Genomic DNA, 56,727 nt, shown 5'->3' on the forward strand with positions numbered 1-56,727 from the left:
GGGACGGTGCGGAAGCCGGGCGTGTAGGGGCCGTAGGAGTCCTTGGCGTCGGCGTCGGTGGAGAAGCTGATGATCGTGGTGGTGCGGCCGTGGAAGTTCCCCTCGAACGTCACGATGTTCGCCTGGTCCGCCGGGACGCCCTTGACCTCGTACCCCCACTTGCGGGCGGTCTTCAGGGCGGTCTCGACGCCCTCGGCGCCGCTGTTCATCGGCAGCACCATGTCCTTGCCGCACAGCTCGGCGAGCTCGGTGACGAACGGCCCGAAGTTGTCGTGGTCGAACGCGCGGCTCACCAGCGTGACGCGGTCCATCTGCCGCTTGGCGGCCGCGGTGAGCCGCGGGTTGCGGTGCCCGAAGTTGACCGCGGAGTAGGCGGCCAGCATGTCGAGGTAGCGGCGCCCCTCGACGTCGGTGAGCCACACGCCGTCGGCCTCGGCGACGACGATCGGGAGCGGGTGGTAGTTGTGCGCGCTGTGCTCGTCGGACAGCGCCCGGAGCTCGGCGGACCTGGCGGGCAGCTTCTGGGTCGGCGTCACGACGCTGCTCCTTCGCGGCTCGGCCCGGCCGGTCGGGGCCCGGGCATGGCTGGGACACCGGACGGCGTCCGGTGCCTGGAGGGAAGGGGCCGGGCGGGTCGGGTGGCCGCCGGTCCGATATCCAGCGTATGTTCGGGATCGACCGTCGACCAATGACGAAAACCGACTTCGGGGGTGTTATTTGTTGCGTCTTGACGAGCTGGACCGTCGAATCGTTGCACGGCTCCTGGAGGACGGGCGCGCCTCGTACGCGCAGATCGGGGACAAGGTCGGGCTGTCGGCTCCGGCGGTGAAGCGGCGCGTCGACCGGCTCCGCGCGGACGGCGTCATCACCGGCTTCGCGGCCGTCGTCGACCCGGCCGCGCTCGGCTGGACGACCGAGGCGTTCATCGAGATCTTCTGCACGGGTGCGACGTCCCCGGAGGAGATCCACTCAAGCGTCCGGGGGCATCCGGAGGTCGTCGCGGCGTACACGATCAGCGGCGACGCGAGCGCCCTGGTGCACGTGCGGGTCCGCGACATCCAGCACCTGGAGCAGGCGCTCGAACGGCTGCGCCGCGAGGACAACATCACGGCGACGAAGACGGCGATCGTCCTGTCCCGGCTGATCGGCCGCCCCATCGACGCGCCGTCGCGATGAGCCGGGCCGGGCCGGGGGCGGCCGGGCTGCTCGACCGGGCTGGCAGATCCTGGCCAGACCGGCGTCCGGTGCCCTGACCTGCGCGCATTGTCCGACATGCCATGCCATACATCGCAAGATCGGCTAAGTCGGCCATAGCCGGGCGTATCCCCCTCTCTTTACTTTTCTCCCCGCAACCCACCTGAGGCAGGGGAGACATGCGCGCCAAGAACATGCTGGTGGTTCCCGCGGCGGTGATCGGGCTGGTCGTGGGACTCGCCGCGCTACCGGCCGCCGCCGCGCCGCCGAGTCCGCCCATCCCGAAACCCACCGCCAACCCGTGGCAGATGCGGCACTGGCCGCAGACGCAGCCGTGGCAGCGCGCCCAGCCGTCCCCGCAGAGCTTCGCGCACGGCGCCCCGCGTCCGATCGACCCGCAGAACTATGAGATGCCCGAGACGATGACCTGGGACGACTACAAGAAGATCCCGGGAACGAACTGGGCCGACCCGGCCACGAAGGGCTCGGTCAAGACCTTCAACGGCGCCGTCGTGCTGGTCGACTACGCCAACCAGCCGTTCGTGGTGACGCAGCCGAAGAACTCGTCGATCTTCGGCAACCCGGTCGAGGCCGGGGACGTCCCGCGCGAGAAGGTCGCCAAGTTCTACGAGGACTTCCTCAACAAGCCGCAGGCGCTCAACCGCGGCCACACCCTCCACGAGTACTGGATGGAGGACTCCGGCGGCCGGTTCGGGGTGAACCTCACCGGCTTCGGCGCCTACCAGATGCCCGCCAAGGACCACGAGTACGGCGTGGACGGCATGCAGGGCGGGACGGGCTGCCCCGCGGGCGACACCTGCAACCGCGACCTCCGCAAGGACGCGCGGGCCGCCTGGATCGCCGACGTCGGCGAGGAGACGGCGAAGAAGTTCGACTTCGTGTTCTTCCTCAGCGCCGGGCAGGACGAGTCGTCCACCTGGCAGGAGTTCGGGGAGATGAAGTTCGGCACGCAGGAGAACGTGCCCGCCGAGTGGGGTCCGGGCGACCCGGGCCTGACGAACTGGGTGCGGACCCGGTACATCCCCTGGACGTCCTGGCAGGCGGGCTCCACCATCTGGCCGAACGCCATCTTCGGCGAGTCGTCCACGCAGGCGGAGAGCTCCGGCATGTCGGTCTTCGCCCACGAGTTCAGCCACATCCTCGGCATCGCCGACAACTACAACAACCCGTACAGCAACCCGCCGCGCCGCGCCTACAGCGGCATCTGGGACATGCTGAGCCGCGGCACGTTCAACGGCCCCGGCGGCCCCCACAGCAGGTGGACGATCCCGGCGACCGGCGGCGGCTCCATGGGCGCCCAGCACATGCTGCGCAACAAGCTGAAGCTGGAGATGGTCGACCCGAACCACGTGCTCCAGCTCGACCGGCAGACGCTGGCCTCGTCCGGCACGGTCGTCGCGCGGGTGACGGCCAGGGCCGTCGTGCCCGGCAAGGGCGGTCTCACGGGCATCAACCTCAAGCTCGGCGCCGAGGGCGACAAGAGCCCGAAGTGCGACCCCAAGACCGACCCCCTGTGCGACGAGGGCGGCTACAACAATTACACCCTTGAAGTCGTCGACCGCATGGGCACCGACTCCTTCACCCCGGACTCCGGCGTCCTGCTGGCGAAGACCAAGGACGAGGACAGGGCCCCGTTCATCTGGGTCAAGGACGCCAACCCGCAGGACATCGACAAGGTCGACTTCGTCCTGCCGGACGGCACCCCGAAGAAGATGACGATCGGCGACTACCGGCAGCTGTCCGACGCGCTGTTCCACGCGGGGACGAACTCCGGCAGCGAGTACGAGTACGTCGACCAGGCCAACCGGCTGCACTTCTACATCCTCGACCTGGAGCGCGACCGCAAGGGCGTCCTGTCGTACACGGTCGCGATCCGGTCGCTCGACGGCGCCGGCCCGCAGCAGCGCGGCGTCCAGCTCGGCAACGCCCAGGCGCGGCCGAGCGGCTCCGGCTGGATGAAGTGCACGCTGACGCTCCAGAACAAGGGCAAGGGCGGCACCGGCCATCACGGCTCCGACGTGTTCCGGCTCAAGGCCGGCGTGCCGGGCGGCGGCTGGACGACCTGGCTGCCGAACGAGCTGGCCACCGCCAGGGTGAAGGGCGCCACGCAGGTCGACGTGTGGGCCAAGCCCGAGCCGGGCTCCTACCACCGGCGGGCGTCCCTGCAGGTGACGGGGATCTCCGAGAGCGACCCGACGAAGTCCGACACCGGGACGTGCAAGCTCCGCTGATAGGGGGATTTGGTGGACGGGACGGCCTGCGGGCCGTCCCGTCCGTCGTTTGCCACCTCGTGGGCGACGCCTGGGCCGGGCGGGTGGTTCACTCGCGCGACGTAATGGTGCGCGAAAACTAAGTTGCATTTCCCAAGGTCATCTGTTCACCGGCGGCAACCCCAAGCCGGGTTACGTTGCGGAATGTGACCATCATTCAGCGTACGGTGACCATCCCGTTGGCCGCGCTCGCGGCGAGCCTCGTCCATGCTCCACCCGCCCAGGCGTCCGCGCCGCCTGCGGCGCCCGCGCCGTCCGCGTTTGCGGCGGTGGCGTTGGCGGCCCCGAATCTCCGCGACTTCGATCTGCGCCGGGGCTCCGACCGCGGCGGGCCGCTCCGCGCGCTCGGCGGCAGGCTCAAGCGCAGCAGCGTTGACGAACTGCTCAACGCGTCCGGGCAGCGCAGGCTCGGCCGCGGCTGCGGGAAACCGGCCGCCGTGCCCGCCCGCTCGCTCGTGTACTGCTTCGACCGGGCGGACAGCGCGACCGGGAAGTGGGTCCCGCAGGGCGTCACGAGCATCTCGGACGCGGTGGCCGGCGAGCGGACGCCGGGCGGCGGCAGGCCCCTGCTCGTGTCCTGGCACGACGGCGGCAAGGTCAGGCTGACGTTCGTCAACCCCGCCAAGCGCACGTACCGGCACGTCCTGCTCGTCGACCCGGCGATGAAGGGCGGGCGGCCGACCTACACCGACGTCGACCTCCACGCCGGGGGCATCGCCTGGTACGGACCCAAGCTTTACGTGGCGGACACGCGCCACGGCGTCCGCGAATTCGACGTGCGGCAGATCTTCGACCTGAGCAAGAGCAAGGCGGGCTCGACGGGCCACGCCGGACGGGTCGGGCTGCACGGCAAGAAGTACTACGGCCACGGACACCGCTACGTGATGGCGCAGACGGGCGGCTGGCGCTTCACCCGCGGCAGCAGCGGCGGCAAGTGCCGGGGCTCGGGCCCGCTGCGCATGTCCTGGATCGCCGTCGACCGCACCACGTGGCAGCACGTCCTCATCGCGGGCGAGTACTGCAAGCCGAAGGCACCGCGGGGACGCGTGGTCACCTGGCCGCTGTGGGGCCTGACCGGGTCGGGCACCGTCCGCGCCGACTGGGCCGCCGCCCTGCCGGGCGACAGGATCCAGGGCGGCGTCCGGACGAAGGGCCGCTGGTGGTTCACCCAGGGCAGGGGCCAGAAGCGCGGACGTCTCCTCACGACGTCCAGGGACTGGACGGAGTGGGGCCGCGTCACCCACCGGACCATCTCGCACGGCCCCGAGGACCTGTCCTGCTACCGCGGCCAGCACCGCATCTGGACGATCGCCGAACACGCCCGCAAGCGCGCCCTGTGGAGCTTCCCGGCCGACTCCTGTTCCTGACCGCTGGACGGTCTGGCCGCCACGGACCGGGTCGGCGCGGTGAGCTCCCGCGCCGGCCCTCAGGCGTTCACCTTCGCGCGCGGCCGGGCTTCGGCGGCCGTGGCCCTCCGGTCGCGGCCGTGGGCGAGCGCGACCGCACCCAGCGCCAGCACGCCGAGGCCGGCCCCGATCCAGGCCGTGGCCGCTAGCCCGGCGCCCGCGTCGATCGCGAGCCCGCCGAGCCACGGGCCCGCCGTGATCCCGACGTTGAACGCGATGACGTTCCCGGCCGCGACCAGCGTCGCCGAACCCTCCACGATCCCGAACGCCCGCGAGTTGAGCGTCGGATTCGTCCCGAACCCGACGAAGCCCAGCAGGAACACCAGCGCCACGGTGGGCGCGGGCGACTCGGCGGCCAGGGCCAGACCCATCGACACCAGGACGAGCCCGCCGAACCCCACGTACAGGGTCGGGACGCCGCGCGCGTCGGCCGTCCGCCCGCCGGCCGTGATGCCGATGAGCGCGCCCGCCCCGTACAGGGCGAGCACCGCGGGCACCCACGCCTCCGCGACGCGGGTCGTCTCCTCCAGCAGAGCGCCCAGGTAGCTGAACGTGACCATGAGCCCGCTCGTGGCCAGGGCGATCGTCCCGTACAGCAGCCACAGCCGGGGGACGGCGACCGCGCGCAGCTCGTCCCGCATGCGCGGGGCCTCGCGTTCCGAGCGCCCGGCGGGGATCGTCGCCGCCACCCCGGCCATCGCGATCACCGACATCGCCGCGACGGTCCAGAACGCCGCCCGCCAGCCGAGATGCTGCCCGATGACCGTCCCGGCCGGGAGCCCCACGATCGCCGCGACCGTGAGCCCGCCCGCGACGATCCCCATCGCCCGCCCGCGCGCGTTCGCCGGGACGAGCCCGATCGCCGTCGCCGCGGCCACCGCCCAGAACCCGGCATAGACGAACGCGCCCACGACCCGTGTCGCGAACAGCACCCAGTAGTCGGAGGTCAGCGCGCCGATCACGTGGGTCACGGCGAATGCCGCGAGGAACGCCAGCAGCGCTCTCCGGTGCGGCCAGCGCAGCGTCAGGACGGCGAGCACTGGCGCGCCGACGAGCATCCCGATCGCGAACGCCGAGATCAGCAGCCCGGCCTGGGGGACGGACACGCCGAGATCGTCCGCCATGCCGGGCAGCAGCCCCGCCAGCATCAGCTCCGACGTCCCCTGGGCGAAGATCGCCATCCCGAGCACGAAGACGGCCAGCGGCATCGGTTCTCGCCTCTCCCTGTATTGGACGGTTCAGTTCAAAATGAGGTCGTGCGGAGGGACGGGCCGATGCCCGCCGGGTTGGTTCTAGATGGCGTCCATGGCCGTGTCGGCGATCGAGGTCAGCGTGCGCCTGTCGGCGCCGCCACGGGCCACGACCCGCATGCCGCTGACCGTCGAGACGATGAAGTGCGCCAGCGCCCGCGCGTCCTTGCTCCGGTCGATCTCCCCGGTCCGCATGCCTTCCTTGATGGCGGCGGTCAGCGCGGTCAGTCGCCGCCGCTCGTCCCGCGCGATCCGCTCGGCGATGGCCTCGTCGCGCTGCGCCAGCTCCACCACCGTGTTGACGACCAGGCATCCGGCCGGATCGCCCGGCTCGGGCTCGACGGCCCACTCCAGGATCGTCCGGAGGCGCTCCCGCACGGGGCGGCCGCCGTCCTCAAGGGTCCGGATGACGTTGGACGTCTTGATGTCCATGTATCGGGCCAGAGCCTTCTCGAACAGGTCGTGCTTGCTCTTGAAGGTGTTGTAGATGCTGCTGCGTCCGAGGCCGGTGGCGTTGCACAGCTCCTGCGTGGACGTCGCTTCGTAGCCGTCCGCCCAGAACGCGCGCATGGCGGCCTCGACCGCCCGCTCCTCCTCGAACTTCCTGGGCCGCGCCATGCCCCCAAGGTAACACGTTCTGGACCATGCGATCCAATACGGATCAGGAGAGGTCCGGCAGCTGGACGAACCGCTGCCGGCCGGGCCGCGCCAGCAGCGCCTGACCTCGTGGAATGGGACCGCGCATGGTGGACGGCACGCCCCAGAGATCAGCCTCCTGCCCGCCCGCGTACCCCATCAGCAGGAGCGAGCCCCCGGCTGATCGCATTTCCTCGACCAGCGGGTCGGTGGGTTCGCCGAAACTGATCTGGTGGCGTGCCAGCACCAGATGAAGGCCGTTCTCCGGACTCCCGGGGAGCAGGGGCACAAGTGGCAGGTATGGATCGTCTTGCAGCAACCGCCTCCGGTTCCTGACGAAAAGGTAGTTCTCCGGGCCGTGGCCGGTGGCCTGTCGCCGCTCGATTCTTGTGATGGCCTGGCTGATACGGCGTTCACCTTCGATGGTGGAAGGTGCTTGCTCGTCGTCCGTCGATGAAGTGTCGCCTTCATCCGTCAAGAATTCGTTGCCGTCGAATGCGCTGACGATGCGTTCGGTGGTCGGGACGCCCGTACGGAGCCGTGTCAGCAGGTGACTTATCAGGGCGCCCTTTCCGGAGCCGGACGGTCCCGCGATCACCAAATGCCGATCGATCTCGAAATCGAGCAGGACGGGCTCGCTGGTGTCGGCGTCCACGCCGATGAGAATTCGTGTGAGCGCGACCGGTTCGGTCCGTTCCTCGTACTCGGTGAAGGTGATCGTGCGGCGGAAGCGGTCGCGGAGGCCCGGGGTACGTTCCCACAGGCTGTGGAGAACCGGGCGTTCGCCGTAAAGGATCACGACCGGGTTGTCGCCGAATTCGCCCATGGCCGTGTTGAGCGCGGTTCCGATGGTCGAGCGGCCGGGGTCGTGCCGACGTGACTCGTACTCCGTGACGTGGAAATACAGCACGGAGCCGACGGCCGTCTCGAACAGGTCCAAGACGGTCCCCGTGGCATTCATCAGGTCGAGCCCTTCCGAGCCCTCACTGGCCCCCCAGGTCGGCTCGCCCCTCGATACCACGCCCAGCTCACGAAGCAATTCCGCGTAAAGCTGCGCACACGCCGACATCGACCGCATGGGCCGCGGCCCCTCGAACACCAGATGGTGCGGCCCCGGCCGCCAGCCCGTCCGGCGGAATACGGTCCCCTCCTCCATGAGCTCGCGGAACACGACGAGGGCCTCCTGCCCGCTGCCGAGCTGCGCCAGCAATCCCTCGTACTCGGTGATCATCCCGATGAGCCGGTCATGGAGCCGGGCGGGCCCGGCCATGCGGTCGTTGGACCAGCGCTCCGCGCGTTCAAGGAAGTCGTTGAGCGCGGATACGGGGGGTTCCTGCGCCACGGTGAACGGACGCGGGGCCCCGCCTCTCACAAGGCCCTCCACCAGGAGGTACGCCGTCCGGTCGTCCGCGAACGGGAGGCTCGCCTGCCCAAGGACGCGCTGTAGTTCGGCGGGCGGCAGGCGGCTCGCCGCGATCCGCCATTCCAGGAGCGGCATGAACCGGGCCCACATCGTGGTGTTCTCCACGCTGGAGGAGGTGAGCAGGAGCTGGACACCGAGGGCCTGCCCCCGCTGGGCGAGGGAGAGGAGCGCCTCGCCCACCTCACGCCGGCTGGACGGGAAGGTCAGCGAGACATCCGCCACGATGAGCAGCCTTGGCGGGCTCACGGACGGCCTCGGCACGGCCTCGGAGAGGAGTTCCTCCACCATGCTTTCGGGCTGTCCCTCTGCGGCCCGGGCGTCGAGCTCGTCCGAGAGGAATCTGAGGAACTCCTGGAGCTTCTGAGGTCGGCCCAGCAATTCGTCCTCGGAGTAGACGACGTGCGGCAGGTCGAGGGGCTCCCCAAGTGGATGCTCGCCCAGCCCCGCGAAGGCGATGACAAGGTCAGCGGGAGAGGAAGTCGCGGCAAGCGCGAGCGTAATGGCGCGGACAACGCGTTGCCGAGCCTCGGTCTCGCCCACGACCAGCCCATGTGGAAGACCCGACGAAAGATCGAGCGGAGGCAGGCTGACGACGTTTCCGTCCGAGTCGTGGCCGACGGCCGGATTCCGTGGCGTGGAGGCGTCGAGCGCCCATATCTCCTCGAAGGCTCCGCTCGTCCCGCCGCCGTTGAGCCCGAGTGCGTCGGATGCGGCCACGTGAGCAGGGGGCACGGCAGTATCAGACGCAGGTGTGGCGGAATCCTCCGGGGACGAGAGCCTGTTCGTGCGCCGGGCACGTTGGAGTGTTTCCTTGACGATGAGGTCGGCTGCCATGCGTGATACGTGCGCGGGACGGAAGTCGCGGGGAGCCTCTCCGGCGATGTGGAGGGAGGCGCCGTCGTCGTGCCCGCCGAAGGCCGTGATCTGCCACGCGACGGAAGCGATCAGGTGAGCCCCATGGAGTGGCGTTCCTTCGGAGCAGAAGATGAACTCCATGCCCACGGGCGGTCCCATTTCGCAGAGCCGAGCCGCGTATTCACGCGTCTCGCTGGGGCTGTCCCACGAGGGGACAACGTCATCGAGAAACACGATCAGGGCGGGGAGCGGTTCGAGCGGGCGTCCCTCGGCAATGGCCGCCTGGTAGTCGGACCAGGTCGGCGTCCCGGCGTCCAGCAGGATGTCTTCGCGGCGACGTTGTTCGGTTTCGAGGTCGGACAGGAGCAGCTTGAATACGGCTCCCACCCTCATGCGGTCCAGTTCGCCGTCGATGTGAGGCAGCCGGTCCAGGCCGATCGAACCGATGCCCTCGCGGAAGTGGGGAAACGAGAAGGTCACCACGTCCGGTGAGTGGGTGAGGGCGAGGCTGAACACGATCGTCCGCAACAGTTCGTTGCGGGCGTCCCGAGGAGCGACGATCTCTCCGTTCGGTCTCTCGGGATCCCCGAAAGGCATCGTGCGCATTGGTGCGTTGCTGTTTGAAACGCCGATCAACACCGGGCGCGGACCGCGGCCCCACTCCTCGTCGAGTAGTTCCCGGACCGGGGTGCCGAGGAGGTCAAGCAGGTCGGGTGCGGAGGAAGCGGGTGGGCTGGGGGACGCGGGCGCCGAAGGGGCGAGATGGGAGCGGGTTTGGGGGGTTAGGAGGGCGAAATGGTCGGTGTCGGCGGTGAGGGTCATCGGGCCGCCGTCTGTGGGGAGCAGGGCGCGGAACTGGTCGGTGGTCGTTCCTGCGCGGCGTTCGATTTCGGCGGAGACGGCTTCGAGGACGTGGCGGGTGTGCAGGGCCTCGGGGCGCGGGAGCGTGTCGAGGAGGGCCTCGCGGGCGCCGGGCACGAACTCGTAGCGGACGCCTCCGGCCGGCCGCAGCAGGCCGCTCAGCAGGACCTCGGCGAGCTGGCCGGGGCCTGAGCCGCCGAGGATGCGGTGCTGGATGAGGCGCATCACCGGCAGGGACGGGACGGACACCGCGACGTGGGCGGCGAGTTCGGCGGCGTCCGGGGAGGCCGTGGCGAGGAAGCGGCGGACGCGTTCGCCGATCGGCAGCTCGCGTTCGCGGCGCACCGGCGCCGTCCCGGACGGGCGGGGCGGGAACGTCGCGACGGCGGCGGGTTGCGGGTCGGAGCCGGAGACGAGCCGGGCCCACGCGCCGAACCAGCGCGGCGCCGCCTCCAGGACGGGGACGGGGATTCCGGGCGCGGCGGCGCCGTCGTGCGGGGTGAAGCGCAGGTCGGTGTTCGGTGCGGCCGGGCGGGGCAGGAAGGCGACGCCCGGCGTGGCAGGGGCGGCGGTGCGGCGCCAGAGGTGTTCGGCGAGGGGCTGGAGGATCGCGGTCGGGCCGGTCTGCGCCCAGCGGCGGACGGCCCGGGCGGCGCGCCCGTTCCACCAGTGCGGGCCGGAGCAGTCGGAGAGCACGAGCACGGCATGGCGGCCGGAGGCGTCGAGGAGGGTGCCCGGGTCCTGGCGCGGGCCGCCGGCGGTCGCGGTGATGCCGCCGGTGGGGTCGAGGAAGGCGGTGTGGACGTCCTGGAACGCGCCCTGGCGGAGCAGCGCCTCGGCCAGCTCGCGGGCTAGGGGGCGCCAGAGCCGCATCGTCGGGCCGGTGTCGACGACGAGGCTCAGGCTCAGCCAGCGTTCGGGCGACGGGACGAGGACGGGCGTCCACAGGCGGGTGTCGGCGATGCGGGCGGCGGTCGCGTCCTCGTCCAGCTCGACGCGGTGCCTGGACGGGACGCGGCGCTTGAGCGGCCGGAGCGCCCGCTGCACGCCGAGCGGGTCCGCCAGCATCGGCGCGGTCGGGACGAGCACCTCCGCCGCCTCGCCGGCGGGCTCGGCCGCCCCGGGCGCGGGGCGCGGATGCAGCCGGGAGCGCGGGTCCCGAGCGGGCGGCGACGGCTGCGGAGCCGGAGCCGGAGCGGGTGGAGGGGGAGGGAGCGCCTCGGCGGGCTCCCCGGGCGGCGACGGCGCGACCGGCGGGGCGGGCTCGGGCGGGGAGATGTGGCAGGCGAGCCACAGCATCTCGCTCAGCTCGCGCGCGTCCGGTGGCGGGCCGATGGCGGTGAGGGCCTCCCGGAGGCGGTCAATCGTCATCGATGGGCTCCGACAGGTACGGCATGATGCGGTCGGCCAGGGCCCGGCGGTCCTCGGTGGCGGCGTGGCGGCACAGGTAGACGGCGTTGAGGAGCTGGTCGGTCGCGAGGGTGCCGGACGCGGAGCGCTCGAAGAACCGGCGGACGAGGTCGTCGCTCTGGTCGGCGAGCGGCCCGAGATGCTCGCGGACGATCGCCGCCAGCTCCGCCTCGCCCGCCGGCTGCCGCAGCTCGACGGTGACGCAGCGGCGCAGGAACGCGGGCGGGAACTCGCGCTCGCCGTTGCTGGTCATCACGACCAGCGGGAACGCGCGGCAGCGGACCGTCCCGGCCATGACGGTGACGCGGGAGCCGGGGCCATCGGCGGTCATGACGTCGGCGGACGGATCCGCGCGGCGGGTCAGCTCCGGCAGCTCGTACTCGCCCTTCTCGAAGATCGTGAGCAGGTCGTTGGGCAGGTCGATGTCGCTCTTGTCGATCTCGTCCACGAGCAGGACGCGCGGACGCCCGTAGGGGAGCAGTGCCGTGCCGAGAGGGCCGAGGCGGATGTAGCGGCCGATGTCCTCGTCGGAGGGGGCCTCGGTTCGGCCTGCCGCGTAGAGGCGGGTCAGGGGGTCGTACTGGTAGAGGCCGTCGCGGAGGGTCGTCCGGCTGGTGATGGGCCAGTGCAGGACGGGTCCGAGCCCCAGTTCGTGGGCCACCGCGTAGGCGAGCGTCGATTTGCCTGTGCCGGGCGGACCGGTCACCAGGAGCGGACGACGCAGGTACAAGGCGGCGTTGACCTGCTGCACGGCATCGTCCGAAGGACGGTACGTCGTCGCCTGGTGCTCGTTGCCCGAAGGCCCGGACGGGAACGGCAGGACGGGGTCGCCGTCGAACGCGCGCCAAGGCGGCGGCGGGGGCAACCGGTCGATGCCGTCGTGGGGGCGACGGCTCCCTGTGTAGAGCAGCCAGTCGGGCACCTAAACCTCCATGGCGAGCGGGGGATCGGGGAGCCGGGACGGGTCGTCCCACAGCAGGGTCAGGTCGCGTCCACAGTGCGGCTCGTCCTTCGGGGTGATGAGCGCCTGCTTGCGTAGGGCGAGCGCCACCTGGGGCAGGTCGCCGGGGTGCTTGTCGCCCACGGCGGCGGTCAGCTCGTCGAGGACGCGGTGCCCGCGGCAGTCGCCGTGGGCCGGCGCGTCGCACGGCGTACGGGTCCACAGCATGACGGGGATGCCGTTGTTGAGCGCGGCCGTCAACCGGCTCTTGGCGGGACGCGACCCATAGACGAGCACGCAGAAATCGACATGCGCTTCCAGCCAGTCTTGGAATTCGCTGCCTTTGCGCGGCTCGTCGCAGGGGATCGGACGCGGGTCGCTGCGGCCCCGCGCGTTCAGCACCTTCCAGCGGTGGTGCGCCTGGTCGCGGCGGATCGAGTCGGGACGCAGCCGCTCGACGTCCCGCACCACCACCGGATACTGGCGCATCAGGATCTTGTTGCGGGGCTCGACGTACCACTGCTCGAACGGCTTGCCGAGCCAGCTCTCCGGCACCGCGAACTCGATCATCCAGTCGCGCCCGATCAGCGCCGACTTGAGCGCGGACACGCCCTCCTCGACCGTCGCCCGAACCCGCCGCTCCGGGACCCGCACGGTCGGCCGGTACGGCCCCCTGGCGCCGTCGATCCAGGTGTGCACGGTGACGTCGAAGGCGTTGTCGAACGTCACCCGCTCCAGCTGCACGATCACCGAGGCGGGCCCGGACCACGCCGGGTCAGGGACGGCGGGCGCCGCGCCGGGCAGATGCCGCGCCGACCAGCCCGCGAGCCGCTGCCGACGAGGCTCGGGCAGGTGCCGCCCAAGCGCCGCCAGATACCGGACGAGCCGCTCCTCCGCGAACCCTTCCGCGACGTTCCGCACCGACGCCCACGCCGACCGGAACTTCCCGACCGGCGGGCGGCCGACCGCCCGTTCCAGGTCGGCGGCGAGCGGTTCGGTGAATCGCACGCCGTCCAGGAGTTCCCGCAGCTCGCGGCGCGCGTCCGGGGTCGTCCAGCGGAGGGGGAGCAGGTCGTCCAGTTCCTCCCAGTGCGCACGGATGCTGGTGATGGGCAGCATCCAGCCGAGCTCCGCGCGGTCGCCGTTGTCGCCGTGCCGGAGCTCGGCGTTCGTCACCATCCCGATGACCTCGCCCGTCGACGTGTCGTACACTGCGGACCCGCTGTAGCCCTCCTCCAGCCACTCGCCCGCGCCCGTCTTCAGCTCCCACCACTCCTGCCGCATGCCGCGGTACGGGGACGTCGTCACGGTCGCGTGCCGCTCGTTGCGGTCGTGCCGGCGCGGGAAGCCGCAGACGCCGAACGTCCGGCCGCCTGTGGTGCGTTCGTGCAGGTCATCGGGGGCGGCGAGGCGGGCGGGCGGGTAGCGCACCGGCTCGTCAAGTTCGAGGACGGCGACGTCGCCGGTGTCGCCCTCGCGCCGCCATTCGCCGCGCCACACGACCTTCGCGGTCAGCCCTTCGCGGAGCCCGGGGAAGCCGACCCTGGCCTCATCCAGCCCGTGGACGGTGTGCGCGCAGGTCAGCAGCCGTGTTCCGGTGACGAGGAACGCGGCGCCGAGCTTCCCGCCCGCCGGATGGCCGACCCAGGCGCGCCACTGCCAGTCGTCGTCCACGTCCGGTCACGCCTCCTCCGGGGCCCCGGCTCCCGCTCCCGTCGCCGGCCCCGCCACCGTCTGGCCCCAGGTCATCTTGACCTTGAGATGCCCCTCGACGGACGTCTTGGCGATCACGGCCCCGGCCGCCGCGTTCAGCTTGACGCCGAACTCCAGCTCGACCGCGTCCGGGTTCAGCCTGCCGCCGCGCAGCGCCGCGAGCGCCGCCTCCGCCGCGTCACGGACGTGCCGGAACGCGTCCTCGAACCGCTGGGTGGCATCGTGGATCATCTCGCCGGGGCGCGACACCGAGGAGAATCCGGGCTCGCGGTCGTCGGTCTCCACGACGATGGTCCCGTGCTCGGTCTGCCAGCGCACCAGTTCGTTCACGTCCGCCCCCTCGTCACGGAAATCTATCAAGATCATGCGGTGTGTGATGCTTTGCCGGAGAACACCGCACCCCGCGCATACGGCCACAGGAGGACAGCATGATCACCGTCGACCAGGTGCGGGCGCTCACCAGGACGCTTCCGCGCACGTCCGAGCACCTGATCCGGGACCGGGTGAAGTTCCGCGTCGGCTCGATCGTCTACGTCGCGTTCTCCCAGGACGAGACCGTGATGGGCTTCGCCTTCCCCAAGGAGGAGCGCGCCGCGCTGATCGAGTCGGAACCGGCGAAGTTCCACCTGCCGCGCGAATCGGACCTGCGCTTCAACTGGGTGCGCGCCTGGACGGAGGCGCTCGACGAGCCCGAAATGCGGGAACTGGTCGTGGACGCGTGGCGCATGGTCGTCCCGAAGAAGGTCGCCGCCGCCCGCCTCGGGTTTTAAGGGGCGCCGCCGCCCGCCTCGGGCTTTGACTCTCAGTGCGGCGGCGGCATCGGGTCGATCGCGTTGCCCGCGCTGCACCCGCCCTCGCCGGGCATGCGCTGGATTCTCGACGGCGACCACACGGAGGTCCTGCCGGGCGCTACCCGCGCCAGGACGCAGTCGAGCGCCTCGGACAGGTACGGCTTCACCTTCAACACCACGCCCACGACGCCGCCCTGCGTCATGAACTCCACACGGATGGCCGGGTCGAGGCGCAACGACGCGACGGCCGCGCGGACCTTCGCCTCGTCCGCGGCACCTCCGGCCGGGACGCGCGGCAGCGCCTTCTCCAGCCGCTCGGGCGGGATGTCCGGCGTCTTCGGCCACGGCTCGAACTTGAGCGGCTCCCCTTGCGGGCAGGGCACCTCCCGCGGGTCCTCGTCCCTCTCCGCGTCGCCTTTGAATCGCAGTTCGAAGCACCGTTGCACGGTGATCTCGTTGCCCCACCCCTCGAACGCGGAGCCGGACGTCCGGACCACCACCCGGACCCCGTCCCCGGCACCGGTCGAGACGCCGCTCACCCGCATGACCTCGACCTTGCCGAGGTCGGCCGCAAGGTGCCCGACGTCCTGCGCGGACCACGTGCGCCCGTCGTACACGACGTTCAAGACCCGGCGGGCCTTCTCGCGGGCGGCATCGGTGGCCTCGTCCTCGGGCGACGTCCCGGGGACGCATCCCGTGATCAGCAGGCCCACCAGGACGATCGCGATTCTGCGCATGGACTCATGATCGAGGCGCCGGGACCCGCGCGGTATCCGCGTTCGTACTCAGTTCGCGGTGGCGGGCTGCGGTTCCTTCTCGTCCGGCGTCTCCTTGACGGGCTCGGCCTTCGACTGCCCGGACGGGGCGCCGCGTCCCCACGCCATCGCCGCCGCGAAGCACGCGAACGGCAGCGCGGGCAGCAGGTACCGGTAGTCGAAGTCCACGGTGATGGGCGGAATGGCCAGAAGCGTCACGCTCGACGTCCAGAACAGCGCCGTCCGCGCGCGCGCCCGCCGCCACACGATCCCCGCCGCCCCCGCCAACAGGACGACCCCCAGCACCGTGCCCGGGACACTCACCCGCTCCTGGTAGCCGCGCATGATGCCCGCGTACGGCTCGACGATGTGGGTGCGTCCCGTGCCGTGCGAGTACTCGCGGACGACCGTCCGCCGGTCGCCGCCGCCGAGCACCGGGAGGTCCGGCTTACGCGCGGTGGGCTTCGTCGGGAAGTGGTACCTGGCCTCGGTGCCCACGGTGGGGTACTGGCTGCGTTTCCACGAGAACGTCCGGACGAAGAAGTCGTACGACACCACCCGCGCGTAGTCGAGCGGCTGGTTCCGGATCGCCCAGAGCGCGAACCGCTGCGCGTCGGCGTTGGTCTTCTCGTCGAACGCCTTGCCGTTCGTCCATCCGGTCGGCGAGCCCTCCACCCAGATCTGGTGGGACGAGGCGAGCCGGTCCTCCTTGGGGCCATGGGGGCAGAGCCGGGCGATGTCCGGGGGCGGCGTGAAGGCGTCGCAGTCGGCGAACGCGGCCGTCCGGCCCCAGAGGAAGATGCCGTCCACCCCGGTCATGGCGAACCGGCCGTGCTCCTGCTGGTACCACGTCGCGTACGCCCCCACCGGCAGGACGAACGCCGCCGCGAGCGCGACGTACGCGGGCCAGCGCGTCCGGCGCACCAGCAGGTACAGCAGCGCGATCAGGAACAGCGGCACCCCGACCGTCCGCGTGACGGCCGCCACGCCCAGCAGCGCGCCCACCAGCGCCGCCCGCTGCCACCCCGTCGCGCCGGGCTTGGCCAGCACCAGCATCGCGCCGAACGCCAGGACGGTGAACAGGGTGTCCGACAGAAGCAGGTGCTCAAGCGTGATCTGGTACGAGTCCAGCAGGATCGGCGCGACCGCCACCGCCGCCCACACCCGCCGGACGTCGAAGTCGCGCACCAGCATCCGGTAGCCGACCACCGCCAGCCCGATGATCGCCGCATGGTGCAGCACCGTCACCAGCGCCAGGCTGTGGAACGGCTTCAGCATCCACAGGAAGATCCCGTAACCGGACGGCCGCAGCGGATGCGGAAACGGATCGTCGGCGATCCGCACGAAGTCGTAACTGTCGTTGAACCACAGCACGCCCTGGAACCCCAGCGTGGTGATCACCCGGAGCACAACGCCCCCGGCCAGCACCACCGCGAAGAGCCGGTTCCCCTTGACCGCGGCCACGACCTTCGGAAGGCGTTCGGCCAGAGGGGAGAGCGACACCGGGGACCCTTACTGCAGACGGGCGGGCGGAATCCTGCGTACCTGCGCCGACCGGGGACGCTCCTGTACCGGCCGGGGCCGGCCGCGTCGCGCCGGGGGCGGGAAACCTCGGGCCCATGCCCCTCCGCCCGCGCATCGGCCGCGATCCTACCAGCGCGTTCATGACCGTGCCCTGGGGGTGCGCGGACGCCCCCGATGCCACCCCGAAACCCGGACGCACCGAGATGTTCCCCACAACGCCCCCGATCAAGATCAAGATAAGGTGATCTTGGAAATCGGGACAGAACCCCCCGCTGGCGGGGGTCCTTCCGGGCCCGTACGTCCGGTTCTGCGCCCCAATTCCGACCCTGTCACCGCACAGAAGGGAAACCGGGTGAGGCGCTGGAAACCAGCCCTGATCGGAGCGGCCACGCTGGCCGCGCTACTCGTCCCCGCACCGGCCGCCGCGGCCGACCCGGCCGCACCCCGGGCCACCCAGCAACCCAGGCCCGCCGCCAGCATCGGCCACAGCAAGATCAAAGCCCCCGCACGCGCCGCAGCCGCCGACCACACGGTCACGATCCGCGGCATCGACATCGACGGGACGCCCGTCGCGCCCCTCGCCGGCCTGATCGACCCGGCGTCCGGCGCCGAATACCCCCTGACCCAGGCCGGTGACACGCTCACCGCCCTCGTCCCGGCAGGGACCTACGACCTGACCGCCATCGTCCTCACCGGCCACCCCGGCAACCCCACGGACCTGGCCCTCTACGGCAACCCGGCGCTGCCGGTGAACGGCGACGTCGACATCACCATGGACGCCCGGACGGCGCCGGAGCTCAAAGCGGTCAGCCCGTCCACGACCGCCACCGAGGTCACCAGCCACGCCCAGCTGACGCAGACGATCGCTGGGCAGCAGATCTCGTCCCTCATCAGCGGCACCCCGCAGACCAGCCTGCGCGCCTGGCCGTCGGCCACGACCACCCGCCCGTACCACTTCCTGTACGTGGAGAGCCAGTCCGAGCCGCTCACCACCCAGCCCGCGCCGCGCGTCTACAACCTGGCGTTCCCGACCGCCGGACGCATCCCCACCACGCTCACCTTCACCGCCGCGCCGAGCAGCCTGGCGCTGGTGAACACGACCTACGCGTCCCAGGGAGTGCCGTCCGACGGCGTCGGCCCGCACTCCTCGGTCCTCGACTTCGACGGCATCAACGAGAAAGTGATGGGCCTCTCGCACACGGCCGCCGCCCCCAGCACGCAGCGGATCTACTACACGGCGGCAGGCGTGGTCTGGAGGAGCAACTACTTCTACCAGTCCGGCAGCGTCCAGGTCGCCGAAAGGCAGACCAGCGCGCGGACCTACACCCCCGGCGCCACCCACTCCGAAGCCTGGAACAAGGCCGCGTTCGGCCCGACCGTGAAGACCGGCCACGGCCAGGGCCAGCTGCTGGCCTTCCCGATGATCGCCGACACCGGCACGCCGGGCCACGAGAACCTCGGCGGCAACTACTCGGAAGGCACCCCGGGCACGCTCACCCTGTACCGCAACGGCCAGCTCGTCGGCCAGAGCACCAACCCGCTCGCCGGAAACTGGAACGTGCCCGCCGAGGCCGCCACGTACCGGCTGGACATGTCCGTGCAGCGCTCGGTCCCCTGGTCGAGGTACGTGTCGAGCATCAACGCGAGCTGGACGTTCCCGTCCGCCGAACGCCCCGGTGACCCGTTCGAGGACCAGCGCGGCCTCCTCCAGCTCCGCATCACCGGCAACTACGACAACACCGGCCGAGCCCCATCAGGCGTCACGTTCCCCCTGGACGTGGTGGTGGAACGCGCCGCAGACGGCTCGGCGGTGACCTCGGCCTCGCTGGAGGCGTCCTTCAACAACGGCACAACCTGGACCACCGTGCCCCTGACCCCCAACGGCACCGACCGCTGGACGGCCAACGTCCCGCACCCGACAACCCACAACGGCTACGTGGCCCTGCGCGTCAAGGCCGCCGACGCCTCCGGAAACGCAGTGAACCAAACCGTAACCCGCGCCTACGCCCTCAACTGACCCACCCGCGGTCCCGGGCCCACGCCCGGGACCGCGCTCACCCGTCCAAGATCTCGATCATGGGGGCGGATCCCTCGTTGACCGTTCCCATCGCTTCCTGGGAGACGCCCTCTCGCGTGCCGGTGATCTGCATGGGAGAGATCGGTGTCACGAGGTAGACGCCCGGTGCCAGCACGTCGGGGCCGGGCACGCGGAGCGTGGTGGTGATCGTGTACCTGCTGAGGAAGGCGCATTCCGACGGGACGTAGGGCTGCGATTCCCCGGTCGTCTTGCTCGTCGCGGGCGCCATGACGGCGCCGGTTCCGGTGGGAAGCTCCTTCGGCTTCGCGGGAGGGACCCGGTAGAAGGCCAGGTAGTCACCCTTGAACGGGGTGTCTTCTCCGCTCCAGCCGAATTTGAAGCCGCCCACCACGTCCGTGCGCTTGGTCTTCTCACCGAAACATTGGCGTTGACCGCCGGGGAGGTATTTCGCGCCTGCGGGTGTGCGGGCGCGGAACCGGGTGACGACCCGCATGGTCATGCCGCGTTTCGCTCGGGCGGGGGTGACCGTCATGATCAGGTCCATGTAGGGGGTGTCGGACGCGGGCATGCTGTGCTGTCCGGTCAGGATTCCGGGACGGGTCCAGTACGCGTGGATCCCACCACGGCTGACGCCGCCGACACCCGGTCCCGCGGGCCACAGGACCCACGTGGCGATCACGGCCCCGACTCCGGCCACCCCGATGCCCGCGGCTCCCTTCGTCCCGCCGACCTTGGCGAGGACGCCCTTGGAGACGGACGCGCCGCCCTTGGCCATGAAGTCCGCCGCGGCCGCCCCTTGGACGTAGCCCACTGACGCCTGGCCTGCGAAGGTGCCCGCCGCCGCGGACGAGGCGCCTGGAGCGAGGATTGCGCTCCCGAGCATCGCCAACGGGATCGCCGGTGCCACGATCGCGGCGGCGGCTCCGAGCGCGAGGAATCCGCGGCGCTCCCAGTCGGGGCCGTAAGCCCGGACCGCGACCGCCTCCAACTCGTTGACGAATTCGGAGGCGTTCCACGTCCTGGCGGAGGGGTCCTTGGCCAAGCCGCGCTCGACGAGTGGACGCAACCGCTCGGGCACTGCGTCGAGGGGCAGCGGTCCTTCGGTGTGGGCGGCTCTCCAATCCTCCAAGGTCGTCCCCTGGAAGGGCTTCTCGCCACTGACGCATTCCACGAACACGCAGGTGGCGGCGTAGAGGTCGGTCGCGGGCGTGGCCGGTCCGCCTGCCCATTGCTCGGGCGCCATGTAGGCGGGGGTCCCTGCTATGCCCTTCTGCCCGGAGAGGACGGCGACTCCGAAGTCGATGAGCTTGCTCTGCCCGTCGTCCTGGACCAATACGTTCGCGGGCTTGTAGTCGCGATGGACGACTCCCACGGCATGAGCCGCCGCCAGACCCAGCAGTGAACCCTTCAGAGTCGTCAATGCGGCTTCGGGCGTGAACGGCCTCTGCTGATCGTCCAGAATGCGGCGCAGTGAACGGCCGGGCACCGCCTCCAGGACGATCGCCGCACCCCACGGTGATTCCAGGTAGTCGAGCAGCCGCGCCACATGCGGATCCATGACCCGCTTGAGCATCGCGGCCTCGTCCCGGAAGACGGTCCGCGCCGCCGGGTCGCCGAGCAGATCGGGGGCCAGATACTTGATCGCGACGGGTCCGGCGCCGGACTCGTGCCGGGCGAGCACGACCACACCTTGCGTCCCGGCCCCTAACTCGGCCAGCTCGACGAATCCCGGCAGGCGGTGTTCGCGCGGTGTCACTGGCCGGTGTTGGTCTGGATCTCGCTGACGATGAGCGGCGTGGGCTGCGACGTCATGGTGTGCTCGCCGAGGTCGCCGCCGGGGGCGGCGCAGGCGGTGCCCTCACACGTCCAGGTGATGTGCCAGGAGATGGTGGCGGTGATCTCGTACTTCCCGCCGGGCTGCCCGGCGGACGACCGCTTGTAGGCGTAGGAGCAGGCTTTCCCGTCCTTGCTGCCGGCGTTCTGGCAGACGAGCTTGCCCTCGCCGAGATTCCACGTGACCGACCTGGGCTGAGCCGTCGCCTGGACCCTCTGGGCACCCGCGCTGACGGGCGCCGTCTGCACGACGTTGAAGCCCTCCACCCACAGCGCCGTCCGCATGCGCACGTACGTTTTCCCATTGGGCGCGGTGTGCACCTCGGGGACGGGCAAGCCCTTCTTGGCCAAGGCGCTCTGGACGAGCTCGAACGTGTTGGGCGGGGCGGCCAGGAGCGGCCCTCCGCCCCCCTCCACGGGAACGAAGCCGACCGCCTCGTTCGCCGTCAATCCCTCCGGAGGGGGCGGTTCGACGGGACCGCCCCCGCCGTCTCCACCAGAGCCGGCGCCTCCGCCGGACGAACCGGTCTCGGTGGAGCGCGGGTTGCAGGACATCGTCCCGTCGGGCCGCACGATGCAGCCGAAGGCGGGGGCGGCGGTGGCGATGGGCACCAGGAGCGCGGCCGTCACGAGGGCGGACGCCGTGATGGCGCCGGATGCCGCGCGGCGCCTGATGAGGCTGTTGGGAGACATCGTGCGTCCTTCCCGATCTGCCGTCAGCATTGCTTGTCCCGGACGGTGGCGGCGGCCTTCCAGGTGCGGCCGTCGTATTGGAGTGTCGTCCGGTAGACGTAGGCCGCGCCAGGCCCGCCGCTGATGCGCTTGCCTGTCGCGGTGGAGAAGCGGTAGCCGACGAGTGTGCGCACGCAGTCGATGACGTAGACCCTGGAGCTGTCCGTCGAGCGGGCGTAGACACGGGGGTTGAAGGTGTTGGTGAAGCGCCAGAGCTCGCCTTTGGCCTTGGTGGCTTCCAGCTCCTTCGTCACCTGCCCGAGAAGCGGGTCCACGGCGACGGTCGAGAGCTCGGCCGCGTCGTTGGTCTCGTAGGCCTTTTGGTAGGCGGTCTGGTAGGCGCGGTAGCGCTTCAGGGCCGTCTGGTAGAGCTGCTTCTCTGGGATGCCGGACGGGGCCGCGGCGGCGGGGGCCGGGGCGGCGCCGTCGTTCAGGGAGCCGTTGGGGGCGAGTTCGCCGTTGGAGGACGAGCCAGAGGAGCCGCACCCGGCGGCCAGGCAGGCGATCAGAAAGAGACCCAGTGAGGGGGTTCTGACCAAGCGGGCGCGCATCGTCATCCCTGAGCGGCAGCCGACAACGGGGCGGAATACGCGCAGAAGCTTACAGAGGCGGGTGTGGCGAGAAAAGGGATTCGTTGGGGCCGCCTTGACCTCGACCGGGCTTGAGGTAGCACGCTGCATGTGAATGCCGTGATGGGAGGGGTTCTGATGCGTGCGGTGTGGCTGAAGGAGTTCGGCGGGCCGGAGGTCCTGGTGCCGGGGGAGGCGCCGGATCCGGTGCCGGGCGAGGGGCAGGTGCTCGTCGCCGTGGAGTTCGTCAACATCACGTTCGTGGAGACGCAGATGCGGGCGGGGTCTGGGCCCGCTCCGGTGCGGCTGGAGCCGCCGGTCATTCCCGGGAACGGGGTCGGGGGCGTGGTCGCGGCCGTTGGGCCCGATGTCGATGGCGGGCTCGTCGGGCGGCGGGTGGTGAGCGGCACCGGGGGCTCGGGCGCCTACGCCGAGCTGGTCGCCGTTGACGCGGCGGGGCTGTTCGAGGTGCCGGGCGGGCTGCCGCTCGACGACGCGGTCGCGCTGCTGGCGGACGGGCGGACGGCGACGATGATGCTGAGCGCGGCGCGGCCCCGTCCGGGGCAGCGGGTGCTGGTGGAGGCGGCGGCCGGTGGGGTCGGGACGCTGCTCGTCCAGCTGGCGAAGGCGGCGGGCGCGACGGTCGTCGCGGCGGCCGGTGGGGCGCGCAAGGGCGAGGTGGCGCTGGGGGTGGGTGCGGACGAGGCCGTCGACTACGGCGAGCCCGGCTGGGCCGCGAAGGCGGGGGAGGTGGACGTGGTGTTCGACGGCGTCGGCGGCGAAGTGGGGCGCGAGGCGTTCACGCTGCTCCGGCCGGGCGGGCGGATGGTCAGTTTCGGGCTGGCGAGCGGCGAGTGGGCGGGTGTCGCGGAGGAGGACGCGGCGGAGCGAGGGGTGACGCTCGTCCAGCCGGGGGCCACGCCGGAGGAATTGCGGGAGTTCACGCGGAGCGCGCTGGCGGAGGCGGCAGAGGGGAGGCTGCGGCCGGTGATCGGGCAGCGGTTCCCGCTGGACGGGGCGGCGGACGCGCACAGGGCCATCCAGTCGCGTGCCACGGTCGGCAAGACGTTGCTGGAGGTCAGGTGATTTTCTCCAGGAACGTGGTGAGCGCGCTCTCGTAGGCGACGGGGTCGACGTTCCACGATTCGGTGTGCCCGCCCGGTGTGGCTATGTGGGTGACCATGCCGGGTGGGGCCGTCCTGGCGAAGGTGTAGGCGGCGCCGTTGTCGACGGTGGCGTCGTCGGCGGCGGTGAACAGCAGGACCGGTGTGCGCAGCTTCGGCGCGTACCGGCGCTGGTCGAACTCCGACAGGTCGATGCCTATGCGCATCTCCAGGACGCGCTTGGCGACGCCCGTGACGAAGCCGGGCAGATTGCGGGCGTCGCCTTGCATGTCCAGGGTGGCGTTCCAGTCGAGGACGGGGGAGTCGAGGACGACGCCCCTAACGAAGGTGGGATCGTCGCGAAGTGTCCTCATGGACATCGCGCCGCCCATGGACCAGCCGTACAGGACGACGCCCGTCGCACCGTTCGCGCGTGCGTACCCCATGGCGGAGACGACGTCGCGCCATTCCGTGTCGCCGAGGTGGTTCTTCCCGTCGCTGGACGGTGGGGCGCCTACATCGTTCCGATACGCGATGGACATCATCGGCAGGCCCAGTGCATGAACGGCCTTCATGGCACGAAACGTCTCCGCCTTGTCGGCGTTCCGTCCGTGGACGCCGATGACCCACGTGCTGTTAGGCGACTTGCCTGGAATCAACCACGCGGGCATGGGCCCCGCCTGGGACGAATACGTGACGTCCTGGAAATCGAGCCCGAGGGCCCTCTTCGGGTCGCCGTCGTACACCCAGTGGTCGATGGTTGCTGAGGAGCCCTTGACCAGGGTGCCTTCGACGATGGAGGAGATTTGGCGGACGACTTGCGCGTCGTTGCCGCCGGTGACCGGGCCTAGGAGAGCGCGTCCGCCTTCCCAGGCGAGCGCCCACGTTCCCGCACGTTCCGTCGATTCTTCCTTGGGCAGCGTGACCGTGCCGTTCGCCGCGTCCAGGACGGTGAGCGAGTAGTCGGACGAGTGGTCGACCTCTATCGCGACGCCCGCGAAGTACCAGCCGATCCCGCCGGCGGCCGCGCTCAGCAGGACGATGACCGCGACCGCGGCCGCCATCAGCGGGCGGGCGCGGCGGCGCCGCCGGACCCGGGATCCGGGCGCGGCAGGGGCCGGTGACTCAGGGACGATGGTCGACACGACATTGAACCTAGCCTCCCCTGAAAGTTTCCGGCGCTCGGGCTGTTCCGCAATGCGGTGATCAGTGCGGTTAATCTGCCGGACAGGTGCCATGGATCCGACGGGAGGGCGCGCGGCGTGACGGGGCAGAGCGACCGCATCGCGGAGATCGAGGGCGAGATCATCGCGTTCGCGCGGCGGATGGCGCCGCCGGGATGGCGGCGGATCGACCTGCACTGCATCGCGACCGTCGCCGTCAACGACGTCGCCGTGACCGTGCTGACCGGCGAGGGGAAGACGGTGACGGCGGAGACCGTCCCGCCGGACCTGACCGGCCTGCTGATGGACCTGCGCCGCGCGCACTACCTGTCCGAGCAGGGCACCTGGTTCTCGATGGTCGCGATCATCGAGCCGGAGTCCGCGCGGGCGCTGTACAACTACGACTTCGACCCGCTGTGGGAACCGCCGATCCCGGCCGACTACTGGCGGCGCGACCAGATCGTCATGCCGCGCGACGGGGCGAACGTGCCGGGCTGGCTGCGGGACCGGCTGGACGGCCGCGAACCCGCCACCGCCGCCGTTCCGGACGTCGGGCCGATGGATCCGGTCGAGCAGATGGAGCTGCTGTCCAGCCAGGTCACGGTCGTGGTCGCCGATCACGCGCCGCCGCTCTGGCGGACGATCTCCGGCTACTACCAGGCGGTCGGGGACCATGTGGAGTTCCCCGCGATGACCTGCCACCGCGCGGACGGCGCCGTCACGCCCTGGACGGCTCCCGAGGCCACCGCGGGCCTCCTCGACCGGCTCCGAGCCGGGACGCACGCGTTCCAGGGGACCACCTGGTGCCGGATCGACTTCGAGGTCGTGTACGAGGACGGCGACGTCCGCTGCAGGGCGAGCTTCAGGCACGACGACGAGCCGCACTGGGACGCGGAGCCGTCCCCGGCCGACATCCGGCGCGAGCTGGAGCGGTTCCCGCGCGACGAGGTCCCGGACTGGATGACGCACCGGCTCGGCAGCCGGGCCGTCCAGCCGGCGACGGTCGCCGACCTGCCGGTTCCCGCGCCGGGCGGGCTCCGCCGGGCCCGGATCTTCGACCACGCGGGACCGGACGGAACACGTCCCGCTGTGTCGCGCCCGCCCGTCCCGCCGGACGAGGTAGAGCGCGTCACCGAATACCTACGACAGGGCCCGATCGTCATGGCGGCCCGATCAAACGCCCCCGACAGGCTCGACTCCTCACGCGGCGCGGTCGTCCCGCTGACGTTCCACACCGATGGGACCTGGGTCTGGTCAGGGGCGGTGGCCTATTACCTGAGCGAGCATGGGATCGCGCCAGAGGCCGACCTGGTCGCGCATATGCGCGCCAACGGGTTCGAGGTGCCGCCGGTCGACGACGACACCATGAACGCTGCGAACGCGGCCGTGACGGGTAGGACGGTGCCTGAACGCGTCCTGACGGAACCGCCGGAAGAAGCCGAAGCGGAAGAAAGCGGCGACTGGGCGAACAACCTCCAGCACCGCCTCGACCAACTCCGCGTCGACCGTGCCGCATACCGCATCAGGGAGACCGCAGAAGGCGTCTGGTGCCTCCTGCCAGAAGGCGACCGCTGGACGGTCTTCCAGCTGCGGGACGGCGAACGACGCAAGGAAGCCACGTTCGACGACACCGAACAGGCCGCCGCGCATCTGCTCGGAAATCTTCTCCTGGACCCGCGCAACACCGTCGAGGAGAACGGTCCGTTCGAGCCGCTCAGTGGCGAACCCCCGCTCTCCCTTCTGCGCGACCGGCACGTGATGGAACTGGCCGCAGGAACGGAAGTCGACCGCTACGGCGGCTCCGATGGCAACGTGACGTACGCGGCGCGCACGCCTTATCCGCGGCGGTCGCTGCCGCGCGAATGGCAGGACCGTCCGTACCACGTGTACCGGCTCCAGCGGCCGGAGGAGGCGCTGACGGGCACGGCCGTGCCGTGGTTCGGCCAGCCGGGCGGCGGGACGGCGCACGTGTTCCGCCGGTCGATCGCCGAGCTGATGTGCGACGGCGTCCTCATCGAGATCGACGCGCGGGACGCGGGGACGGGCTGATCAGGCTCTTCCGATCGCGGAGACCAGGTCCAGGCCCAGCAGCAGGTCGACGCGGATGAACGTCTCCAGCTTCGCGCCCGGCGGCACCCCGGCGTCGGCGGCGAGCCGGTCGAGGACGTCGAGCGCGCCGGGGCTGCCCAGATCGTCCGCCAGGGCTGTCTCCGCCTCCCTCGCGTACTCGCGGTTCATGGGGCGTCCGGGCGACGTCGCCCACTCCGCGACCTTGCCGCGCCAGCGGTCCAGCCGCTCGGTCGCCGCCGCCACCCTGGCCTCGGACAGCTCCAGCGGCTCCCGGTAGGCGACCTCCAGCATCGCCAGCCGCACCGCGAGCGGATCAGCGTGCGCTGTGCGGTCGCCAGTCTCGTGCCCTACGACCAGGCAGAGCGCGTCTGGGCGGCGGGCGGCCCCGCTCGTCACGTACAGGTCGGCGTCCGCCAGCGGGGTGTCCACCACCTCGAACGGCGCGACGTTGTGGTCGTCCAGCGCGAAAGGCTGGGTGGACGCTATCCGGACGTGGCGCCCGGCCCGTTCCGCGACGCGGCGCAGCAGGTCGGCGACCACGGGGACGCGGAGTCCTGACCCGTCCAGGATCTGGACGCGCAGGCCCCGCCCGCCGGGCAGCGGCTCGGCCCGCCGGGTGCGATGGTCGTACAGCCGCAGCATGCCCCCAACCCTAGGCCGGACGGCCCGGAGCGGGCGGCCCGGGAGGCCGGTTCCGGATCAGAGCTGCGGGTCGGACGGCATCGGGCCCGTCGGCATGGGCATGGCGCCGTCCGGCTTGCGGATGGCCGCGAACCGGAGCCGCACGTAGTCCGCGACCCATCCCGACTCGCGGCGCAGCGCCGGGGCGGCGAGGTCGTTGACCCGGGCGAGCAGCGGGTCGACCAGCTCCGGCGGGACGTCCGCCAGCGCCGTGGCCGCGTACGCGCGGACCCAGTCGGCGGCGCCGTTCGGGCCCTCGGTCATCCGGGTCGGACGGTCGGCGTGCTCCAGCAGCCGCAGCGTGAACCCGGCCTCCTCCAGCTTCGTCGCGTACTCGGCGGGGCTCGGGAAGTACCAGGGCAGGTCGGGCTCGCCGAGGCCGAACACCCGCCAGGCGGTCTGCATCGCGACGATCAGCTCCGCGCAGTTCCCGGCACCGCCGAGCTCGCCGACGAACCGCCCGCCGGGGCGCAGCGACGCGTGGACGCGTCCGATCACGGCGCCGGGGTCGCGGGTCATCCAGTGCAGGGCCGCGTTCGAGGCGACCGCGTCGAACGACTCGCCGACGGTGAAGTCGTGCGCGTCGCCGAGCACGAACGACAGGCCCGGCTGCAGCGCGGTCGCCTGCGCGACCATGTCCGGGTTGCCGTCGATGCCCAGCACCTCGGCGCCCCGCTCGGCGATCTCCGCGGTGAACGCCCCGGTGCCGCATCCGAGGTCGATGATCCGTTCGCCGGGTTGCGGATCGAGCAGGTCGACCAGGGGCGCACCGTGCGCGGAGACGTACCCGAAGGCGGAGTCGTACGTCGTCACGGCCCAATTCACTGTCGTAATTTATCGGACATCACCCCGTACTGACGCGGCGACGGGCACACGCCGCCGCCCGCGGAAGATCTCCAATATCGCGGCCTTGACGGCATGTGTCGCACAAGTAACGGAGGGTATGAGGCCGCCCAAGTGACACGTTCGGGGGTGCGTGGTGCGAATCAGGGCAATCACCGTCGCCGGTGCCGGGCTCCTGCTCGTCGCCGGGACCGCCGGAGCCGCCGGTTGCAGCGGGCAAGAGGAGAAGCGGGCGCGGACCGCCGGGGAGAACGCGGCGCTGGGGAAACGGGCCCAGCAGAAGCGGGCGCCGGCGCCGCCACCGCCCAGGAAGATCGACTGTGACCGGGTCAAGTGCGTGTCGCTCACGTTCGACGACGGGCCGGGCCCCTACACGGCACGGCTTCTGGACACCCTCAAGGCGGGCGGTGCCCGCGCGACGTTCTTCATGCTGGGCGAGAACGTCCAGGCCCACCCGGACGTCGTGCGGCGGATGGCCATGGAGGGCCACGAGGTCGCCAACCACACCTGGTCCCATCCCGACCTCACCACGGAGCCGGCCGCCGAGGTCAGGTCGCAGGTCCAGCGGACGCAGCAGGCCGTCAAGAACGCCTCGGGCGTCACGCCGACGCTGATGCGCCCGCCCTACGGGGCGACGAACGCGCAGGTCGGACGGGCCATCGGGATGCCGCTGATCCTGTGGAGCGTGGACACGCTCGACTGGCGGCACAGGAGCGTCAGCCGCCACACCAAGGTCGGGGTCAAGGAGCCCGTGGGCGGCGGCATCGTCCTGTTCCACGACATCCACAAGCCCAGCGTCGACGCCATCCCGAAGGTGGTGGACGGGCTGAAGAAGCGCGGGTTCACGCTCGTCACGGTGTCGGAGCTGTTCCAGGGGCAGCCGCTCCAGCCCGGCCGGACCTACACCGAGCGCGCCCAGAAGACAGCCCCGGTGACGGCACGGCCATCCCCAACCGGCGGGACGGGGCCCTCCGGCGGCACGGGGCCCTCCGGCGCGACAGGGCCGTCCGGTGGCACGTCCGGCGCCGGTGGCACGGGGCCGTCCGGGCCGCGCTAGCGGTCGTCGTCGTCCTCGGCGGGACGGCGGCGGGGGCGGCGCGGCGGGGGCTGCGGCGGGACGACCTTCGCCGCGACCATGATCCCCTCCGGGACCTCGACCAGCTCACCGGTCCGGCGCCGGACCGCGAGGACCCCGCCGGACCAGGATTCGAGGACGCCGACGACGTCGCTGTACTCTCCCGTTGGCAGGCGACGGCGCAGCGATATCCGCCGGCCCACGTCGGCGGCGCTGATCGATATCACCAGGCGTGCGGCGAACCGGCCGGACATCTGCGGACCCCCCGTGTCGAATCGACGGCGCCGTGGCGGCCATACTATTCACAGCGAGCTTGCGGTGAGCCGTGACGTACGGCGGGGCCGGAAATCCGAGAGGAGTCACTGACGTGACCTACGTCATTGCGCAGCCCTGCGTGGACCTGCTCGACAAGGCATGCATCGAGGAGTGCCCGGTCGACTGCATCTACGAGGGCAAGCGCATGCTGTACATCCACCCGGACGAGTGCGTCGACTGCGGTGCGTGTGAGCCGGTCTGCCCGGTAGAGGCGATCTACTACGAGGACGACACGCCCGACCAGTGGAAGGACTTCTACAAGGCCAACGTGGAGTTCTTCGACGACCTCGGCTCGCCCGGTGGCGCCTCCAAGGTCGGGAAGATCGACAAGGACCACCCGATCGTCGCCGCGCTGCCTCCGCAGAGCCAGGAGGACTAGCAGCGGCGGAACGCCGGAACGCGTCCCGCGGGGGACCGTAGGGGCCGTTCCCGGGGGGCGCCTGTCCCAGGGGCGTCCGCGTCTCCCGAGGGGTCGCCTGTGTCGTTTCGGGGCCGTGGCCGCCACGTCGTGCGTGGGACGGCCACGGCCCTCGACTTTTCTTACAGCCAGACAGGAGTGTGGGCGTGTTCACGTTGCCGGACTTTCCGTGGGACCGGCTGGCCCCGTACAAGGAGCGGGCGCTGGCGCACGCGGACGGCATCGTCGACCTGTCGGTCGGGACGCCCGTCGATCCGACCCCCGAGCCGATCCAGGCGGCGCTCGCGGGCGCGTCCGACGCGCCCGGGTACCCGCAGACCTACGGGACGCCGCAGCTCCGCGAGTCCGTCGCGGGCTGGCTGCGCCGCCGCGCCGGCGTGTCCGGCGCCGACCCGGACGCGGTGCTTCCCGTGATGGGCACCAAGGAGCTCGTCGCCTGGCTGCCGACGCTGCTCGGCGCAGGCCCCGGTGACACGATCGTCTTCCCCGAGCTGGCCTACCCGACCTACGACGTCGGCGCGCGGCTGGCGGGGGCCCGGCCCGTCTCCACGGACGGCCTCCTCACCCTCGGCCCCGTCTCGCCCAAGATCGTGTGGGTGAACTCGCCGTCCAACCCGACCGGGAAGGTGCTGCCCACCGAGCACCTCCGCAAGGTCGTGGCCTGGGCGCGCGGCCGCGGCGCGATCGTGATCAGCGACGAGTGCTACCTGGAGTTCGGCTGGGACGAGGAGCGCCCGCCGGTCTCGATCCTGCACCCGGACGTGTGCGACGGCTCCCACGAGGGCCTCCTCACGGTCAACTCGCTGTCGAAGCGGTCCAATATGGCGGGCTACCGGGCCGGGTTCCTCACCGGCGACCTCGGGATGGTCAAGCGGCTGCTGGAGGTCCGCAAGCACGCGGGCATGATCGTCCCCGCTCCGGTGCAGGCGGCGATGACGGTCGCCTACGGCGACGACTCCCACGTGGACGAGCAGCGGGCCCGGTACGCGCGGCGCCGTGAGGGCCTGCGGGCCGCGTTCGAGAAGCACGGGTTCCGCGTCGACCACTCCGAGGCGTCCCTCTACCTGTGGGCCACGCGGGACGAGCCGTGCTGGGACACCGTCGCGCATCTGGCGTCCCTCGGCGTCCTCGCCGCGCCCGGCGAGTTCTACGGCCCGGCCGGCGCCCGGCACGTCCGGATCGCGTTCACCGCCACCGACGAGCGCGTCGACGCCGCCATCGCCCGCCTCTGAGCCACCCGCCGCCCGCCTGCCGTGCCGCCCGCACCGCCTCCGTGCCGCCCGCCGCTATCCGCGCGGAGACCATTTCATTTCGGTTACGGCGTTCTCGCATGCAACCGCTGGTTCTTTTGATACGTCTGAGCGCGGTATGGGCATGTGAGACGGCAGTCGATAGGATCCCGCAGGTCTGTGCCCGACTGATGACGAAACGATGGAGGTGTCCGTGGGCGGAGCGGCGATAGTGATCCTGCTGGCGCTGATCCTGGTCGCCTTGATCGTGCTGATCGTCGTCCTGCTGCGGCGCCGGTCGGGGACGTCCGCGCCGGGCCCGGCGCCCGCGCCCGCCGCCCCGCGCGACCCGTTCGCCGCCGAGGACCAGGTGGCCGGCGACCCGCGGACGCTCAAGGCCGGCGACATGGTCGAGTACCTCGGCACCCGCTACTTCGTGCGCGGCTCGCTGCGCCTGAGGGAGGGCGGCTACACCTGGAGCGAGCACCTCCTGGACGCCGACACCATCGAGGGCACCAAGGTGTGGATCTCCGTCGAGGAGGACCCCGACCTCGAGGTCGTCTGGTGGACCGAGCACGACATCGGCGACCTCACCCCCGGCGACCGGACGATCGTCGTCGACGGCGTCGAGTACCGCCGCGAGGAGCACGGCACCGCCACCTACGACAGCGAGGGCACGACCGGCGTCGGCGTGCAGGGACGCGTCGAGTACGTCGACTACGAGGGCCCGCGCGGCAAGTACCTGTCGTTCGAGCAGTACGGCGGCGGCCAGTGGGAGGCCGGGCTCGGCGAGCGCGTCCCGACCGGTTCGATGACGATCTACCCGGGCAGCGGCGGCTGACGTTGCGTACCACCCTCGACACCCCCTACGCCGACGCGCGCGCCGACGCGCTGTCGTTCGCGCTCGGCCTGCCGCCGCTGGACGCGCTCGCCGTGCTGACCGTCGAGCGGGCCGGGCTGGCCGTGGAGCTACGGCTGCTGGGCGCGTCCCACCAGGTCATCGCCGGGCCGCTCAGCGAGACCGTGGCGTGCCTGCCCGGCGCCGCCGAGCCGCTGCCCGGGCGCGCGAGCAGCGACGTGCCCGGCTGGACCTACGAGTTCGCCGCGACGACCGCCGCGCTCAGCGACACCACGGCGTTCTGCCGAGCCGTCGAGGCGGTCTGCGCGCGGCTCGCGGACCGCGGCGACGCCCTGACCGGGAACTTCCCCGGTTCCCCCCACGCCGTGACCGCCCTCGCACTGGAACGGACCACCCTCGAGCGGGCCGTCCGCGAGCAGACCGCACTGAAGACCCCCGCTTCCGAGGAGACCGGGTTCGGCTGGCGGACATGGCATGCCTACCCGCAGACCCGGGAGATCGTGATGACGCGGAGCCGGCTGGTGAAACCAACGTGAACAGTAGACACCGGATGATCGGCGGCGCCTGCGCCGCCCTCGTGACCGTCCTGGCGCTCGGGGGCTGCGGCAGCAAGTCCCAGGAGTCCTGGATCGGAGACAAGTACAAGAAGATGGGGGCCGGCACCTACCGGTCCCCGAAGGCTCCGCCGGCCGTGGCCACGGAGATCAACAACAAGTTCAGGTCGATCGACCGGGTGGACAACATGGCCACCATGGGCGCGGCGGGCGGGATCTTCCTGCGCTACCCGCAGCTGGTCGTCGGCGTCCTGCCGAACGGGACGGGCAGCCGGATCACGGTCGACACGCCCCGCAGCGGCTACAACCGCTACTACTCACACGTCAGCGGCCGCTGGGCCAGCCCGGGAAGCCACGGCTGGACGAGCACGGGCGCCGCGTCCTTCCGCGGCGGCGGGTCCGGGTCGGGTAAATAAGGAGCAGCAGATGGACGACCTGTTGGACGAGATCGGCGCCACCTTCGCCTACGGGGCGATCGGCATCGCGCTGATGGCGATCGGCTACCTGGTGGTGGAGGTGACGACGCCCGGCCGGCTCGGCAAGCAGATCTGGACCGAGGGGAACCGGGGCGCCGCGCTGCTGCTGTCGGCGAAGCTCCTCGGCATCGGCGCGATCGTCACCACCGCGATCATCACGAGTGACAACGACCTGAGCGACGGGCTGATCGACACGGCCGTGTTCGGCGGCATCGGCATCGTGCTGATGATCGTCGCGTTCCTCCTCCTCGACGTGACCACGCCGGGCAAGCTCGGCGCGACGCTCGTCGACGGCGGCGGCGCGGCCGCCGCGGGCAGTGCCGGCGGGATCCACCCGGCCGGGTGGGTGGTCGCCGCCGCCGACCTGGGCGTCGCCGCGATCGTGGCCGGGGCGGTCTCCTGAAGGGTCCGGCGATCGGAGCGGGGCTGGTGGCCTCGCTCGGGGCGCTGATCATCCTGATCGCGACGTTCGCGACCGGGGTGTCACCGCGCGGCCACATCACCAGCCACTACCGGAAGGTCTCGTCCGATACCTACCGGTCGCCGGACACGCCGCTGAAGGTGGCCGAGGACATCGTCTGGAAGCACAAGACGGATGAGCGGATCTACACCCCGACCGGCATCTACCTGCGGTATCCCGGCGTGATCGTCGGGATCCTGCCCGACGGGCGGGGCTCGCGGATCACCGTCGACGACCCCGACCGCGGATACGCCCGCTACCACTCCACGGTGAGCGGGAGCTGGGGCGGTCCCGGCGGCAAGGTCTCGTCCTTCCGCGGCGGAGGGCCCGGAGGGGGAGGCAAGTGAGCTCCGGCAACCGCACCGGATCGGGCGGCGGCAACGGGTCGGGCGGCGGCAACGGGAAAGCGGGCTGCGTCATCGCGGCCGTGGTCGTCGTGTTCATGATCGGCTGGCCGCTGTACGGCATGTACGACGAGGGCGTCTTCGGCGGTCGCGCCAAGGCGGCCGAGAGCGCTCCGTTCTTCGGGCCACAGCAGCTGGGGCGGCTCGTCGAGCAGCTTTCGGCGGCCGAGGCCGCGCAGGGCATCTGCTACGGCTGGGTGATCGACTCCGGTCGCTACCGCAAGATCACGCAGGTGACGCCGTCCTATCAGGGGACGTTCAGCCCGCCGCCCCCCGGGGCGCCGCCGCCGTCCCCCGGCGTGGAGGTCGGCGCGCCCGCCTCCCCGGCGCCGCGCGCGACGCCGAGCCGAGCGCGCCCCGTGCCGAGCGGGGCACGTCCGGCTCCGGCCAGGACGCGGCCGGTCCCGACCGGGACGCGGCGCGCACCGGCGAAGCCGCGGGGCACCGCGCCCGCACCGACCGCGCCCGCCCCCATCACGACGGGACCCGGCGCACCCCGGCCCACCGCACCCGTGCCCACGCCCACGTGGACGCGCCCGTCGTCCGCGGACCTGGAGCGCGAGCGGGACCTGCGGGCCCTGGACGACCTGGGCGTGGAGTTCGGGTCGAACCTCGGGCCGGGCGTGGACCCGCGCCAGGTGCCCGGCCGCTGCCCGAAGTGGGTGGTCCTCGAAAGCGACTACAACTACTCCTCGTCGTCCAAGGAGTTCACGTTCGGGACCCTGGAGATCGAGTCGAGTTTCGACGAGACCAGGGCCTTCGAGAACCTGAACACCTACACGCTGGAGCGCAAGCTCCAGATGGCGGGTGAGGACGGCATCAACGGCGAGTACGGCGTCGCGAGGCTCCGGGACGCCATCGGCGCGCTGCCGATGCTCATGGCGGAGGAGGGCGTGGCACCCCCGGTCCCGGCGCGGACCGCGGCGGCGACCGCCCCGCCCGCGGGGGACAGGCTCCACACCTCGCGCGTCACCAAGCGCAACGTCTGGACGGTCATCGGGGTCGCGATGATCGCCGGCGCCGCCCTCTGGTTCACGGTCGCCGCGGTGCGGAACCGGCGGAAGAGCGGGACATGACCGGAGGCCCCGAAACCGCCGCCGTGAAGGCCGGAACGAACCCCGCCGACGAGCCGGGCCGGCCCGACGCGGCGGAGACCGCGGAGACCGCGAAGGACGCGGACGAGACGGCGGACCGGGAACGGCTGCGGATTCCGGCGCGGGCGGCCCGCTCGCTGGTGCTGGCGGCGGTGTTCACGTGCGCCGCCTGCGGCCTGGTGTACGAGCTGGCCCTGGTCGCCCTGGGCAGCTACCTGATGGGCAACTCCGTCACCCAGGCGTCGATCGTCCTGTCCGTCATGGTCTTCGCGATGGGGATCGGCTCGCTGCTCGCCAAGCCGCTGCGGCACCGTCCGGTGGCGGCGTTCGCGATCGTCGAGGGCGTGCTGGCGCTGCTGGGCGGGCTGTCGGTGCTCGCGCTGTACGCGGCGTTCGCCTGGCTGAGCCTGTACAACCCGGCGCTGATCGTGATCGCGTTCCTCGTCGGCGCGCTGATCGGCGCCGAGCTGCCGCTGCTGATGACGCTGCTGCAGCGGATCCGGCGGCAGGAGGCGGGGGCCGCGGTCGCCGACCTGTTCGCCGCCGACTATGTCGGCGCGCTCATCGGCGGCCTCGCGTTCCCGTTCTTCCTGCTGCCGCTGTTCGGGCACATCAAGGGCGCGCTGCTGGTCGGCGCGGTCAACGCGGTGGCCGGGATGGCGGTGGTGCTGTGGCTGTTCCGCCGCGACGTCGGCCCCTGGACGCGGGCCGCGCTGTCGGCCGGGATGGTCGCGGTGCTCGCCGTCCTCGGGACGGCCTACGTCCTGGCGGACGAGTTCGAGATCTCGGCCCGCCAGGTGCTGTACCGGGACCCGATCGTGCTGTCCGCGCGCACCCCCTACCAGGAGATCGTGATCACCCGGAAGGTGGCGCTGTCGGGCCGCCCCGACCTGCGGCTTTTCCTGAACGGCGACCTCCAGTTCTCCTCCGTGGACGAGTACCGCTACCACGAGTCGCTCGTCCATCCGATCATGTCCGGCCCGCACGGCAAGGTCCTGATCCTCGGCGGCGGGGACGGGCTCGCGCTCCGGGAGGTGCTGCGCCACGACGACGTCCGCAGCGTGACGCTCGTCGAGCTGGACCCGGAGATCCTGCGCCTGGCCCGCACCTACGGGCCGATCGCCGCCCTCAACGGCGGCGCGTTCGAGGACCCGCGCGCCAAGGTCGTCGAGGCGGACGCGTTCTCGTGGCTGCGCGGCCTGAACGAGCGGTTCGACACGGTGATCGTGGACATGCCCGATCCCGACGACGTCGCCACCGCCAAGCTGTACTCGGTCGAGTTCTACGGCATGGTGAAGCGGGCGCTGAATCCGGGCGGCCGGATGGTCGTCCAGTCCGGGTCGCCGTACTTCGCGCCGAAGTCGTTCTGGAGCATCCGCAAGACGATCGCCGCCGCCGGCCTCGCCACCACCCCGTACCACGTCGACGTGCCCAGCTTCGGCGACTGGGGGTTCGTGATGGCCGCGCCGACGCCGGACCCGCCTGCCCTGTCGCTTCCGTCCGGCGTCTCGGACCTGCGCTTCCTCGACGCCGCGGTGCTGCAGGCCGCGACGGTCTTCCCCAAGGACCGCCGGCACCGCGACGTGGAGATCAACACGCTCGTCCACCCGCGCCTGGTGCAGTACGCGGAAGACGAGTGGAAGGACGCCTGACCGCCTAGTCGGGGACGGACTGCCGGATCGCCTTGTCGACGGCCCGCTGGAACGACGTCACCAGCGACTGGATCATCAGCGGCTTGAGCTTCCCGGCCATCTCCATCAGCCGCTCCCGCTCCTCCGGCGCCCGCCCGCCCTCCCGGTAGGGCCGGACGACGGTCTCCTGGAAGGCCTGCTGCAGCTCGGCGGCCAGCGCGGTCGTGTGCCGGTCGACGGCCTCGTGCGAGGCGATCAGCGTGTCGAGCGGCAGCGGCAGCGCGGCCAGCTCGGCGCTGATCCCGAGCAGCGCGGGGCTCACGACGCGGACGACGCCGTCCGCGAGGATCTCGACCACTCCGAGGGCCGCGAGCCGTTTGAGCACGTCATCATCGAGGTGCCGTCCCGCCCGGCGGTCCAGCTCGTGGCGGTCGAGCTCCTCGGGACGTTCCGGCGCCCACGGCGACAGCAGCGCCCGCTGGAGCGCGAGGTCTTCGGCCGACGCCTCCGGCGGGATGCGCTTCAGATGCTTCTCGATCGCCGCCAGCGTGAGCCCGAGCGACTGCAGCTCCCGGACGAGCTCCAGCCGCGCCAAATGGTCGGCGCCGTACAGGCCCGTCCGGCCGCGGAGCTTCGGCGGCGGGAGCAGCCCGCGCCCGGCGTAGAACCGGACGGTGCGGACGGTGACCCCGGCGCGCGAGGCCAGCTCGTCGACGGTGAGCTCCATCCCGCCTCCCTCTATGTGACAGTGCCAGTGTTACATTAATCCTGTATCAGGACGCACTTACCAAGGGAGACCGCCGGATGGGACGGGACATCTACACAGGGGAGCACGAGGCCTTCCGTGACATGGTGCGCTCCTTCATCGCGAAGGAGGCGGCGCCGCACCACGAGCAGTGGGAGAAGGACGGCATCGTCTCGCGCGAGGTGTGGCTGGCCGCGGGACGCGCGGGCCTGCTCGGCATCGACATGCCCGAGGAGTACGGGGGCGGCGGCAACCCCGACTACCGCTACTACGTGATCTTCAACGAGGAGCTGGCGAGGGCGGGGATCCACGGGCCCGCGTTCGCCGTCCACAACGACATCAACGGCGGCTACCTGCGCCAGCTCTGCACTCCCGAGCAGAAGGCGCGCTGGTTCCCCGGCTACTGCTCCGGCGAGATCATCACCGCCATCGCGATGACGGAACCGGCCGCGGGCTCCGACCTCCAGGGCATCAAGACCACCGCGATCAAGGACGGCGACGACTACGTCCTGAACGGGTCGAAGACGTTCATCTCCAACGGCATCCTCGCCGACCTCGTCATCGTCGTCGCCAAGACCGACCCGTCCGCCGGGGCGAAGGGCGTCAGCCTGCTGGTCGTCGAGCGCGGCATGGACGGCTTCGAGCGCGGCCGCAACCTCGACAAGGTCGGCCTGCACGCCCAGGACACCGCCGAGCTGTTCTTCGACAACGTCCGCGTCCCCGCCTCGAACCTGCTCGGCGAGGAGGGCATGGGGTTCATCTACCTGATGCAGAACCTCGCCCGCGAGCGGCTGTCCATCGGCGCCACCGCGCAGGCCGCCGCCGAGGCCGCGTTCGAGCAGACCCTCGCCTACTGCAAGACCCGCGAGGCGTTCGGCCGTCCCATCGGCAAGTTCCAGCACAACCGGTTCACGCTCGCCGAGATGAAGACGGAGCTGACCGTCACCCGCGCGTTCACCGACCAGTGCATCGTCAAGGAGGGCGAGGGGGAGCTGTCGGCCGAAGAGGCCGCGATGCTCAAGTACTGGAACACCGAGCTCCTGAAGACGGTCGTGGACCGGTGCGTCCAGCTCCACGGCGGCTACGGCTACATGACCGAGTACCCGATCGCGAAGGCGTACCAGGACGTCCGCATCCAGACCATCTTCGGCGGCACCACCGAGATCATGAAGGAGATCATCGGCCGCTCCCTCGGCGTCTGACGCTCTCGGCCTGCGCGCACCGGGGCGTGTTCGGTGGGCTTCAACCGCACGGCGAGGCGATCTCGCCGGTGCCGTGCAGGAGGTGTTCTTCCGCGGTCAGGGGGCTGCCGGCCCATCGGCACAGTGCCCGCGCGGCGGCCTGGGGGTCGGTGTCCCAATGCCGGAGCGAGAAATCGCCGGTGGTGACGAGGAACCCGCCGGCCTCGCCGGTGAGGACGCCGATGCCGTGCGCCCCTTCGACGGCCGCGGCCGGCCGCGGCTTGCGCGGGTCACTCAGGCTCCACAGCCGGGTCGGACCGGGAGAGATGCCGCTGGTGGTGAGCAGGTTCCGGCCGCGGGTGTCGAGGTCGACCTGCAACACCGTGCCCCTGTGGCCGTCCAGAGAAGGCAGGGGCTCAAGGGCGGAGGATTCCGCGGCCTTCCACAGGTAGACACGCTGGTCATAGGAACCCGCCGCGAGGATGCGCCCATCGGCGGACGCGGAAAGGCTGGCCGCACTCGGGGCGTTGGCCAGCCGCCGCAGGAAGCGGGGCGCGTAGGGGGAGGCGACGTTCCAAAGCTGCACGCCTGCGTCTACGGTGCCGACGGCGAGCGTGCTCGTCTCGCCGAGGAAGGCCAGCGAGGTGACGCGGCGGACGGGGAGGCGGGTGCGGGGATCGGGACGGTAGGGGTCGGAGACGTTCCAGACGATGAGAGCGTCGTTGCCATTGGCACCGGTGACCAGGGTCCGTCCGTCGGAGCTGAACGCGGCGTCGTTGATGTGGTTCTCGGCGTGCGCGTTTCCGGAGCCCAAGCGCCGGGGGCGCTCGGGGCGGGACACGTCCCACAGGCACACGGCGGCCCACGTCCACGGTTTGCGGAGATCGGAGTGATCGGGGGCGTCGGTGGTGAGGGCGAGGGTGCGCCGGTCCGGGCTGAAGGCCGCGCCTCCCAGAGGGTGGCCCTTGCAGTCCAAGGAGGCGCCGAGCGGGCGCGGTGACCCGCCGGCGGCCAGGCTCCACAGGCGTGCGGTGCCGTCCCTGCCGGTGGTGAGCGCGAGCTCGCGGTCCCGGCTGATCTCCAGGGTCGTCAGGGAGTCGTTGTGCCCGGCCAGCGGGGGCAGCGGGCGCCAGAGGCGAATGCCCTGGGTACGGGTTCCGACGGCGAGCGAGGTGCCGTCGGGACCGAACCCGAGCCCGACCACCTGATCGGGCTGGTCGAGCGTCAGGTGCCAGGCCGTCTTCCAGCCGTCCCGCTTCCACAGGTCGTGGACGTTCCACACCTTGACCCGGGAGTCGATGTCACCCACGGCCAGGGCGGCCCCGTCAGCGCTGAACGCCAGATCGCTCACCGTGCTGACGGACTCGTAGAGCCGTCGTGGTCTGGTCGTTTCGCCGTCCTGAGCGATGCGTGCGAGGAGGACGGGATGGCCGGAGATGGCGGCGTTGACGAGGGCGAGAGAGCGGCCGTCGGAGCTGAGCGCGATCGTTTTGAAGTCGTGCCGTCCCCGCAGCCTCGGGACGGAATGGCGCCGCGGGCGTCCAGGGTTATCGACGTCCCATGCCGTGACCTGGTCATCGCCCTCCACGGTGGCCAGGCGGCGCCCGTCGCGGCTGACGGCCACGTCGAGAATGTGGTCGTTGTTCACCTGCCACTGCTTCAGCAGCCGGGGGTGCCGAGGGTCCGGGGAGGTGTTCCACAGGGCCAGCCGCCCGTTGCCGTGTCCGGTGACCAGGCGGCTGCCGTCCGGGCTGAACTCGATGGCGGTCACCGGGCCCGGAGCACCGCTCAGGTCCGGCAGCCGCAGCGGCCGGCGGGTGCCGCTGACGTCCCATAGGCGGATGAGGTGGTTGTCTTCGGAGACGGCGGCCAGCACACCCCGGGGATGAACCGTGATCTCGGTGATCGCGCCCGTGGCGATACGCACCGTCTCGGGGCGGTCCTGCCGTCTCCCTGCCGTACGCCACACCCGCACGGTCCCCTCCGCGGTGCCTTCCGCGAGGACGCGCTGGTCCGGGCTGCTCGCCCAGGCCGTGGTGTCGGTCCGGCCACCGGTCACATACCGGGTGGCGTAGGGCGGGGCGGACGAGCCGATCAGCGCGCTGCGCGCCTGCGGGGTGCGAGCCGCCCGGTCCGCGGTCAAGGCCAGCAGCGCGGCCAGGGCAGAGTCCTTGGGGCGGACGGCGTCGGCCTGGGTGCTCAACCGCGCGGAGGCCGTGTCGGCGGCCTGCCGGGTGACCCGGCCCGCCTGGTTCACGGCGAACCCGGCCGTGACCATGGCGAGCACGGCGAGTGCGGCGATCGCCGCCATCAGCCGCCGCATGCGCCGGGCGCCGCGCCGCTGCTGGCGGTGGCCGGCCGCGAGGAAGGCGCTCTCCAGCGGCGCGAGCTGACCGGGGTGGGCGGTGTGCCATTCGCCGGCCGCCGCGAGCCGTGTCCCGCGGTAGAGATGGCTGTCGTCGCGGCCCGCCGCCTGCCACGCCGCCGCGTCGTCGGTGAGCCGCTGGCGGACCAGCAGCCCGACCTGATCGGCGTCGATCCACTCCCGCAGCCGCGGCCAGGCCCGCAGCAGCGCCTCGTGGCTGATCTCGACGGTCCCGTCGCCCAACGTGATCAGGCGGGCGGCGGCGAACGACTCCAGGACCGTCTCGGCCTGCGGCCCCTCAAGCAGCGACCGTGACACGCGAAGGCGGGTGCCGGATCCCTGGTCGCCGACGCGGACCAGCCGCAGCAGCAGCCGCCGCGCCGCCGGCCGGGCGCCCTCGTCCAGTCCCTGGTAGACCTGCTCGGCGGTGGCCGCGACGGCGCCGTGGACGCCGCCGGTGCGCTCGTATCCCTCGATGGTGAGCACGCCGTCCTGCGGGTGCTGCCAGGTGACCCGCAGCGCGTGCGACAGCAGCGGCAGCGTCCCCGCGCCGCTCCCCTCCTCACCGGGTGCGGCGCCGAGGTCCCGCAGCAACACCTCGACCAGTCCCGGCTCCAGGGCGAGCCCTTCGGCGGCGGCCGGCTCGGTGATCGCCTGCCGCAGCTCGGGGACGGTCATCGGCCCCAGCGGCAGCACCCGGGCCCGCAGCGCCGCCAGCAGCGGCGGATGGGCCACGCAATGCCCGTAGAAGTCGGCACGCACCCCGAACACGACCGGCAGGCCGGCCTCCGCCCGCCCGCACAGATCCGCGATGAACGCCTCACGCTCGGACTCGTCCGCGCACAGGGTGAACAGCTCCTCGAACTGATCCACGATCACCAGCGCGTAACTCTCCAGCGGCCGTCGCGCGTCATGGCCGCGCAGTTCGTCGAGCGGGTGCGCGGTGGGCGTCAGGTACAGCGTCTCCGGGGCGCCGGGCTGCCGGGCCGGCAGGGCACCACGGGCGGTCGCCGTGGCCAGCCCGGCCCGCAGCAGCGAGGTCTTCCCGATCCCGGACGGCCCGACCACCACCGCCGGGTGCCCCGCCGTGCGCGGGTCGGCGAGCAGCCGTAGCAGGTCGGCGACCGCCCGCTCCCTGCCGAAGAACCACCGCGCGTCCTCGGCCCGGAACGACGTGAGCCCCGGATACGGGCACCTGCCGGTCACCGGCCCCACCGCGAGCGCGAACAGCGCGCCACCGGCCCCGAGGGCGGCGTCACAGGCACGGGCGAACGCCTCGCTCGGCTTCTGCAGCCCGCGCTCCAGCCGGCTCAGATATCCCTTGCTGGTCTGCAGGTTCTTGGCGAGGCCGGCCAGCGACAGGTCCGCCGCCTGGCGCAGGCGGCGCAACTCCGTCCCGAACGTGACCTCGCCGCCCTCACCCTGCACCCGGCTCGGCTCGGTCCGGGGGACCGCCTTGTCGCCGTCCAGGTCCATGAGCCCGTCCTCTCGCTGAAGGGCGCCCACTTCAACAACGCAGCGAGCCTACGGCTACGCACTGCTGAACGGTGGCGACATTCAGTGAGAAAGACCTGTTCGCGAGGGGCTCCCAGATTCCGGCCGTGCGGGAAACGGCGTAGGGCAGGGGAGCGCGGTGTGGCGGCGGCCCCGGCGGGGCCGCCGCCTACCTCGCTCAGCCGGGTTGTTCGGTGTCGGTCAGGGAGACGAGCAGGTCGTTGAGGCGTGACACGAACGCGGCCGGTTCCTCGATGCGGGCGCCGCTGGTCAGGACGGCCTGGTCGTACAGGACGTGCGCCCAGTCGGCGAGGCGTGGGTCGTCCTGGCCGCCGTTGAGGCGTTGCACCAGCGGGTGGCCTGGGTTGATCTCCAGGATCGGCTGCGCGGGCAGCCCCGACCCCCGCAGCCGGCGCGCGACGGTGAAGTCGTTCTCGGCCTCGTTGGCGACGATGCACGCGGGCGACGTGGTGAGCCGACTGGTGACGCGGACGTCCCACGCCTTGCCGTCCAGGTGCTTCTTGAGCTTGCCGAGGAGGTCGGCGTAGTCGGAGTCGGCCTGCTCGGCGGCCTCCTTCTCCGCCTCGTCCGCCATGGCGCCGAAGTCGGGTGCCCCCTGCGCGACGGACTGGAACTGCTTCCCCTCGTACTGCGCCAGACCGGTGACGACGAAGGTGTCGACGCTGTCGTCCAGCAGGAGCACCTCGATGTCCTTCGCGCGGAACGCCTCCAGATGCGGGCTGGCGGCGGCGTCGGACAGGCCCGGCGCGAGCAGGTAGTAGATCTTGTCCTGCCCCTCCTTCATCCCGGAGACGTAGTCGGCGAGCGACACGCGGGCCTCCCCGCCGGACCGGGTCGAGGTGAAGCGCAGCAGGGCGGCGATGTCCTCCCGGTGGGCGGGGTCGTCGAACACGCCCTCCTTGAGGACGGCGCCGAACTGCGTCCAGAACTCCGCGTACTTCTCCGGCTCGCCGTCCGCCATGTCCTTGAGCAGCCGGAGCAGTTTCTTGACCGCGCTGGCCTGGATGTGGTCGATCGCCTGGCTGCCCTGCAGGATCTCGCGGGACACGTTCAGCGGCAGGTCCGCGGAGTCGATGATGCCGCGCACGAACCGCAGGTAGCGCGGCAGCAGGCGGCCGGTGTCCTCCAGGATGAACACGCGCTGGACGTGCAGGCGCACGCCCTGCGCGGGCTCCGGCATCCACAGGTCGAAAGGCGCCCGCGACGGGACGAACAGCAGCAGCGTGTAGTCGTACCGCCCCTCGACCTTCGCGTGCACATGACCGAGCGGATCGGTGAAGTCGCCCGTGAGCTGCTTGTAGTACTCGTGGTAGTCGGCGTCTTTCAGTTCGCTCTTCGGGCGCGTCCACAAGGCCGACGCCTGGTTAACCGGGGTGTCGTCTTCGCCGACCGTGATGGGGCGGGCGATGTGGTCGGAGTAGCGCTTGATGATCGAGCGGAGCCGGTGCTCGTTCAGCAGCTCGTCCTCGCCGTCGCGCAGGTGCAGCACGATCGTCGTGCCCCGCTCCGCCCGCTCGGCGGCCTCCAGCGTGTACTCGCCCTTGCCGTCGGACGTCCAGCGCACCGCCTCGTCCGCGGGCAGCCCGGCCCTCCGCGTGGTCAGCACCACCCGCTCGGCGACGATGAACGCCGCATAGAAGCCGACGCCGAACTGCCCGATCAGCGCGGTGTCTCTCCGCTGGTCGCCGGTCAGCGACCGGAGGAACTCGGAGGTGCCCGACTTGGCGATCGTTCCGATGTTCTCGATCACCTCGTCGCGGCTCATCCCGATGCCGTTGTCGGCGACGGTGATCGTGCCCGCGTCCTTGTCGAACCCGACCCGGATCCGCGGCTCGCCGCCGTCCGGCTCGTCCTCGCCCAGTTCCGGACGCGAGAACCGCTCGATCCGCAGCCGGTCGATCGCGTCCGAGGAATTGGAGACCAGCTCGCGAAGGAAGATCTCCTTGTTGCTGTAGAGCGAATTGGCCATCAGATCCAGGATCTGCGCCGCCTCGGCCTGAAAGCGAAACGTCTCCTCTTCCGCCTGTAATGACACCTTTCCCCTCCCAGTAGGTGGTCGCCGGACAGCCGTTCAGGATAGAAATCCCCGGACCCGCCGGTCAACCGCCCACCCTGGACTGGTCCGGATCATGCGGTGTTGTAGCGCACCCGGACGGCGCCCTGACCCGCGCGCCGCCTACCGGGTCGTTGCCGGGAGGGGAGCCTGCCGACGACGGTCGCCGTGGTCGGCAGGCTGCGAACGTCCCGGGACGGTCAGGGGAGGGGTGGGGTCAGAAGACCGACCAGACGCTGAGGCCCGGGGTGGGGAGGTGGCGCGCGGATTCGCCGCGGCCCAGGTTGTCGAGAGGGTCGCCGGTGCAGTCCTTGCCCGACATCACGAGCAGGGCGACGGGAATGCCGACACCGCCGCCCGGAATTGTGTTGGCGGCGGACCGGACTGGGAACGGTGTGGTGACGCATCCCTCGCCGGGCCCGAACGTCACCACTTTCCCCGTGAAATTGTCTCCCGACCAGGCGCACAGCGAGTCGACCGGGCAGCCCGGGAGGGGATCGGCGGTCGTCGCGGACGCGAGCGACGCGGGGAGCACGGTCGCGGACGCCGCCATGGCCATGGCTAAAGCGGCTCGCCCTAATGATCGCTTCATGGGGGTGCACTCCTTTGATGAGTGAGTCGTGCCCCACATGATCACCGCAGGGGTCCATATGGGCCAGGGGGAGATCAACTTTGCCGGAAGCGGTCAGGCGGGTTTGAGCGGCCTACTCCGTCCTGGCTTGGATTTCCTGGATGTTCCAGCCGTTGCCGTCCGGGTCCTTGAAGTAGACGAAGCGGCCCCACGGGAAGTCGTGGACGTCGCTGACCTGGACGCCGCGGGACGCGAGTTCGGCGCGGGCGGCGTCGGCGTCGGCGACGACCAGTTGCAGGCCGTGGAGGGAGCCCGGGGCCATCTCGGCGCCGAGGCCGGTGCCGATGGCGATCGAGCAGGCCGAGCCGGGCGGTGTGAGCTGGACGAAGCGGATCTCGTCGCTCACCCGGTGGTCATGGTCGAGGTTGAAGCCGACCTGTTCGGTGTAGAAGGCCTTCGCGCGGTCGACGTCCGAGACGGGCACCGCGACCAGTTCCAGTTTGAAATCCATGAGTCCCTTCTATCCCAGAGGTGACATCCGTATACCGGATGCGTCAGATGGGTTTGGGTCGTCCGGCGGGGGAGCGGATGAGGAACGTTCCAGCGATGACGACGAGTCCGGACAGGGCCAGGACCAGGCGGGGCGGTTCCATGCCGAGCGGGCTCACGTCCCACCGTTCGAGCAGGTCGGAGGCCGCGCCCGCGAGGAGCGCCGCCAGCGCCAGGCCGAAGCGCAGGACGGCGTGGAACGCGGTGAGGGCGAGGTTGCGGCGGTACCCCTCCAGGCTCTCCTGCATGTAGGTGATGCCGCCCACGAGCGCGGCGGTGGCGGCGCCGCCGAAGATGACGGCGCCGACGAACGACCAGGTGATCGACGCGACCGCGCCCATGGTGGCGATCGTCAGGCCCTGGAGGGCGGTGGCCGTCCGGATCTGCGTCATCAGGGGCCAGCGGCCGTTGCGGACGAGGATCAGCCCGGTCAGCGCGCCGACCCCGAACAGCGCCACCAGGACGCCGAAGCCGACGGGGCTCGCGTCCAGGATGTCCTTGACGAACACGACGCCGAGCGAGAACAGCGCGCCGAGGCCCAGCGCGACCACCGCCACCCCGGGTAGGACGCCGCGCACGACGCGCAGGCGAAGCGCGTCGAGGAAGCCGCCCTGCTGCTTTCGCGACTGCCCGGCCGCCCATCGCTCGCCGGGCTTCGGGCCGAGGTCGGGAATGGAGCGGATCGCGAAATAGGAGATGAGGTAGGTGAGCGCGTCCAGCCAGAACACGACGACGTAGCGCCAGTGGCCCTCCCAGCCCGCGTTGTTCGACGCCCACAGCATCAGCCCGAACAGGCCCGCGCCGACGGGGATCATGCCGTAGGACGTGGCCATCGTGATGCCGTTCGCGACCTCGAGGGTGCCGGTGTCGTGCTCGCGCCCGTGCTTCTTCTCGCCGGGGTCCTCGATGAGGTACGGGATGGCGGCGTCCCGGGCGGGCAGGAAGCACAGGCCGACGACCTCGATGGCGAACGCCCAGAAGTACACCCACCACAGCCACGGGACGACAGGCAGCGCCAGCGCCATCCCCACGCGGATCAGGTCGGAGGTCAGCATGACGGAGCGGCGCGGCCATCGGGTGACGACCCGTGCGGCCAGCGGTGCGCCGAGCGCGGAGGGGAGCAGGCGCAGGACGAGGACGCCGCCCACCGCGGTCGTGGACCCGCTCAGTTCGAGGACGAAGTACATCAGGGCGAGCGTCCCCGTCCAGTCGCCTAACGAGGAGACCGTCTGGCCCACCATGAGCCGCCGGAAGTCGCGGCGGTTCAGCTGCTCCTTGAGTCCCATGCGGCCTCGACCCCCCGTACGGCGGCGGCGTTGCGAAGCCGCGCGCCCTCGTCTGCGGGGGACGGTTCCTCTGGAGTGACGGGACTGCCGCGCAGGAGGGCGGCCAGGCGGGCGGCGGCCCGGTCCCAGCTCCATTTCTCGCAGACCCAGCGGCGGCCGTTCTCGCCCATGAAGCGAGCGTGGGACGGGTCGGCGAGCAGGTCGTGCAGGGCGCCCGCGAGGCTGTTCGTGCGAGCCGCATCGACGAGCACGCCGGTATGCCCGTCTATGAGGGATTCGGGGCTGCCGCCGGACCGTCCGACCACGACCGGCAGGCCCGCCGCCGACGCCTCCAGGACCGACAGCCCGAGGCCCTCGACCTGCAGCCCGCGGCGGGTGTCATGGCACGGGAGGACGAACACGTCCGCGGCGGCGTAGTAGCGGGGAAGGTCGGCGGGGGAGACCGCGCCGGGGATGGTGACGGTGCCGGGGGCCGTGCGCGCCGCGAGGTCGGTCAGGTGGGCGCGGGTGGGGCCGTCGCCGACGATCACCAGCCGGGCGCCCGGATGCCGCCGGACGACGTCGGGCCACGCGTCCAGCAGCAGGTCGTGGCCCTTGCGGCGGACCAGCCGGGACACGCTGAGGACGACCGGCCCCTGCCCGAGGCCGTGCCGCCGGCGCACCGGCCGCCCGTCCAGCCCGGGACGGAACCGGACCGCGTCGACGGCCCCGGCGAGCTGGACGAGCCGCGTCCGGTCGCCGAGGGCGGCGGCGATCTCGCCGCGCGTGCCCATGCTGAGGAAGGTGAGCGCGTCGAAGGCCGGGGCCACGGCGCGCAGCGCGGCCCGGGTGGGCGCGCAGCGGAACCAGCCGAGCTCCTGCCCGTGCGTGGAGCCGATCAGCCGGTGCACCCCGGCCGCCCTGACCAGCGGCGCGTACATGGCGAACGGCGCGGCGGCGGTGATCCAGCCGACCTCGGCGCGGTGCCGCGCGGCGAGCCGGCGCAGGCCGCGGAACAGCAGGTAGGCGTGCCGGCGGACGACGGGGAAGTCGAGCCGGGCGTCGAAGGCGGCGGCCCCGGACCAGGCGGGCGCGACCACGAGCAGCCGGTCGGCGGGGAGGCGGCGCACCAGTTCCCACGTGAACGTCTGCACCCCGCCGGGCTCCGGCGGGAAGTGCCCGGTGATCACGAGGGTCCGGGGTATGTCCATGGGGACCCGCTTCCCCGGGAGCGCGACACCATTCACCGGCACCGTTCACCGAGAGTGTTCCAAAGGTCGTGATCATCGGGCCCCGGCGTTACTCGCGCCTCCACGCCGCACGGCCGCCCCGCCAGGTCCCGCGCGGCGCCGCACCGGGTCCGGTGCCACCCACACCGGACCCGGCCGGGTCCCTTGATCTGCCCTCATCCCGGACGAGCGGACGGGAAAGGATCACTCCACGGGGAAGGGATCACCCCACGCGTCTTAGCGAATCACGCCCGCCCGGCATAGTCAACTATTTCTACCTCTAAGGTAGGAAATCACTCTTCGATGTGGGTGAGCTTGTCGGGGTTGGCGACGGCGTAGACGCCGCGCACGCGGTCGCCGTCGGCTTCCAGGTCGAGGACCATGACCGCGAACGGGGCGTCCGCGTCGAACAGCACCGCGGACGGGTCGCCGTTGACGGTCCGGTAGCGGATCTCGAACCGCGCCGTGTCCTCCCGGCGCGCGGTGCCGGTGATCACGCGCGCCACCCGGTCGCGGCCGTGGATCGGGCGCAGCGGGCCGCGCCTGCCGCCCGCGTCCCGCCACAGCGTCACGTCCGGGGCCATGAGCTCCATCAGGGCCGCGAGGTCGCCGCCGAGGGCCGCCTTGAGGAAACGCTCGGTCACCTGCCGCTGCACCTTCGGATCGGCCTGGTAGCGGGGCCGCCGGGCCTGGACATGCTCGCGCGCCCGGTGCGCCAGCTGCCGGACGGCGGACGGGTTCCGGTCCAGGATCGGGGCGATCTCCGTGTGCGCGTACCCGAACACCTCGTGCAGGACGAACACGGCCCGCTCCAGCGGCGTCAGCGTCTCCAGGACGACCAGCAGCGCCATCGACACCGCCTCCGTCCGCTCGGCGGACTCGCCCGCGTCCCCCTCCCCGCCCGACACCAGCGGCTCGGGCAGCCACGGCCCCACGTACGACTCGCGGCGGCGGCTGATGTCGGCCTGCCGCGCGAGAGCCGTGTTCACCGCGATCCGCACGAGATAGGCACGGGGGTTCTCGATGTCGCCCGGGGTGTTCGCGTCGCCGCCCGCGCCGCCGTTCGGGGTGTTCGCGCTGTTCCGGGATGACCAGCGCAGCCACGTGTCCTGCAGGACGTCCTCGGTGTCGGCGACGCTGCCGAGCAGGTTGTAGACGACCGAGAACAGCAGCTCCCGATGATCGGCGAACGCCCGTGTCGCGGCGTCCTCGGTGATGTTCTCGGGCATGGTCGGACCTCCCGTCCTCACCCCTTCAGAGGGGCACGGGTGCCCGGAGTGTGACATGGCGGGCCGGATTGTGATCTGGGCCTCATCCGCGGGCGCCCGTGTCACACTCCCGCGCGCCGATCCGCTCATGGGACGCGACGAACTCGACTCGGAGGTCTTTCATGACGGATACGACGGGCGCTCAGCCGTCCTTTCTGGCGACCGGACGCGGCAAGCTGACGCTGACCCTGCTGTGCGCCATCGCGTTCCTGGATTTCATCGACGCCTCGATCGTCAACGTGGCGCTGCCCGCGGTCAGGCAGGACCTGGACTTCTCCGTCCAGGACCTCCAGTGGGTGCCGAGCGGCTACCTGCTCACCTACGGCGGGTTCATGCTGCTCGGCGGCCGGCTCGCCGACCTGCTCGGCCGCCGCCGCGTCGTGCTCGCCGGGACGGTGCTGTTCTCGCTGTCGTCCCTCGTCGGCGGCCTCGCGGTCAACTCCGGGATGCTGGTCGGGGCGCGGCTCGCGCAGGGCGCCGGGGCCGCGCTGATGCTGCCCGGGACGCTCTCGATCCTGACGACGATGTTCAAGGAGGGCGGCGACCGGGCCAAGGCGCTCGGCGTCTGGGGCGGCGTCGCCGGCGGCGCGAGCGCCGCCGGAGTCCTGCTCGGCGGGCTGCTCACCGACGGCCTCGGCTGGCGCTGGGTGATGCTCGTGAACGTCCCGGTCAGCGTGCTGGTGATCGTCGGGCTGTTCCTGCTGGTGGACGGCGACCGCCGGTTCGCGCGCCTGGCGAGCTTCGACGTCGGCGGGACGGTCCTGGTCACCGGCGGCATGCTGCTGCTCGTCTTCACCCTCGTGAAGGCCCCCGAGGCCGGCTGGGACTCCGTCCGCACGATCGGCGGCCTCGCCGGGACCGCCGTCCTGCTGGCCGCGTTCGCCGTCAACGAGCAGCGCCACCGCAGCCCCCTGCTGCCCCTGTCGATCTTCCGCGTGCGGGGCCTCGCCGTCACCGACGTCGCCTACCTGGTCGCCGTGGCCGGGCTGGCGTCCATGTTCTTCTTCCTCAGCCTCTACATGGTCAACATCCTCGGCTACTCCCCGCTGAGGACCGGCTCCGCGTACCTGCCGCTCTGCGTCGGCGTCGGGATCGCGGCGGGCGTCACGCCGCAGCTGCTCGCCCGCACCGGCACCCGCCCGCTGATCGTCGGGAGCCTCCTCGTGACCGGCGCGGGGATCTTCTGGCTGTCCCGCATCCCGGTGGACGGCGCGTACCTCACCGACCTGCTGCCGGGCCTGCTGGTGACCTCGCTGGGCCTCGGCGTGGTGTTCGTCTCCATCACCACCGCCGCGAACGCGAACGTCCCGCCGGACAAGGCCGGGCTGGCCGCCGCGCTCCTCAACGCCTCGCAGCAGATCGGCGGCGCGCTCGGCCTGGCGATCTTCTCCGCGGTCGCCACGTCCCGGACGGACGACCTGCTCGCCGACGGAAAGCCCGCCCCCGAAGCCTTGACCTCCGGCTTCGCGAGGGCCCTGCTGGTGTGCGGCATCTTCCTCGCGGTGGCCGCCGTCGTCGCGCTCCGGTCCGCGAACACCCGCGGCGAGGCGTCCGGCGCCCAGACGCCGGACCCTCGTCCCGAGACCGTCCCCGTCAAATGAGGGCGGACGTCACCAGACCACGTAGGCGCTCTTGCCGGGGGCGGGCAGGGACGGCAGGTACATGTTGCGGCCGACCTGCGCGACGACCTCGCCCTCGCAGCCTGCTTCCGCGAAGACGTACATGATGTATTGGCCCCCGCCGGTGTTGCCGGCCGACAGGACGGGGAACGGCGCGTCCGTGCAGTCTTCGAGCGGGCTGAACGTCGTCACCGTCCCGGTGAAATCGGCACCGCTCCAGCCGCACTGCGAGCGCTCGGGGCAACCCGGCGGGCCGCCGGCGGGGGCGGCCGAGGCGGTGGCGGCGGGGAGCAGGGCGAGGGCGGCGGTGATGGACGCGGTGAGCGAGATGCGGGAAAGCGTTCGCCACATGGGAGCCACTCCTTTCACGAGTGTCCCGCCCATGAACCCACGAACCGCTTTCATGATCAACTAGCCCGATCCGGATTGCCGGAAGCGGACATCCGTTACTGGATGATGACGCTGTCGTTGCGGGCGGGTTTGTCGTCCGTCCAGCCGTCGTGGCCCGCGTCGGCCTGCCAGTGGCGGCCCGCGTAGCGGACCTCGGTGAGGCCGTAGGCCTGGGCGTGGGTCACGGCCCAGGCCGCCACCGCCCAGCCCGCACGGGTGTTCGTGACCTTTACCGCGTTCCAGGAGTCCGGATCTGAGGCCGCGCCCTTCGCGAGGGGGCTCGGGCCGCTGACGCGGAGCTTGGTGCCGAAGGCGCGGCGCATCTCCCGGATCGCGTCCGGGCGGCGGGACGCGGTCCGCTTGCTCGGCGGGTACCAGCAGCGCGCCGTGCCCGCCTCGCGTCCGGTGAACGCCGCCGCGAGGAGCTTGCCGTCGTCCTCGTGCTGGGCGTAGGCGCGGCCGTCCGCGCTGCGCTGCACGGTCTGCGCCGCGTCGTGCAGGTCGCGGTCCAGGTAGCCCTTCACCTTGACCAGCGCGTTGAAGAACTTCGTCGTGGAGATGACGGGGTCGCGGAGCTCGGGCGGCTCGCCCCAGCCCTGCGACGGGCGCTGCTGGAACATGCCGACCGAGTCGCGGTCGCCGCCCGGCAGGTTGCGGATGTGGGACTCCTGGATCGCGGTCGCGTAGGCGATCACCGCCGCCCGCTCGGGCAGCTGCTTGCGGAACGCGACCGCGGCGATCGTGGCGGAGTTGGCGCCCTGCTCCAGGTCGAGCGGCATCTTGCCGCCGCTCGTGTTCACCTCGCAGCCGGTGCCGTGCAGGTATGGGCGGGCTTTCAGGAACAGCGTGTAGGCGCCCGCGCCGAGCAGCACCACGACGATGGACACCCCGGCCGCCCAGCGCCGCCCGCGGCGGCGTCCACCATGGTCAGGCCCCTCCCCGGAGCCCGCCTTCTCCCTCGCCCAAACAGCCACGCGTTGAAGGTACCGGGAGACGGCCCCCACTAAGCTCATGGCCATGACCGAAACGTTCACCAGCCCGATCTCCGGCGGCATCGACGAGCTGTGGGAGCAGCGCGCCGACCTCACCCCGGACGACGCCGACGCGCGCGCCGCCATCGTGGCCGCCGTCGACCAGATCGACGCCGGCGAGGCCCGCGTCGCCCGCATCGACCCGAGCGGCGGCGAGGTGCTCGTCGACGAGCGGGCCAAGCGCGCGATCCTGCTGAGCTTCAAGGTCCTCGGCATGGTGCGCTCCCAGGTCGGCGACTTCCGGTACCACGACCGCATCCCGCTGAAGACCCGGCTGGACGGCGTCCGCGTCGTCCCCGGCGCGATCGCCCGCTGGGGCTCCTACCTCGCGCCCGGCGTGGTGCTGATGCCGTCGTTCACCAACATCGGCGCCTACGTCGACTCAGGCACGATGGTCGACACGTGGGCGACCGTGGGGTCGTGCGCGCAGATCGGCAAGAACGTCCACCTGTCGGGGGGCGTCGGCATCGGCGGCGTGCTGGAGCCGCCCAACGCCAAGCCCGTGATCATCGAGGACGAGGCGATGATCGGCAGCCGGTCGATGATCGTCGAGGGGGCCCGGGTCGGGCGCGGCGCGGTCATCGGGTCCGGGACGAACCTGTCGGCGTCCATGCCGGTCATCGACGTCGAGACGGGCGAGGAGATCGCCCGGGGGCGCGTTCCCGACTGGTGCGTCGCCGTCGGCGGCACCCGCTACAAGGAGTTCAAGGGCGGCACGTTCGGCCTTCCTGCGGTGCTCATCCTCAAGCGCCTCGAAGAGGGTCAGCGGCACGACAAGGCGTCCCTCAACGACATCCTGCGGGATCACGGCATCAATACGTGAGTTCCGTGATCTTCAGGGGGCGGTCGGTGAGGACGGCGGCCGCGGCGGCGTAGCCGGGGCCCGGGTCCAGGTCGGCGAGGCGGACGGGTGACACCGCCGCCTCCCCGGTCCAGGCGATGACCTCGGCGGGGTCGCCGGGGGGCGAGAGGTGGATGTCGGTCATGGGCGCGGCCAGGCCGTGGCCCGTGGCCTTCAGCAGGGCCTCTTTGCGGGTCCAGTAGCGGTGGAAGCCGCTTCGCCTGTCGGCCATGGCCGCCAGGGCGGTGCGTTCCGGGGCCGCCAGGACCATTTCGGCCAGGCGGTCGATGTCGCGGTCGTTCTCCTGCTCCACGTCCACGCCGACGTCGGCGCCCTCGGTGAGGACGATGACGACCCGGTCGCCCGAGTGGGAGAGCGAGAAGTCCACGGAGGAGCCGGGCAGGCGGGGCTTGCCGTGGGTGTCGCCGCAGTGGGGGCAGTCGGTGGTGAACCGCATGGTCCGCGGGTCCAGGCCGGTGGCCTCGGCCAGGGCCGTGCGGGCGAGGAACCGCCCGGTGACGAAGCGGGCCTTGTCCTGGGGCTGGCGGAAGCGTTCGTAGCGTTCGCGTTCTCCGTCGGTGAGAAGGGCGCGCATCTCCGGGGTGTCGGCGGGGCGCGCCCAGCGGACGGCGCACTCCAGCACAGGCATGTCCACGGTCGTGATGATAAGACTTCGTTCATGGGCCTGGATCTGTTCTCGGACGTGGTGGACCTCACGGCGGCCATCGTCGACATCGAGTCGGTGAGCGGTGCGGAGAAGGCGCTCGCCGACGCGGTGGAGGAGGCTCTGCGGGCGTTTCCGCATTTGGACGTGGACCGCGTCGGGAACAATGTCGTGGCTCGGACCCGGCTCGGGCGGGAAGAGCGGGTCGTTCTGGCCGGGCATCTCGACACCGTGCCGCTGAATGGGAACCTCCCGTCGCGCGTGGACGGCGACCGGCTCTACGGGTGCGGGACGACGGACATGAAGAGCGGCCTCGCGGTCGCGCTGCGCCTTGCCGCCACCGTTGTGGAGCCGTCGCGTGACATCACCTACGTGTTCTACGAGTGCGAGGAGATCGAGGCCGAGCACAACGGGCTGCGGAAGCTCGCCGAGAACCGCCCGGACCTGCTCGCGGGCGATTTCGCCGTGCTGATGGAGCCGACCGGCGCGCAGATCGAGGGCGGTTGCCAGGGGACGCTGCGTGCCGAGGTCACGGCCGTGGGGGAGCGGGCGCACAGCGCGCGGGCGTGGATGGGCTCGAATGCCATTCACACCGCCGGGCGCATTCTGGATTTGCTGCGGGCGTACGAGCCGTCGTGTCCGGTCGTTGACGGGTTGGAGTTCCGGGAGGGGCTCAACGCGGTGTTCATCAGGGGCGGTGTGGCGGGGAACGTCATCCCGGACGAATGCGTCGTCACCGTGAATTACCGGTTCGCCCCGGACAAAACCGTCGCGGAGGCCGAGGCGTACGTCCGGGAAATCTTCGACGGCTTCCAGGTGACCGTCACCGATGCCGCGTCCGCGGCCCGTCCCGGGCTGACGCATCCGGCGGCGGCCGCGTTCGTCGCCTCCAGCGGGGCCGGCGTGCGCGCCAAACTCGGCTGGACGGACGTCGCCCGCTTCTCCGAGCTCGGCGTCCCGGCCGTGAACTACGGCCCCGGCGAGCCGACCCTCGCGCACACCAAGGACGAATACGTCGACATTCCCCTCATCGCCGAGTGCGAGCAACGTATGCGCATGTGGCTGGAGGGTCCTACTAACGTGGGTCCATGACATCGGAAGTGAACTCCCGCTCGCGCCGGCAGGGTCCGGCCATGCTGCGGGGACGGGCCGTCCCCCAGACCACCACCGACCAGCGCCTGCTCGACGGCCGCGGCCCGGCCGACTGGGTGCACGCCGACCCGTGGCGGGTGCTGCGGATCCAGGCGGAGTTCGTCGAGGGCTTCGGCCTGCTCGCCGAGCTGCCGAAGGCCGTCAGCGTGTTCGGCAGCGCCCGCACGAAGCCGGGCACCGAGGAGTACGAGCTCGCGGTGGACATCGGCGCCCGGCTGCACGACGCCGGCTACGCCGTGGTCACCGGCGGCGGGCCGGGGATCATGGAGGCGGCCAACAAGGGCTGCAACGACAACGGCGGGCTGTCGGTCGGGCTCGGCATCGAGCTGCCGTTCGAGCAGAAGCTCAACGACCACATCGGCATCGGGCTGGAGTTCCGCTACTTCTTCGTCCGCAAGACGATGTTCGTGAAGTACTCGCAGGCGTTCGTGGTGCTGCCCGGCGGGTTCGGGACGCTGGACGAGCTGTTCGAGGCGATCACCCTCGTCCAGACCAGGAAGATCACCCGGTTCCCGATCGTGCTGGTCGGCACGGAGTTCTGGGGCGGGCTGCTCGACTGGGTCGAGAAGGTCATGCTGACCAGCGGGAAGATCTCCCCGCAGGACCTGGACCTGATCCATGTCACCGACGACCCGGAGGAGGTCGTCCAGATCATCGTCGACGGGCACACCCGGGCCGAGCAGGAGATCATCGAATCCCGCGCCTCGGCGGAGGCGGGGGAGGCCGCCGGGGAGTGACCGCCCGTTCCGTCTCGGTGCGCGACTCGATCGCCCGGACGACCGCCGCCATGTCCGCCTCGCCGTGGCCCAGCGTCAGGGTCTCCCCGTAGAGGGCGTGGCAGACGTCCAGCAGCGGCGAGGCGATGCCGGCGTCCCTGGCGGCCTCCGCGACCAGGCGGTTGTTGTCCAGGACGTTGACGATCGACGCCTGGACGTCGAAGTCGCGGGCGGCGAGCTTGTGCGACTTCGCGCGTGACACGGTGCTCGCCATCGGGCCGGCGTCGAGCACGTCGCGGAGCCGCCGCTCGTCCAGCCCGTGCCCGCGGGCGAAGTGGAACGCCTCCGCCAGCCCGGTGACCATCGTGATCAGGAACAGGTTGACCGAGAGCTTCATCAGCAGCGCGTTCGGCACCGGGCCGCACTCGAACGATTCGTGGCACATCGGCCCGATCAGCGGTCGGACGGCGGCCACCGCCGCCGGGTCGCCCGCCAGCAGCGCGACCAGGCTTCCCGCCTCGGCGGGCCCGCGCGAGCCGGACACCGGCACCTCGGCGTAGCCGCCCCCGGCGGCGCGGATGTCGGTTTCGAGGCCGCGGGAGTAGCCCGGCGACGTCGTGCCCATGTGGACGATCACGCGCCCGGCGACGTTCGCGGCGAAGGCGGGCGTGCCGCGGCCGAGGACGGAGTCGATCGCGGGCCCGTCGGCCAGCATGAGGAACACGATGCGGGCGCGGCGGCACACGTCGCCGGGGCTCGCCGCGACCTCCGCACCGGCGGCCCGGAGCGGCTCGCATTTCGCCGCTGTGCGGTTCCAGACGATGAGGCCGGTACCGGCGCGGGCGAGGTTGAGCGCCATGGGCCGCCCCATGACGCCGAGACCGATGAAACCGACGTCCGAACCCATCGCCGCCTCCGGCCGTGCCGTCGTCCGATCTTGCGAGTTATGACAACGGTCATGATAATGGCCCAGGTGA

General features: G+C 71.5%; 50 protein-coding genes (1 of these 50 cut by a window edge). 22 read left to right on the top strand and 28 right to left on the bottom strand.

Annotated elements, in window-relative coordinates; all coding sequences use genetic code 11:
• Window positions 1-536 carry the 5' end (the start) of an ornithine--oxo-acid transaminase gene (rocD, locus tag ACH34S_RS34265; RefSeq protein WP_395957031.1) on the bottom strand. The gene continues 679 nt to the left of window position 1, outside the view, so the window shows 536 of its 1,215 coding nt (coding positions 1-536); its start codon is at window positions 534-536; the stop codon falls past the left edge of the window.
• Between the two features lie 184 nt (window positions 537-720).
• Here rocD and ACH34S_RS34270 point away from each other — a divergent pair, with 184 nt between their 5' ends.
• The 3 genes from ACH34S_RS34270 (at window position 721) to ACH34S_RS34280 (ending at window position 4,852) form a co-directional block, all read left to right on the top strand.
• Complete coding sequence (locus ACH34S_RS34270) at window positions 721-1,176, top strand: Lrp/AsnC family transcriptional regulator (RefSeq protein ID WP_395957032.1); 456 nt, start codon at window positions 721-723, stop codon at window positions 1,174-1,176.
• Window positions 1,177-1,373: 197 nt separating this feature from the next.
• Complete coding sequence (locus ACH34S_RS34275) at window positions 1,374-3,446, top strand: M6 family metalloprotease domain-containing protein (RefSeq protein ID WP_395957033.1); 2,073 nt, start codon at window positions 1,374-1,376, stop codon at window positions 3,444-3,446.
• A 206-nt stretch (window positions 3,447-3,652) separates the two neighbouring features.
• The gene (locus ACH34S_RS34280; RefSeq protein ID WP_395957034.1) at window positions 3,653-4,852 is read left to right on the top strand and encodes a hypothetical protein; all 1,200 of its coding nucleotides are present in this window, start codon (window positions 3,653-3,655) and stop codon (window positions 4,850-4,852) included.
• A 59-nt stretch (window positions 4,853-4,911) separates the two neighbouring features.
• Here the strand turns inward: ACH34S_RS34280 and ACH34S_RS34285 are convergent, their stop codons facing one another.
• The 6 genes from ACH34S_RS34285 to ACH34S_RS34310 all read right to left on the bottom strand — a co-directional run bounded on the left by ACH34S_RS34285 (window position 4,912) and on the right by ACH34S_RS34310 (window position 14,345).
• Complete coding sequence (locus ACH34S_RS34285; RefSeq protein ID WP_395957035.1) at window positions 4,912-6,099, bottom strand: Cmx/CmrA family chloramphenicol efflux MFS transporter; 1,188 nt, start codon at window positions 6,097-6,099, stop codon at window positions 4,912-4,914.
• Window positions 6,100-6,183: 84 nt separating this feature from the next.
• Window positions 6,184-6,759, bottom strand: a complete 576-nt coding sequence (locus ACH34S_RS34290; RefSeq protein WP_395957036.1) for a TetR/AcrR family transcriptional regulator — start codon at window positions 6,757-6,759, stop codon at window positions 6,184-6,186.
• 43 nt (window positions 6,760-6,802) lie between these two features.
• Window positions 6,803-11,287, bottom strand: coding sequence for an SAV_2336 N-terminal domain-related protein (locus tag ACH34S_RS34295; RefSeq protein ID WP_395957037.1), 4,485 nt, complete (start codon window positions 11,285-11,287; stop codon window positions 6,803-6,805).
• Window positions 11,277-12,248 (bottom strand): AAA family ATPase, encoded by a 972-nt coding sequence (locus ACH34S_RS34300; protein ID WP_395957038.1) that lies wholly within the window; start codon window positions 12,246-12,248, stop codon window positions 11,277-11,279. The genes ACH34S_RS34295 and ACH34S_RS34300 overlap by 11 nt, the downstream gene beginning before the upstream one ends.
• Window positions 12,249-13,940 carry a trypsin-like peptidase domain-containing protein gene (locus ACH34S_RS34305; RefSeq protein WP_395957039.1) on the bottom strand — a complete coding sequence of 564 codons (1,692 nt, stop codon included), beginning with the start codon at window positions 13,938-13,940 and terminating at the stop codon, window positions 12,249-12,251.
• Between the two features lie 6 nt (window positions 13,941-13,946).
• The gene (locus tag ACH34S_RS34310) at window positions 13,947-14,345 is read right to left on the bottom strand and encodes a CU044_2847 family protein (protein ID WP_395957040.1); all 399 of its coding nucleotides are present in this window, start codon (window positions 14,343-14,345) and stop codon (window positions 13,947-13,949) included.
• A gap of 62 nt (window positions 14,346-14,407) precedes the next feature.
• On the opposite strand from ACH34S_RS34310, the gene ACH34S_RS34315 reads away from it, so the two are divergent.
• Entirely contained in the window at window positions 14,408-14,749 is a 342-nt protein-coding gene (locus ACH34S_RS34315; protein WP_395957041.1) for an MmcQ/YjbR family DNA-binding protein, read from the top strand.
• Window positions 14,750-14,781: 32 nt separating this feature from the next.
• Here the strand turns inward: ACH34S_RS34315 and ACH34S_RS34320 are convergent, their stop codons facing one another.
• The gene (locus ACH34S_RS34320; RefSeq protein ID WP_395957042.1) at window positions 14,782-15,507 is read right to left on the bottom strand and encodes a hypothetical protein; all 726 of its coding nucleotides are present in this window, start codon (window positions 15,505-15,507) and stop codon (window positions 14,782-14,784) included.
• A gap of 48 nt (window positions 15,508-15,555) precedes the next feature.
• On the bottom strand, window positions 15,556-17,028 hold the full coding sequence (locus ACH34S_RS34325; RefSeq protein WP_395957043.1) for a hypothetical protein: 1,473 nt from the start codon (window positions 17,026-17,028) through the stop codon (window positions 15,556-15,558).
• 373 nt (window positions 17,029-17,401) lie between these two features.
• Between ACH34S_RS34325 and ACH34S_RS34330 the strand changes: the two genes are divergently transcribed.
• Window positions 17,402-19,066, top strand: coding sequence for a hypothetical protein (locus ACH34S_RS34330; protein WP_395957044.1), 1,665 nt, complete (start codon window positions 17,402-17,404; stop codon window positions 19,064-19,066).
• Window positions 19,067-19,103: 37 nt separating this feature from the next.
• On the opposite strand, the gene ACH34S_RS34335 is transcribed toward ACH34S_RS34330, so the two are convergent.
• Genes ACH34S_RS34335 through ACH34S_RS34345 form a run of 3 tightly spaced genes read right to left on the bottom strand, consistent with a single transcriptional unit; the run spans window position 19,104 to window position 22,203 of the window.
• Window positions 19,104-20,843, bottom strand: a complete 1,740-nt coding sequence (locus ACH34S_RS34335) for a serine/threonine-protein kinase (RefSeq protein ID WP_395957045.1) — start codon at window positions 20,841-20,843, stop codon at window positions 19,104-19,106.
• Complete coding sequence (locus ACH34S_RS34340) at window positions 20,840-21,613, bottom strand: hypothetical protein (protein WP_395957046.1); 774 nt, start codon at window positions 21,611-21,613, stop codon at window positions 20,840-20,842. The genes ACH34S_RS34335 and ACH34S_RS34340 overlap by 4 nt, the downstream gene beginning before the upstream one ends.
• Before the next feature lie 23 nt (window positions 21,614-21,636).
• On the bottom strand, window positions 21,637-22,203 hold the full coding sequence (locus tag ACH34S_RS34345) for a hypothetical protein (protein ID WP_395957047.1): 567 nt from the start codon (window positions 22,201-22,203) through the stop codon (window positions 21,637-21,639).
• Between the two features lie 156 nt (window positions 22,204-22,359).
• On the opposite strand from ACH34S_RS34345, the gene ACH34S_RS34350 reads away from it, so the two are divergent.
• Window positions 22,360-23,307 (top strand): zinc-binding dehydrogenase, encoded by a 948-nt coding sequence (locus ACH34S_RS34350; protein ID WP_395957048.1) that lies wholly within the window; start codon window positions 22,360-22,362, stop codon window positions 23,305-23,307.
• Here ACH34S_RS34350 and ACH34S_RS34355 read toward each other — a convergent pair.
• Complete coding sequence (locus ACH34S_RS34355; protein WP_395957049.1) at window positions 23,300-24,469, bottom strand: alpha/beta hydrolase family protein; 1,170 nt, start codon at window positions 24,467-24,469, stop codon at window positions 23,300-23,302. The genes ACH34S_RS34350 and ACH34S_RS34355 overlap by 8 nt on opposite strands.
• A 117-nt stretch (window positions 24,470-24,586) precedes the next feature.
• Here ACH34S_RS34355 and ACH34S_RS34360 point away from each other — a divergent pair, with 117 nt between their 5' ends.
• Window positions 24,587-26,536 carry a TNT domain-containing protein gene (locus tag ACH34S_RS34360; RefSeq protein ID WP_395957050.1) on the top strand — a complete coding sequence of 650 codons (1,950 nt, stop codon included), beginning with the start codon at window positions 24,587-24,589 and terminating at the stop codon, window positions 26,534-26,536.
• Here the strand turns inward: ACH34S_RS34360 and ACH34S_RS34365 are convergent, their stop codons facing one another.
• Window positions 26,537-27,199, bottom strand: coding sequence for a hypothetical protein (locus ACH34S_RS34365; RefSeq protein ID WP_395957051.1), 663 nt, complete (start codon window positions 27,197-27,199; stop codon window positions 26,537-26,539).
• A gap of 57 nt (window positions 27,200-27,256) precedes the next feature.
• On the bottom strand, window positions 27,257-28,063 hold the full coding sequence (locus ACH34S_RS34370; protein ID WP_395957052.1) for a class I SAM-dependent methyltransferase: 807 nt from the start codon (window positions 28,061-28,063) through the stop codon (window positions 27,257-27,259).
• A gap of 154 nt (window positions 28,064-28,217) precedes the next feature.
• Here ACH34S_RS34370 and ACH34S_RS34375 point away from each other — a divergent pair, with 154 nt between their 5' ends.
• Window positions 28,218-29,138, top strand: coding sequence for a polysaccharide deacetylase family protein (locus ACH34S_RS34375; protein WP_395957053.1), 921 nt, complete (start codon window positions 28,218-28,220; stop codon window positions 29,136-29,138).
• Here the strand turns inward: ACH34S_RS34375 and ACH34S_RS34380 are convergent.
• Window positions 29,135-29,410, bottom strand: coding sequence for a hypothetical protein (locus ACH34S_RS34380; protein ID WP_395957054.1), 276 nt, complete (start codon window positions 29,408-29,410; stop codon window positions 29,135-29,137). The two genes, ACH34S_RS34375 and ACH34S_RS34380, sit on opposite strands and share 4 nt — an antisense overlap.
• A 113-nt stretch (window positions 29,411-29,523) precedes the next feature.
• On the opposite strand from ACH34S_RS34380, the gene fdxA reads away from it, so the two are divergent.
• The 9 genes from fdxA to ACH34S_RS34425 all read left to right on the top strand — a co-directional run bounded on the left by fdxA (window position 29,524) and on the right by ACH34S_RS34425 (window position 36,617).
• Window positions 29,524-29,850, top strand: a complete 327-nt coding sequence (fdxA, locus tag ACH34S_RS34385) for a ferredoxin (RefSeq protein WP_131963938.1) — start codon at window positions 29,524-29,526, stop codon at window positions 29,848-29,850.
• 185 nt (window positions 29,851-30,035) lie between these two features.
• A complete protein-coding gene (gene dapC, locus ACH34S_RS34390) occupies window positions 30,036-31,121 on the top strand; it encodes a succinyldiaminopimelate transaminase (protein WP_395957055.1) in 1,086 nt (361 codons plus the stop codon).
• A 199-nt stretch (window positions 31,122-31,320) separates the two neighbouring features.
• Window positions 31,321-31,959 (top strand): DUF4178 domain-containing protein, encoded by a 639-nt coding sequence (locus ACH34S_RS34395; protein WP_395957056.1) that lies wholly within the window; start codon window positions 31,321-31,323, stop codon window positions 31,957-31,959.
• A gap of 2 nt (window positions 31,960-31,961) precedes the next feature.
• Window positions 31,962-32,513 (top strand): DUF2617 family protein, encoded by a 552-nt coding sequence (locus ACH34S_RS34400; protein ID WP_395957057.1) that lies wholly within the window; start codon window positions 31,962-31,964, stop codon window positions 32,511-32,513.
• Window positions 32,510-32,947: a DUF4247 domain-containing protein gene (locus tag ACH34S_RS34405; RefSeq protein WP_395957058.1), complete on the top strand. Its 438-nt coding sequence runs from the start codon at window positions 32,510-32,512 to the stop codon at window positions 32,945-32,947. Before ACH34S_RS34400 ends, ACH34S_RS34405 begins: the two co-directional genes overlap by 4 nt.
• A gap of 10 nt (window positions 32,948-32,957) precedes the next feature.
• A complete protein-coding gene (locus ACH34S_RS34410; protein ID WP_395957059.1) occupies window positions 32,958-33,410 on the top strand; it encodes a DUF350 domain-containing protein in 453 nt (150 codons plus the stop codon).
• 26 nt (window positions 33,411-33,436) lie between these two features.
• A complete protein-coding gene (locus tag ACH34S_RS34415) occupies window positions 33,437-33,814 on the top strand; it encodes a DUF4247 domain-containing protein (RefSeq protein WP_395957060.1) in 378 nt (125 codons plus the stop codon).
• Window positions 33,811-34,947 carry a hypothetical protein gene (locus tag ACH34S_RS34420; protein ID WP_395957061.1) on the top strand — a complete coding sequence of 379 codons (1,137 nt, stop codon included), beginning with the start codon at window positions 33,811-33,813 and terminating at the stop codon, window positions 34,945-34,947. The genes ACH34S_RS34415 and ACH34S_RS34420 overlap by 4 nt, the downstream gene beginning before the upstream one ends.
• Window positions 34,944-36,617, top strand: a complete 1,674-nt coding sequence (locus tag ACH34S_RS34425; RefSeq protein ID WP_395957062.1) for a polyamine aminopropyltransferase — start codon at window positions 34,944-34,946, stop codon at window positions 36,615-36,617. Before ACH34S_RS34420 ends, ACH34S_RS34425 begins: the two co-directional genes overlap by 4 nt.
• Window positions 36,618-36,621: 4 nt before the next feature.
• Here ACH34S_RS34425 and ACH34S_RS34430 read toward each other — a convergent pair whose 3' ends face one another.
• Window positions 36,622-37,323 (bottom strand): MerR family transcriptional regulator, encoded by a 702-nt coding sequence (locus ACH34S_RS34430; RefSeq protein WP_395957063.1) that lies wholly within the window; start codon window positions 37,321-37,323, stop codon window positions 36,622-36,624.
• A gap of 77 nt (window positions 37,324-37,400) precedes the next feature.
• Here ACH34S_RS34430 and ACH34S_RS34435 point away from each other — a divergent pair, with 77 nt between their 5' ends.
• Window positions 37,401-38,543: an acyl-CoA dehydrogenase family protein gene (locus ACH34S_RS34435; RefSeq protein WP_395957064.1), complete on the top strand. Its 1,143-nt coding sequence runs from the start codon at window positions 37,401-37,403 to the stop codon at window positions 38,541-38,543.
• A gap of 40 nt (window positions 38,544-38,583) precedes the next feature.
• Here the strand turns inward: ACH34S_RS34435 and ACH34S_RS34440 are convergent, their stop codons facing one another.
• From ACH34S_RS34440 to sigJ, 7 genes are all read right to left on the bottom strand, one after another.
• Entirely contained in the window at window positions 38,584-42,363 is a 3,780-nt protein-coding gene (locus ACH34S_RS34440) for a helix-turn-helix domain-containing protein (protein WP_395957065.1), read from the bottom strand.
• 196 nt (window positions 42,364-42,559) lie between these two features.
• Window positions 42,560-44,437, bottom strand: coding sequence for a molecular chaperone HtpG (htpG, locus tag ACH34S_RS34445; protein ID WP_395957066.1), 1,878 nt, complete (start codon window positions 44,435-44,437; stop codon window positions 42,560-42,562).
• A gap of 235 nt (window positions 44,438-44,672) precedes the next feature.
• Window positions 44,673-45,014 carry a hypothetical protein gene (locus tag ACH34S_RS34450; RefSeq protein WP_395957067.1) on the bottom strand — a complete coding sequence of 114 codons (342 nt, stop codon included), beginning with the start codon at window positions 45,012-45,014 and terminating at the stop codon, window positions 44,673-44,675.
• 145 nt (window positions 45,015-45,159) lie between these two features.
• Window positions 45,160-45,537, bottom strand: coding sequence for a VOC family protein (locus ACH34S_RS34455; protein WP_395957068.1), 378 nt, complete (start codon window positions 45,535-45,537; stop codon window positions 45,160-45,162).
• A 43-nt stretch (window positions 45,538-45,580) separates the two neighbouring features.
• Window positions 45,581-46,861, bottom strand: a complete 1,281-nt coding sequence (locus ACH34S_RS34460; protein ID WP_395957069.1) for an MFS transporter — start codon at window positions 46,859-46,861, stop codon at window positions 45,581-45,583.
• Window positions 46,840-48,051: a glycosyltransferase family 4 protein gene (locus tag ACH34S_RS34465; protein ID WP_395957070.1), complete on the bottom strand. Its 1,212-nt coding sequence runs from the start codon at window positions 48,049-48,051 to the stop codon at window positions 46,840-46,842. Before ACH34S_RS34465 ends, ACH34S_RS34460 begins: the two co-directional genes overlap by 22 nt.
• A 311-nt stretch (window positions 48,052-48,362) precedes the next feature.
• Entirely contained in the window at window positions 48,363-49,298 is a 936-nt protein-coding gene (sigJ, locus tag ACH34S_RS34470; protein WP_395957071.1) for an RNA polymerase sigma factor SigJ, read from the bottom strand.
• A gap of 161 nt (window positions 49,299-49,459) precedes the next feature.
• Here sigJ and ACH34S_RS34475 point away from each other — a divergent pair, with 161 nt between their 5' ends.
• Window positions 49,460-50,938 carry an MFS transporter gene (locus ACH34S_RS34475; protein WP_395957072.1) on the top strand — a complete coding sequence of 493 codons (1,479 nt, stop codon included), beginning with the start codon at window positions 49,460-49,462 and terminating at the stop codon, window positions 50,936-50,938.
• Window positions 50,939-50,947: 9 nt separating this feature from the next.
• On the opposite strand, the gene ACH34S_RS34480 is transcribed toward ACH34S_RS34475, so the two are convergent.
• Complete coding sequence (locus ACH34S_RS34480) at window positions 50,948-51,307, bottom strand: hypothetical protein (protein ID WP_395957073.1); 360 nt, start codon at window positions 51,305-51,307, stop codon at window positions 50,948-50,950.
• A 95-nt stretch (window positions 51,308-51,402) separates the two neighbouring features.
• Window positions 51,403-52,320, bottom strand: a complete 918-nt coding sequence (locus tag ACH34S_RS34485) for a hypothetical protein (protein WP_395957074.1) — start codon at window positions 52,318-52,320, stop codon at window positions 51,403-51,405.
• A 43-nt stretch (window positions 52,321-52,363) separates the two neighbouring features.
• On the opposite strand from ACH34S_RS34485, the gene ACH34S_RS34490 reads away from it, so the two are divergent.
• The gene (locus ACH34S_RS34490) at window positions 52,364-53,200 is read left to right on the top strand and encodes a 2,3,4,5-tetrahydropyridine-2,6-dicarboxylate N-succinyltransferase (protein WP_395957075.1); all 837 of its coding nucleotides are present in this window, start codon (window positions 52,364-52,366) and stop codon (window positions 53,198-53,200) included.
• On the opposite strand, the gene ACH34S_RS34495 is transcribed toward ACH34S_RS34490, so the two are convergent.
• Complete coding sequence (locus ACH34S_RS34495; protein WP_395957217.1) at window positions 53,190-53,867, bottom strand: 4'-phosphopantetheinyl transferase family protein; 678 nt, start codon at window positions 53,865-53,867, stop codon at window positions 53,190-53,192. The two genes, ACH34S_RS34490 and ACH34S_RS34495, sit on opposite strands and share 11 nt — an antisense overlap.
• A 30-nt stretch (window positions 53,868-53,897) precedes the next feature.
• On the opposite strand from ACH34S_RS34495, the gene dapE reads away from it, so the two are divergent.
• Window positions 53,898-54,974 (top strand): succinyl-diaminopimelate desuccinylase, encoded by a 1,077-nt coding sequence (gene dapE / locus ACH34S_RS34500; RefSeq protein ID WP_395957076.1) that lies wholly within the window; start codon window positions 53,898-53,900, stop codon window positions 54,972-54,974.
• A complete protein-coding gene (locus ACH34S_RS34505; protein ID WP_395957077.1) occupies window positions 54,971-55,771 on the top strand; it encodes a TIGR00730 family Rossman fold protein in 801 nt (266 codons plus the stop codon). The genes dapE and ACH34S_RS34505 overlap by 4 nt, the downstream gene beginning before the upstream one ends.
• Here ACH34S_RS34505 and ACH34S_RS34510 read toward each other — a convergent pair.
• Entirely contained in the window at window positions 55,722-56,657 is a 936-nt protein-coding gene (locus ACH34S_RS34510) for an NAD(P)-dependent oxidoreductase (RefSeq protein ID WP_395957078.1), read from the bottom strand. The two genes, ACH34S_RS34505 and ACH34S_RS34510, sit on opposite strands and share 50 nt — an antisense overlap.
• Window positions 56,658-56,727: the final 70 nt, after the last annotated feature.

The sequence above is a fragment of the Actinomadura sp. 3N508 genome, assembly GCF_044326375.1.
Taxonomy (GTDB): Bacteria; Actinomycetota; Actinomycetes; order Streptosporangiales; family Streptosporangiaceae; genus Spirillospora.

Coding starts and splice junctions, on each gene's coding strand:
- ACH34S_RS34275 (WP_395957033.1), top strand. CDS start 1,374: ATGCGCGCCAAGAACATGCTGGTGGTTCCCGCGGCGGTGATCGGGCTG.
- ACH34S_RS34285 (WP_395957035.1), bottom strand. CDS start 6,099: ATGCCGCTGGCCGTCTTCGTGCTCGGGATGGCGATCTTCGCCCAGGGG.
- ACH34S_RS34290 (WP_395957036.1), bottom strand. CDS start 6,759: ATGGCGCGGCCCAGGAAGTTCGAGGAGGAGCGGGCGGTCGAGGCCGCC.
- ACH34S_RS34295 (WP_395957037.1), bottom strand. CDS start 11,287: ATGACGATTGACCGCCTCCGGGAGGCCCTCACCGCCATCGGCCCGCCA.
- ACH34S_RS34310 (WP_395957040.1), bottom strand. CDS start 14,345: ATGATCTTGATAGATTTCCGTGACGAGGGGGCGGACGTGAACGAACTG.
- ACH34S_RS34315 (WP_395957041.1), top strand. CDS start 14,408: ATGATCACCGTCGACCAGGTGCGGGCGCTCACCAGGACGCTTCCGCGC.
- ACH34S_RS34320 (WP_395957042.1), bottom strand. CDS start 15,507: ATGCGCAGAATCGCGATCGTCCTGGTGGGCCTGCTGATCACGGGATGC.
- ACH34S_RS34340 (WP_395957046.1), bottom strand. CDS start 21,613: ATGTCTCCCAACAGCCTCATCAGGCGCCGCGCGGCATCCGGCGCCATC.
- ACH34S_RS34345 (WP_395957047.1), bottom strand. CDS start 22,203: ATGCGCGCCCGCTTGGTCAGAACCCCCTCACTGGGTCTCTTTCTGATC.
- ACH34S_RS34350 (WP_395957048.1), top strand. CDS start 22,360: ATGCGTGCGGTGTGGCTGAAGGAGTTCGGCGGGCCGGAGGTCCTGGTG.
- ACH34S_RS34365 (WP_395957051.1), bottom strand. CDS start 27,199: ATGCTGCGGCTGTACGACCATCGCACCCGGCGGGCCGAGCCGCTGCCC.
- ACH34S_RS34380 (WP_395957054.1), bottom strand. CDS start 29,410: ATGTCCGGCCGGTTCGCCGCACGCCTGGTGATATCGATCAGCGCCGCC.
- ACH34S_RS34395 (WP_395957056.1), top strand. CDS start 31,321: ATGGAGGTGTCCGTGGGCGGAGCGGCGATAGTGATCCTGCTGGCGCTG.
- ACH34S_RS34410 (WP_395957059.1), top strand. CDS start 32,958: ATGGACGACCTGTTGGACGAGATCGGCGCCACCTTCGCCTACGGGGCG.
- ACH34S_RS34425 (WP_395957062.1), top strand. CDS start 34,944: ATGACCGGAGGCCCCGAAACCGCCGCCGTGAAGGCCGGAACGAACCCC.
- ACH34S_RS34430 (WP_395957063.1), bottom strand. CDS start 37,323: ATGGAGCTCACCGTCGACGAGCTGGCCTCGCGCGCCGGGGTCACCGTC.
- ACH34S_RS34435 (WP_395957064.1), top strand. CDS start 37,401: ATGGGACGGGACATCTACACAGGGGAGCACGAGGCCTTCCGTGACATG.
- ACH34S_RS34440 (WP_395957065.1), bottom strand. CDS start 42,363: ATGGACCTGGACGGCGACAAGGCGGTCCCCCGGACCGAGCCGAGCCGG.
- ACH34S_RS34450 (WP_395957067.1), bottom strand. CDS start 45,014: ATGGCCATGGCGGCGTCCGCGACCGTGCTCCCCGCGTCGCTCGCGTCC.
- ACH34S_RS34455 (WP_395957068.1), bottom strand. CDS start 45,537: ATGGATTTCAAACTGGAACTGGTCGCGGTGCCCGTCTCGGACGTCGAC.
- ACH34S_RS34460 (WP_395957069.1), bottom strand. CDS start 46,861: ATGGGACTCAAGGAGCAGCTGAACCGCCGCGACTTCCGGCGGCTCATG.
- ACH34S_RS34465 (WP_395957070.1), bottom strand. CDS start 48,051: ATGGACATACCCCGGACCCTCGTGATCACCGGGCACTTCCCGCCGGAG.
- sigJ (WP_395957071.1), bottom strand. CDS start 49,298: ATGCCCGAGAACATCACCGAGGACGCCGCGACACGGGCGTTCGCCGAT.
- ACH34S_RS34475 (WP_395957072.1), top strand. CDS start 49,460: ATGACGGATACGACGGGCGCTCAGCCGTCCTTTCTGGCGACCGGACGC.
- ACH34S_RS34480 (WP_395957073.1), bottom strand. CDS start 51,307: ATGTGGCGAACGCTTTCCCGCATCTCGCTCACCGCGTCCATCACCGCC.
- ACH34S_RS34490 (WP_395957075.1), top strand. CDS start 52,364: ATGACCGAAACGTTCACCAGCCCGATCTCCGGCGGCATCGACGAGCTG.
- ACH34S_RS34495 (WP_395957217.1), bottom strand. CDS start 53,867: ATGCCTGTGCTGGAGTGCGCCGTCCGCTGGGCGCGCCCCGCCGACACC.
- dapE (WP_395957076.1), top strand. CDS start 53,898: ATGGGCCTGGATCTGTTCTCGGACGTGGTGGACCTCACGGCGGCCATC.
- ACH34S_RS34505 (WP_395957077.1), top strand. CDS start 54,971: ATGACATCGGAAGTGAACTCCCGCTCGCGCCGGCAGGGTCCGGCCATG.
- ACH34S_RS34510 (WP_395957078.1), bottom strand. CDS start 56,657: ATGGGTTCGGACGTCGGTTTCATCGGTCTCGGCGTCATGGGGCGGCCC.